The following is a 57,671-nucleotide window of genomic DNA, read 5'->3' on the forward strand; positions in this document are numbered from 1 at the left end:
AAAATGGATTACAACCAGACCTCATGCTCCTAGACATCATGATGCCGAATATGAGTGGCTACGAGCTGTGTGCTCAGATTCGCCGCGAGTCCGATATGCCGATTCTGTTCCTGAGCGCAAAGGGCAAGGCTGTCGATAAAGTTGTGGGACTTGAAATTGGGGCCGACGATTATATCACCAAACCTTTTGACGCTGAAGAACTGTTGGCACGTGTTCGTGCGCATCTTCGCCGCTATGATCGCATTCGCAAAGTATCAGCAGAAACGATCGAAAAGGACGTTCCCGCATCTCCGATTACCGTTCTCAAGTTCAAAGGGTTGGAAATTCACAAAGAGACCTACTCTGTCTTTATTGAAGATCAGAAAGTAGAGCTCTCTACGAAGGAATTCCAACTGTTGACCTTCTTGGCGGAAAATCCGGGCATTGTCTTTACTCGTGAACAAATCTACGATCGTGTCTGGGGATATGGCTACGGTTCTTTGAACACCGTTACTGTCCATATCAAAAACTTGCGCGAAAAGCTGGAGTCTGAGCGAATCTTCATCAAAACTCAATGGGGAACTGGTTACGTCTTTATCGGAGAGCGTCAGTAAATGGGAATAGGTAAAAAACTGTTCTTCTCCTTCCTCGCAGTTATTGGAATACACCTGCTCACCTATCACTTGATCTTCAAAGACATGATTGTTGAACAGATCAAAACGGACCGCCATGAACAGTTCATTCAAGAGATGGAAGCAGCTAAACTCGTTCGATTCAATCAATTGATGCGCAACAGCGTATTTAAGGATCCCATCGAGGTAAAAGAGTTAGGTGAGCAATTGCCGGAAGACATGATGTACCGTGTGACAGTCTATGATGCCAATAACAACAAGCTGTTTTCCAAGCCTTCACAAGCCTATAGGCTGAAACAAACCGGAAAAAAAATTATTGCCGAGTACCATTTTCAGCATGAACCGCCGAATCAGGGCAAAACAGTCATTGAATTTTTCACCGATGATTACGACATCCTCGCTTCAAAAGGGGTGTCGATGGCTATCACCTATATTTACGCCAGTATCATTTTGATTGGTGCTGTGCTCATCTTCATCCTGATTCGCTGGATTCTCAAGCCTGTAAATGAGCTGACTCGTGTGACACAGGATATCAAGGAAGGAAAGCGGAATGTTGCCTTCTCCTATCGCGGAAACGATGAATTCGGCCAACTGTTTCGCTACTTCCAGGACATGGTGAGTGAGCTTCGTTTCTCAGAAGAGCGACAACACGAAATCATTTCGGCGATCGCCCACGATTTCCGCACCCCGTTAACAACGATCAAAGGCTATGCTTCTTTTATCAAAACGGGCAGGGTGACTGATCTGGAGAAGATCAAGGATCGCATGAATAAAATGGAGGAAAAAGCATCTGATCTGGAGCGGCTTTTGGACGAGCTCCAGGATTTCAGCCAATACAGTAATGAGCTTCCGCTTACCTATAGCAGAATTCACGTTCATACGTTTTTGCACAGCATTATCGAGGATTATATGGAGAAAACACGGGAAGCCAATCTTGCACTACGCTGGAAAATCCGGGTGTCGGACAAGCTTTTCGTTGAAGGTGATCAGCAAAAGCTCAGGCGTGTGATGCAAAATCTTCTCAATAATGCGATTTACTACAACAAGCCGGATGGTTCCATTCTGCTTACTTGCGATCAACGGGAACGTCACATCGAAATTTCAGTTATTGACAAGGGCGAAGGGATTTCTGACGATGAGATTCAGAAGATTTTTACCAAATTCTTTCGGGCAGAAAAATCTCGGAACCGGAACAGCGGTGGTACTGGTTTGGGTCTTACCATCGCCCAAAGCATCATCCAGCGACACGGTGGAACGATTTCAGTTACCAGTCAGGCAGGCGAAGGCAGCTGCTTCTCCATTACAATCCCAACCATCCGTGATGATTCTCCAAAAACTTTATAGATGTTTATGAACATTTAACGAAACTTTTAGAAATGATTGTTACACTTACCAATAAGTAGTACTGCTTTTACGTGTAAACACCCTACTTTCGTATCATTCTGGCGAGTCGAGACGCACAGAAATGATACTTTTTTTTGTAAAAAAGCGACTTCCTTAGTAGCCTGGATAGTCGCTTTTTTCCGGCTTATGCCATTGGACGGCACGCTTGCCATTGATCCCGAATACGGTTCCTGATTTTTCTTCTGAGGTTATGAGCCATTTCACGAATTCGGCAACCTCCTCTGATGTGCCAATCTTCCAGTAGTCAGGTAATGACTCTCCCCGTTCAGTGGCTTGTTGCATGGCACGCTCCACATGTGGTCTCGTCATATCAGTAAGAGCAGCGGGTGCTACCGCATGAAAACGAATGCCGATTCGGCTGCATTCGGCGGCCCACGTATATGTCATGGCAAGAATGGCTCCCTTGGCTGCCGCGTAGTTAATTTGTCCAACTGTACCAAGCAGTCCGGCAGTGGAAATCATATTGATGACAACACCACCGTGCCCTGTTTGCTTGCAGTGAGTGATAAAGGCTTGTGTGCAGGAAAAAGTCCCTTTGGCATGAACATTCATCACCATGTCCCACTCTTCTTCACTCATATGGTGAGTCATGCGATCAGCAACAATTCCCGCATTGTTAATCAAGTAGTCAACTCGTCCAAATTCAGTGAGAGCCGTATCAATCAATTGACGGCCCGTTGCCAGCTCTTCTACTCGACCGACTACACCAATTGCTCTTTTCCTCTCTCGGTTCAGCCTCTTAACTACTTCGTTTACTTTTTCTTCATTCGTTCCATTAATGACGACGTTCACTCCTGAATGAGCAAACAATTCAGCAATCGCTAAACCAATACCCCTCGTTGAACCTGTAATGATTGCTACGTGATTTTGCATCTGGCACTCTCTACTCCTTTTTGGCTACTTGAAGATCTGCAACAAAAACCAGTTTTTCCTTCCCTTTTTCGAATCCGATAAGCTGGTAATTGCCTGCGGTCGAAGTGGAGGCGTAACACAGCGTATCTCCAGCGAACAGTGGCCCGACAAACTGGATACGGAGCTGAAGAAGAGTTTCACTATCAGCTACATGCTGGAAGTAATGACTCAGCGAACGGCCGACGCTGTACATCCCATGAGCCAGTACGTGAGGATACCCCGCCGTCACTGCAACTTGTTTGTCCAGATGAATGGCTTGTCTGTCACCAGATGCATCGGCAAATTGGCGAATTTGGTCAGCCGTAACCAGCTCTTCCCAGACAGGTTTTTGATTTGTCGGCAGTTTTTGCGTCTGCACCGCTGGCATCGTTTTTTTTGCCACAACACCATCCGGCACCGGCGAAGGTATGTAGAGAACCGTGTCTGCGTCCCACACTCTTTTTCCCTCTCGATTCCCTGACAATCGGTGAGTTGCCGATAGAAATGTTTTGCCGCTTTTTGTTTCCTGATAAGAAAGATGAGTGCATTCAATCCAGCAATCATATGCCTGATCAAGCTGGAGAGGCTCATAGTAAGTAACACTCTGCTCCCGAAGAATTTGGGGAAGTATACAGGCTGAAAGCCATTCAGGATACGCTTTTTGCCAGAAAGTCACGGGCAGTGTAGGTGCAATTCTCGACTGTCCAGCCCACCTGACTGAATTGTGGAACAAGCGTACAGATTCAGCTTCAAGCTTTACTTTGAATACAGGGGTTCGTAAGCCTGCATGGATTTGACTCAGATCATGACCGTTATCCATGGATTCTGCCTCCTTCCTCCAACCATTGCTTGCGCAGGGTTCGCTTGTCAACTTTACCCGTTGAACCAAGTGGCAACTGATTGTGTATCCAGTAGAGATCTGGATGACGGGATTGAGGAAGCAGCTTCGCTATAGGCGTGTGGAAAATAAAATCGGAACGGGTGTACACACCGTACTTGATCCGCTCAATACATTGGTTGTTCAGCACAAGCACTGCAACGATTTTTTCCCCTAATTGCGCATCCGGCATGCCAAAAACAGCAACATCCTCTGCCCAGTCAAATTGCCGGATTTTCTGTTCAATTTCCAATGGATAGATGTTTACTCCACCTCGAATGATCAATTCCTGCTTACGTCCTGTCAGGTAAAGATACCCTTCCTCATCCAAATACCCTACATCACCAACCGAGTAATAGCCATTCTGTGGCGTGATGAAATTTTCTACCTGTAGATGTCCATATCCCTGGGCAATCATTTCACTTCGAACGTAGACCTGACCGATACTTCCTGTAGGCAATACATGCCCTGTATCATCCATGATCATGATCTCGACCCCAGCGAAAGCTCTCCCTACACTGTCAGCATGAGCAATCTGTTCGGCCGGTGCGAGCAGGCTAACAAAACTAAGTTCAGCCGCTCCATAATACTCAAACAGTTTCCCATTCAGAAAGAGATCGATCCATTTTTGCTTTAAATCAACAGCCATCTTCGCACCAGCCGTTACGGTGGTAATCACTCTTTCTTGCAAGCGAGAAATCAATTCATCCTTGTTTTCCACAAATGCCAGCAGTTTAGCACACATCGCAGGAACCAGAAAAATCGAAGTAATCTCCGGATGTAACAGATGTTCAACCAGATGCTTCGTTGCATATCGAGGGAGAAGAACGACTGTCCCGCCTTGATCCAGCACTTGCAAGGCGGCAATTAACGAAGCTGAATAATGAAGAGGGCCTGGAATCAATATCGTATCACCAACGCCGATCTCAAACGCTTCACTCATCCGCTCAAAGCTGGTTGTCCACGAGCGATGATTACGCAAAATGCCTTTTGGAGTGCCCGTCGAACCAGATGAAACTGCCATATAAAACAGATCATCGGGGGAAATCGTTCGTCGGATGGTTTCTGGTTGCGGTTGCGTGGCTGACATAATTGTCAGAGATGCACTTTCATCCCATATTTGATCCAACCCCAAGTGCTCCTTGTACTTACCAAGCTCTTCAGCAGGCAAATCCGCTGGCAACGGAACTGCAATCGAATGAGCCAGCACAATCCCCAAAAAGTATGCCAGATAATCCGGATCGTTAGGCAACCAGATGCCAATCCTCTGATTTTTCTTCTGTTCTGACAGGAGGTAATCTGCTATCTTTTCAGCTCGTTCCACTAGTTGCCCATAGGTTATTCTCATATCTCCCATGCTGATAGCTAGCTTGGAGGGATTGATTCTGGAGTGATGCAGAATTCCGTCCGTGATGGTTCGGTTTGGTAGATTTCTGTTTGTCATCAATCATTCACTCTTTCGAATAATGCTGCGAGCCCAAGCCCTCCGCCAATTCCAAGCGTTGCAAGCCCGTACGCACTGTTGGCTCCATCAACTGAAGATGCCGCCATGCCATGGGCCAAATGGGTAACCAGCACTGCTCCAGAAGCGCCATAGGGATGCCCAAGAGCAATCGCACCACCGTCCGGGTTCACACGGTCGATAGGCAGGCGTAATTCTCTGATACAGGCAAGCACCTGGGAGGCAAACGCTTCGTTGAATTCAATCCGTGTCAATTCTTCAGTCGTCACTCCTGTTTTGTCCAGCAGCCTGGTTACTGCAGGAATAGGACCTGCACCGAGAATCAGCGGGTCAATCCCCATCGAGACGGAGTCTACAAAACGAAGCAATGGAGTGATCCCGAGTTGCCTCGCCTTTTGCTCACTCATAATGACGGTCAGACAGGCCCCGTCATTAATTGGGCACGCATTCCCAGCAGTAACGGTCCCCCCTTGACGAAAAACGGGCCGAAGTGCCGCAAGTTTATCCATGTTGGTATCAGGGCGAGGACATTCATCCTGATCAACCATTCCTTGTAGTGTATCAATGGGGAGAATCAGTTTAGCAAACGTTCCTCCCTGCATGGCCTGTACTGCCTTTTGATGGGAGCGAAGAGCCCACTCGTCTTGATCTGCTCGTGTGATCTGGAATTGTTCAGCTACATTCTCAGCTGCTTCTCCCATCTCTGGATCGCCGATATCATCTGGTGAAAACCTCGCCCTTCCAAACAAACGTGGTGGTTTGGCATAAAGGTTGCTGGGCTTCTCCATTTTCCACGGAGCACGACTGGTACTCTCTACTCCGCCTGCCAAATAAATATCTCCCGCACCTGCCTGTACCATCCGACAAGCCAGGATGATTGCTTCCAATCCGGCACCACATTGTCTGTCAACGGTCACTCCTGGCACATGCAAAGGTAATCCTGCCGTCAATGCTGCCAGACGAGCCAGATTGCCCCCTGGCCCAACCACATTGCCGAGGATTACCTCATCAATTTGATTGGCATCCAATCTGCATTGACTGACAGCATCTTTGATGAGTGGTGCTATCAAATCTTCTGGCTCTGCATTTCTGAATACTCCCCCCATCTTCCCAATCGGGGTTCGTTTGGCATAAACAACTACAGGATTGGGTTTCACCATGGTTCACTTCCTCTCTAAAAGAAAAAGTCGTAGAAAAGAAAAAAGGCCTGCCAGATTAGCAAACCTTTTCGGTCGTTACGCAACTTTCCGTTGATCATGAGCAGATTGATTGATTAACGGATAGGCATTACGCATTCGAACCGCAATATAAGCGGCTGCCAATGCTTTTATTATATCACCTGGAATAAACATGATCGATTTGATCATCGCAGCTCCCACAGGGATATTAGTCAAAGCTGCCTGATATGGAACCCCAATCGCATAGACAATGATAATCCCACCTAGCACATTGAACAGAAATACTTTCCATGTACGAAGAGAATACCAACTGCGCTCAACCAGAAAGCCAATGACAAAAGCAGCGATCGGCCAGCTTAACACCCATCCTCCACGAGCAGATGCGAATACACCGATTCCACCAGTGAAGCCCGACAAAAGTGGAGCACCAACAGCAACGAGAATGACAAATGCTCCGATGCTCAAGCCTCCCAATCTAGCACCCAATAAAGCACCAGCCAGCATGACTCCAAAGGTTTGGCCAGTAATTGCAATTTCATTGAAGAAGGGGAGTTGGATTCTGACCATGCCCAGCACCGCAACAAGCGCTATCATCAACGCTGCCATCACAAGGTTTCTTGTCGTCATTTTCTGTTCACCTGTCCTTACCTGTTAGAAATAATTCCATTCTTACTGTAAGACAGGGGAGGGTTTTTTGTCAACTAAACAACCGATTTAGTTAACATATAGTCAGACCGTTACCTTGACCAGTCGATGCAGTCTTTCAAGCGATTCAATCGAATGCTCGACAAGTCCTTGCATATCCTCTATGTTGCCTTCGTCGATTTTCCGGTGAAAATCCAGTGTAATTCGATTTTTAAAGACTGCGGGTGGCCATTGCAACTGCTTGTGTTCGTCTAAGTGCGTGCTGATTTCTTGTGTAATATGTGGGCGATGCCCCCAGATATCATTCAGGATTTTGGTAATCTTTTCAGTATCTTTTACCACATCCGTAATATGTAACGTGAAATGGATGCATATCGTACATCCAATATGATCGGTGATTGATTGTTCCAACTGTTCACTAGCAATATCGGCCAAAGAAGTTTTCAGTTGGATTTGAGAAGTTACCTTTTTGTCAGGATCAACTTCTTCACCCAAATAGAACTCTATGTGAAAATAACGGTGAAAAGTAGCTAGATCTACAACATCGGCTCGTGATAGTACCAGTATTTCACCATCCAGATCACGATCGTAGACAGCTCCTTCCAAAACAACACGGATGTTGTCATAAACGATAGGGTGAAACATAACAATAATCCCCTCTCAAACAATTCTTACCTCTTAGCATTGCCAAACACTTGCTTTTTTGCAAGTAGCAATTCTGTGGTAAACTAAACATCGAGAAACGAGATGTAAACATGAATGAAATTTTAATGCACTGAGGTGCCTGCTGAAAATGCTGATAGGTCTACTGATCATTGTTGCGATCATCTGGGAGATTTTCCACCGATTGAACCCCTTTCGCAAACCTGACCCTCCCTACGAGGAATTGCTTCAGCAGATTCGCACATCTGACTGGTATCAGGAATTGGCAAAAGATGAATCGTATCGATACATACTAGAAAATGATCCGAACGCTCGTGCCTTTTTTAGCGGAACGTATGAAGCACAACGCCTTTTGCAAAGTGAAGGATTTCAATTAGGACTGATTGATTATGTAAAAACACAAGCAAACCGTCCCGACTTAACTAAAAAAACCACCTAGTTCTGGAGAGAATTAAGTGGTTTCTTTCTCTTGTTCATTTATGCAAGACACACATTCATTCAGATACGACTCCGCTTGTTCTTCCATCTTCTCCCCACAAACACTACAAAATTTATCCGGGATGGCTTGATAGAAAACAGAGACTGCCCACATATCCCTTCACTCCCTTGCATCAAAAGGTGTATGCAAGTAGTTTGTGGTGTTTGCAGATAAAGTATGCAAGAACACCCACCTGACACAAGCTATCGTTCGCGTCTGGCGGGGCCCCAAACTAATAAAAAAACGGCTGCTCGCCGTTTTTTTGCTACACTGCTTCGTAAATTTCTTCGTAACGCTTGCCAATTTCCTCATCGGACAATCCGAACTCACGCATACGTTTGAACATCGCCTGAACCCAGATGTTGGAGCGTTCATTCATTTTTTGATATTTTTTCGCTTCTTTCGTGCGACGTTTTGCACGATCTTCTGAATTTGATTTGAGGTTGTCCAGGATGAACAACATTTTCATACTTTCATCTTCATTTAGCGTTTGCCAGTCTTTGCTGAGGTAATTGATAACTTCTTTATAGTACGAATCAAATTCCTCAAAGGAGATTTCTGTATCCATGCTGAGGTATTCTTTCATTTTGTCGAACAAGCTTTCCATTCCGCCTAACACTCCCTCAAAATTATCTGCACACAAGTGCTCGTTCTCATGCAAAAATGTATTGCCCACAAGCTAGTATATCAAAAATGCTCCAAATTGAGAAATCGAACCTTTACGATTGCATCGGAACATGAAATGTTAGCATCAACGTAACAATAACTAGCTTTCCTCTGCCTGTTCTGCCTGTTGCGGAAGGGCAAAAGCGATGATCAGTCCGGTGATTGCACTATAAAACATAAACTGAAACACAGAGAGCAACCCAGCAATTTTATCTTCAGGCAACCCTGTGACAAGGTAGCTGTTTAGGACTGCACCCAAAACCGCAACACCAACTGTCTGTCCCATGGTTCGCAAAAATTGCAGTGAGCCTGTAGCCACTCCTCGCTCTCGCCAAACAACACCACTTTGAACGGCAATCGTGATCGCCGTTACCGAAAATCCGAAACCTGCCCCAAGCACAAACATGATGCAAGGAATGACCCACGCAGGACTCTCTGGAGTGACAAACAATAACATCCCCATACCTGCAACCAGGATGAAAGAACCGATTAGCGAAGCAATTTTGTAGCCTGATTTCATCAGCAATCTCCCCCCGAGTGAGGAAGCGAGCGGCCAACCGATTGACATCGGGAGCAATGCCAAGCCAGAGTAAGTCGCAGAATGGCCCTGAACATCCTGTATCCAGATTGGCAGATAGGCTGATGTACCGATGAGCACTGCCCCTTGCACGAAAGATACTGCCTGAGAAACAGAGATCAGCTTTCTTTTCATTAAGCCAAGAGGGATCATTGGTTCAGGCACACGTTTTTCAACTCGGATGAAGAATGCAAAGATCACAGCACTGAACACAAGCATAGCAATAGTAGTGGTTGAAAGAATTGCGCCCCCACCCTCACCTGCTGATAATAGCGTGTAGAGAAATGTTCCTACACTTATCGTAAACAGACCAACACCTGCATAATCGATATATACTTGTTTTTTGTGAATATTCTCATGGAAAAAGCGTGAAATAAGTACGATAGAGACAAGACCAACCGGGATATTGATATAAAAAATCCAATGCCAGGACACATAGTCAACAAAAAATCCGCCAACCAATGGTCCAACAATTCCTGCTACTCCCCACATCGCACTGAATACACCCATCAGCTTTGCTCTTTCTTCCTGCGTGAAAATATCACCGATGATTGTCATGGTAATCGGTTGGACTGCACCCGCTCCCAATCCCTGAATTGCCCGGAATATCATTAATTGAAACATGGATTGCGACAGTCCACACAGGAATGATCCGATCAGAAACAAGGATGTCCCGAATAAAAAGATTCGTTTCCGACCGAACAAATCTGCCAACTTTCCATAGATAGGTGTAGTTACTGCTGCCGTGAGCAGATAAACAGAGAACACCCAAGAGATGTACTGACTTCCGCCAAGGTCGCGGACAATGGTCGCCATAGCGGTACTAATAATGGTCGTATCAATCGCTGTTAGAAAAGTTGCTACCATCAAAGCAGCTATAATATTGCGTTTGGAATGATCGATCGTCATGCAAGTGCTCCTTCAAGTTTGGTTATTTCTTCATCATGCCCAAAGAGCAAATGCTTGTCAACGCTGGCATCAGGCGGGGACCCAAACTTAAAAATTCTAAACGAACGGCCCTTCCCACGCTTTTTTGCGCCAGCCAAGCCGGTGTTCGATGACATTCATTTGATGATCCAGCGTTACATCCACACCGAATGGCAGCTTCCTGTTGTACCAGAATCTCACGTCGCTCCAACGCACTTCATATCCATCCTGATTCTTCTTGTAAGTCACATGGACCCGTTGGGCAAATTGCAAAAATGCACGGACACCATCGATATGCATGGTTGCCTGGATAATCGGATGTTCTTCTGTTTTGAGATACTCTTCTTCGATGATCATATATCTGCCGACAATCCGACCGGCATAAAATTTGTTATCGGTCTCAAATACGAACAGCCAATGGAACCACTGAAAGGTCGGAACTACCTGAGAGCTTCCTTCATCTGGAAACTGCTTGCATACATGCTTTACCAAAAAGAGATGATAGCCAGCCTTGATTGCAATGTAAACTAGAGACCCGGCATAAATCCACGGGAAAAGCATTGTCGGTTGCCAACCAAAGCCAAGCCAGAGTACGATCCCGATTGTATGTGTAGTAAATAAAAACGGATCAAAAATCGGCAGGATATCCAGATGAATCCATCTTTTAACGAAAGGGCGGAGAGCCTGCACCCCATAAGCATTCAAAGCATCCAGAGCGATATGGATGAGAACAGACAGAAATGTCCATGTATAAACAGTAAACCACTCACCTTGCACATCATATCCCCATGCCAACGGAAAACTGATAAGCAATGGCCAAATGAAAATGGCAGGAACAGAATGAGTAATTCCTCGATGGTATCGGATATAACTTGAAAATCCCTTTACCCGAATCAATGCATCACAATCAGGTGCATGTGATCCAACCATTGTACCCACGAACACAGCGCTTGCAACTGCTGGATTCAAAGCCACAACCGGGTCTAGGTAAGCGAGACCAGCCAACGTTGCGCCAAACAGCAGGTGACTTGCAGTATCCATCTGATTCCCTCCCATACGTGTATGCATACTATCAGTGTAACAACTTACTGTGTAAACAACGTTAAGGATGGATAAAGGAAATGCAAATACCCCATTCTGCTTGGGAATGGGGTCATATCTGTAAACAGTCATATGCTATTTATTTGGAAAGCACGATTGCACCAGCCAAGATTAACAAGTGGAAGATTTGATCTGCAACAATTCCAAGCCAACCTGCCGATTGATCTACAGATTGTTGAATATTTCTCACCCACCAAACAACAAACGTCCGCCGATCCAAGATTATGTGTCCAATAAATACTAGGAAAATAGCAGAAATAGAAAGTCCAGTTCCAAAGAAATAAGCTGCGGCAGTAACAGTCGCTGTATAAACAACGACATGCGCTAATAGCGGCATCCATTTTGTTGCCTTATTCATCGCCATCCACGAGGTCTGGAACAGGAAATCTCCGACCAGGTGTGCCAGAAACAGTACCTCAAATAAGGTCATGACTGCAAAAGACTCCCCTTTCAACCCTTATAACTCAAAGTTCCGTTCATATAAAACCTCGGCAAAAGCATCGGCAGCAGTAGAATCAAAATGAGTGCCCTTGCAACGCAGCACTTCTTCGAGGGCAACCTGAAAACTATGTCCTTTTCGGTAGGGTCTGTCAGTAGTCATGGCATCAAACGCATCGGCGACCGCAACAATCCGGGCCAACAATGGAATCTGGTCACCTTCCAGTCTGTCTGGATAACCTGTTCCATCCAATTTTTCATGATGCCATCTGGCTACATCGATTGCCATCTTCATTTGACTCTTTGGCTCCATCATGGACAACAGGCGTGCCCCAATTTCGGTATGAGTCTTCATAATTTCAAACTCTTCATTGGTGAGGGGTGCTTGCTTTAACAAGATATCATCACGAATGCCAATTTTCCCGATGTCATGCAACAGGGCTGCACGTTCCAATTCACGGCACGTTTTCTCTGGCAATCCCATCTTCCGACTGATTAACAATGAATATTTACTGACTCGACTGGAGTGGCCCGCTGTGTATGGATCACGAGCATCCAGTGTTAACGTCATGGTACGGATAAAGCTCATCGACAAGCGATATAGTTGATCTAACATTTTACTGTTGTGGATAGCAAGTGCCGACTGACTGGCTAGAGCTAATGCCAATTCTTCATCTTCCTTCGTGAACAGTTGGTTTTCCCGTTTGTTTACTAACTGGAGTGCTCCAATCGGAATTCCTTTGGCATAAAGCGGGATGGTAAGCAGTGATCGAGTGACGAATCCACTCTTTTCATCTACCCGCTGCGCCCAGTTCGGATCTCTGGTCACATCGGCGACTAGTTCAGGCTGATTATTTTCAATAACCCGCCCTACGACGCCTTCTCCCCTCTTGAGTCGCAACTGTTTCACTTTTTCTGCAGAGGGACCATTCGCTACTGCCGGGATAATTTCGTCTGATTCCTCAAGCAACCACAGTGTTCCGGCTTCCGCTTGGGTAATCTCAATCATTTGGTTCAATACGCTTAAGACTACTTCGTTTAACTCTTCACCACTATTAAAATCGATCGAAGCTTTCAACAATGTTTTCAGTTGATCCACTCGTTCTTGTAATTCGTCGATAGCATTTTTCGGGTCGGTGTTTTTCACGATGGGTTACCCCTCTTTTCCTCTCGTCGTTAACTCTATCATACGATAAGTTGGCAACCAGTTAACATCGACTTGGATCAATTTTCCGATTTCTCTCATAGAGATCATTGCTTTTCCCCCGATCAGCCTTGTATCTTTCGTGGAAATAACTAATTGTTCATTTCCTCTTTGCAGACTGATCTTTTGGGGATCAAAGATCACCTTGTAACCCAATGCTTCTGCGATCTCTCGCAAAGGAACAAATGTCTGATTTTGAATAATAGTGGGTTGTTGCTTCAAGTGCAGAGGTTTCTGATCAATCATCATACGAATACCAGATCCTTGTTTAACAGGGATGTTGACAATCGTAAGTTGACGAATGGATCGATTCCAGTGGTCAGCAACGAACAGGACTCCATCAGGAGTAACAGCTACATCAGTCGGACCGTCAAACTGTGCCTCTATACCCCAACTGTCTTTGCTGCCGTTCGTCGCATTTCCCGCAACTGTTCTTACCCAGCCCTCAGGGGAAATCTCCCGAATGCTGTTGTTCCACGTATCAGCCACATAAATCGTACCATCGTTTGAAACTGTCAATCCCATCGGAGAGTTGAAGCGTGCTGAAGCTGCAGAGCCATCCTGGAAACCACCCTTGTAATAACGCCCCCCCACCAGTTCTTTTCCAGACCCAGCCACTGTCGTTACGACCCCGTTTAGCGCTAGCTTGCGAATCCGCTGATTACCCGTGTCTGCGATGTACAGATTGCCCTGTCCGTCAAAAGCGATGGAACTTGGTTCGTTAAATTGTGCTTCAGATCCCTTGCCATCCCTGTATCCGCCTAGAAGCCATCCATCTTCATCTTCCACATTGCCGCTTCCTGCTACAGTAGAGACCTCACCTGTCTGGCCATCAATTTTTCGAATACGATGGTTCAACGTATCAGCGACGTAGATCGAACCGTCCGGTGCAATTGCAACATCAGAAGGTCCGTGAAACCTCGCTTTGGAGGAAGGGCCATCTTGCAGCCCCTCCCTTCCTTTACCAGCGTACTCATCGACCCTTCCTTCGGGAGTGATGCGATAAATTTGATTTTGTTCACTGTCTGCGACAAAGATGGATTGGTCTGGTGCGACTGCCAGGCCTTTTGGGGCTTTTAATCTTTTCTGTGCTATCTCCTGTGCAGAGAGAATAGAACGTACATTGCCGCCCTCCTGATCTGTGTAGAACAATTTTCCCTCCGCATAGGCGAGCCCATAGACAGAAGATTGATTTGCCACTTTGTCTACCTTGGATACGAGCTCGGCAGATGCCGGATTCGCAGGTATACACGTAACGGTTGAGAGACCAGCTATGAGAGCAAAGAAAGCTTTGCCAATGGAAATGTATCGATTCTTCATATTTTGTTGTCTCCTCAAGACGAATCTACTTATGGTTTGGTTAGAAATACTTCAACAACCGGATCGCTGCATGTTGTTCCTCCAATGGTGATATGGGAAGGATCTAAATAGATATACTGATCAAACTCCAGATTCTCACCATTTCCTAACGTGATCTCAACCGTTTTATCCGAATTGGTCCACACAATGGAATTTCCCGTACCAAACTTGTTCATTGCTGCAAAGTCAGCTTCTAGCTGTGTCTTTGATGCTGCATCAACCGTACCAGTGAATGTAATTTTCACGGTATCTCCTTCATCTAGGCTGCCAACCAGTCCTGCATCTACGACCAAATCGGACTCAACAAATGTGCGGGTGTCTACTTTTATCGGTACACCTGTCTTGTACTTGCCGCCATCAGGAACTGGCAATTGCGTGTAGTTATCCATCGCATAGACGGAAAGAAACGGAATCACTACATCTCTGCCAAGACCAAACTGATCAAAATATCCCGATACATTGATCTTCGCATTGGCCGGAGTGGTTGTACTTAACTCAACATATGGATCTGTAAGCTGTGGATCGCCTGGAAAATCAGCGAACTCGGCAACATATTTGTCCCCTACTTTATAGTTGTACGGTGTACTGTTGTCAGCAATAGGCAAATGAATATTGATTTCTTCACTGTTTAATGCGATTTCATCTTCTGTAAAAAGCGCATCACCGATCTGACCACTTAAATCGACTGCAACCGCACTACCCGGAGGAAGTTCAATATATGGGCTATTCAGTTGAGATGTACCCCACTTGATTACCTTGTTATCGCTGTCCGTGATAAAGACGGTTATTGATTTTAGGATATCGTTTTGGCTGATTAAGAAGTACGGATATTGCCATACATAGGCTGCTGTACCCGGAACATCTGATCCATAAGGGACCATTCCATCCGGTGGTGACATCTTCACCCACAGCTTCTCTCCCGGTGCAAGCGCGTTGGTGAATTTCGTACTGAAGTATTCATTTCCCGGCTCGAGCGAAATCGAAATATTGGAAGCATACGTCTGGATTGTGAAGGAAACAGCCTGTGTATTGCCATTGCTGTCCGATACGGTAAGGACGTATGAGCCTTGGTCCGTAATCGCCGTTCCGATTGTGTATCCTGGTACGACCGTTCCATTCTTTTTCAATTCGACTGTTGTATAACTTCCCGACACATTCGGTGTCACTGTGGCGTATGTTTTGCCGTTTACTACTCCACTTATCTCAGGACCAATACCACGAGAAACAGGACTTCCATAGTGTCCAACCGTCGAAAACGGTTTGACAACAAGAGAGTAACTATTTCCACCGATGATGGGGATGTTCAAGACTGTGACAGAGTGGCTTGCACTTCCATTCGCTGGAGCATCTGTTGACCAGATCGGAAGCGAGCTATTGTTATTGTTGTACAAAAATACGGAATATTTCTTAATCCCAGTCTCATCAAGCGCTTTTGTAAAGGTTACCGTTCCACTTAATAACAATGGATCTGTTTCGGTGTCGATGAACGGATCAATTACAATTCCATTGCTGCTGATCATCTGGGTCGGAATCGTCAGCACGGCATCGCTGGCTGCATAACTGGTATTGATCATTTCATACAGTTTCTCTTTGGGAATCGTAAAGCTTGAACCCTGAGAAATCGGGATACCGTCATATAGTTTTACAAAGATTGTATCCAGCCCCGGGATTCCATTGGTATTTCCTAGACTGATGTCACCAGCAGCAACGCTACCGAATTCAGATGAATTGGCAATGTATTGGCTAATATCTGACAGGGAATTGACTGCAATCGTACTAAACCGGATAGCCAGCATAGACCCTGCTCCGTAATTGCTGTCATCATCAAACAGTTCCGTATTGATGATGGTTGGCCTGGAATCTACAATCGGCATGGTAACTGCATGGCCTTCGTGATCGTTAAGCGAGTACGGAATCACTTGAATATCATATTGATGTGCAGCATAGGAAGAGCTTACATTGACTGCGACAGAATAGGATAGGCTGTTATTTGCAGTTACGTCAGCCTCCTGCAATATCGCTGCATTGTCTCGTATATACACCTTGTATTTACTGATCGCTGACTCATCAGCAGCTTTGGTAAACGTCAACGTTCCATTTACGACGCCAGGATCAGCATTTGAGTCAACAAAAGAATGAATGGTGATACCCTGTGGAGTCGTCATCACATTCGGCAAGACAACCACCTGATTTGCACTTGGATGATTGTTCATTCCATCCCAAATATCTTCCTTAGGAATTGTAAAGCTTCCACCCAGTGCAATCGGCACGCTGCTGTTCAAGGTGATCTTGAATGTGTCACTCATCGCCATATATGGTTTTGTATCACTGGATGCAAGACCAAATTCGCTGGAGAAGAAACTTTTCAGACTCAAATACGAATTTTCATCAAGGTCCTGGGTAAAAGCAAGCACCAGGTAGGTTCCATCCCCAAAGGTTCCATCATCATCGAATACATCGATTGATTTTACACTTGGCGCCAATTCAATGAGCGTCACATTCGCTGTATCCATTCCCAAGTCCTGGACAGAAACAATCACGCTCTGGTTGAATTTCACTGCTTCTGTGCCGATATTTTTCACATAAACATCGGAAGCATTGGTTGTAACCTCCAATGTCGAAGGAGTGCCCGCAGCAATCATCGCTTGCTCTATAAGAACGTACGATTCTGGTGTCAATATTTCACTAAAGTTAAATTCAAATTGTTCGCCCGGCAACAAGGTGTCAGTCAAATATTTATTTACTGTAGGTGGCAGGTAATCGGCAAAATCAAATTCAACTGCATTTTGCTCAACCAGTTTATTACTCGTTAAATCCACCGCATTCTGATTTGTGGTAGTCTCCAATACTTGCTCTTTTATCGTCGTATCAGAAGTTACCGTTATTTTGTAGGTGCCTTTAGGAACATCGAAATAGTAATTAGCTACGGTCGGCTCAACTGGATCCAGTTTGAATCCAAAGTTGAAGTGTTGTCCTGTTGGCCACTCTGGTGTATTGATACCGATTGTTTCCGAATCAAAAATTGCTTCCAGTTCGCCGATTTCCGTACTCGATAAAGTAACCTTCATCGACGCAGGATCCTGGGCAGCTAGCAGGATATCTCCATAAATCCGGTACCCGTATTTCAAATCAATATACTTAGGCAATGAAATGTCACCCGTTGCCTGGTCTACCGCATACAAATAATGAATTCCCGCAGGTGCGCTTATCGTATCGATAGTTATTTTTCCTGTTGTTGGATCTTTTACTGCTTTTTTCGCATTTCCTGCAGAGACTAGACCCTCAAGCTGGGCAGCTGTTGGATTGGCACCAGGAATGCTGCCTGGATAAACCAGATAGATGTCCGCCTCAACATTACTTGCCAATGCAAGAATATCGCCAATCGCTTTTGCTGGAGACTCAATGGTTACAATTGGTCCCGAAACAGCCGGCACACTTACAGGTGCACTCAACGCTGGTGTACCAATCAGTTCACCCTTTGTTGCCACAGGGGTGATCTCGAAAAAGATAAATTTGCCCGCATCATCTATTTGAATTGTATAGTTAGTCGACGTTGCCCCAGCGATAACGGTTTTTCCTGAACCGGAAAGATCATTGGCACGATACCACTTGAACAGATGACTTCCTGCGGGGTCGTTTTCTGTGTCACTATAGATAAAGCTTCCGGTCAGCATCTCCCCAACCTCAGGAGTTCCACTAATGGTTACATTCGTCGCTTTTGGCGGTGTATTTACCAAAGGCTTCTCCACTGTTAGCGTTGTAGATGCGGTCAGATTGTCGTAGCTGACAGTAATCAAAGTTGAACCACCATCTAACCCCGTGGCTGAACCATTTGTGCCAATCGATGCAACTGCATTGTTGCTTACCGTCCAGACAAGCCCGGCAGTGAGAGGCTTGGTTGTGCCGTCCTTCAGCTTGCCAATCACCTGGAATTGTACCGTATCAGCTACTTTTACTACAGGATTGAGCGGTGTCAGTGTGATGCTCTCTACTTCTCCCACAGATAAGACAGGACCAACTGGCGCACTTTCTACCTTTTCACCTGCTCTCTCACCCTCATTGGAAACGGGTGTTACCGAAAACGAGAGGTATTTTCCCTTATCTGCTTCCTGTACCTTGTATTGTACGGTTGTTGCTCCTGTAATCGCTGCCTTGTTGGTACCGTTCGTGTCATCGGATCGATACCACGAAATGATACTGTCTCCCTCTTTATCTTCATCATCATCAGAATAGTGATAGCTTCCTGTAAGAGTCGAACCAACTTCTGGCTTACCGGCAATATGCACATCCGATGCTTTTGGCGGGAAATTATCACTTTTTACAGTAACCACGGTTGACGCAGACCATTTTTGATAACGAGCCGTAATGGTGGTCGTTCCTTTTTCCAGCCCTTCCACCGTTCCTTTATCATTGATAATTGCTGCTTTTTCATTACTGCTGCTCCAGATCACTTCACCGCTTATGCTGTTGTGCGAGCCGTCTTCTGCGACCGAGTAGGCTTTTAGTTCGATTTTATTACCGACAGTTACTGCTGGGTCAGCAGGAGAGATTCCAATACTTTCAATATCTTCTACTACATTGATCGCTAGCGAGGATGACTTGCCATCAAAGCTAGCAGTAACTTCGACTTCACCAACATTCTTTGCTTTACCCATGCCATCCGGATATACCCAAAATACATCTGAATTCGTGACGGACCAGTTGGCTTCTTTGGTCACATCCTGAGTCGTCTGGTCGATCATCGTGGCTGTTGCCTTGAATTGAACAGACTTGCCTGCTTTGATTGTCGTGATTACTGGCGTGATTGCAATACTTTGGACATCCTTGATAACTTTGATCGAAGCGGTAGCCTGTTTCCCCTCAAAGCTGGCGCTGATCGTTGTCTCTCCAGCCTTCACCGCTGTGACAATACCACCCTGACTGACGGCAGCTACCTGAGGATTTGCCACAGAGAGACTGGCTTTATCCGTTATATTTTTAATTGTATTGTCATCAAATTTGGCATGAATTGTAATGATATCAGTCTTTCCTTCGTGCAAGAGCAAGGACGATGGCTCAAGCGTAATTTCCTTCAATACGGGATCGTCATCCTTACCGCCTCCGCCACCATTGCCATTTCCATCTCCGTTATCTCCGCCAGAAGTAGTTCCCCCTCCAGAGTTACCACTTGTTGGATCAGTTGGATGCAATTGATTTTCTGGAATCGGTGGAATATTACTGTTGCTATCCGTTACTCCCGGGGGATTCGGATTTGTCTCCAGGTGCTGTTCAATCTGCTCAATTACCTGCTCTACCACTTGATCGAAGTCAACTGGAACAGGGATTGTTGGATCTTTTTCTTTTGCAGCGTGGACAAAATCCTTGGCCTGCTTGAGGAATTCATTCGACAGACCTTTTCCGATTCCATTCGGCGGATTGGGTCCAGCAACTTCATAAATGGCATGAATAATATCTTGCGCTGCCTCGGGAAGGATCTCAGGGTCTAAGGTCTGTACAAGAAGCTCCGAGTCAATGAGTCCACCTCGAATTTCACTGGAAGTTGATTCAATCCGTTCATTTGAAATGACGAATGCCTCTCGCCCTGTTGGTGAAGCAGGATTGGCAACTCCTACAGCCCCTTCCGTCACCCACAAACCCGACTGTGAGAGTGAAGCATTAATGAACAGCATCGTTCCCCGAATTCCCATAACAGCTGTCGGTGTCTCGTATTTAAAGGAATCGTTGGCGTTGCTTAAACTCTTTACCTTGGACCAGACTTGCCCATTCTGAACCTTGATCCCGGTCTGATTGCCGCCTTTTGTATTCTTGACCAGGTCACTAACCATGACCTGAGCACTGCTCCCCACTACTACTTTGCTTCCGTCATCCAAATTAAGCTGGACACTGCTGCTCTTTCCTGTAAACAAGGTATCACCCTTGGTAACCGCCATATTATTAATCGCTTTGAATGGCTTGGCTCCTCCGGCTAATTTAATTTTCACATCGCCCTTAATTGCCGTAAGCTTCGCGACCCTCTCTGTGCTTCCTGCTGCGAGAGACGGCAACGTATTCCCCAATAAGAGAACCAGAGTTAGTATTGCTGCAAACCATTGTCTAACCCGTCTGTTCATGTTCAAGCACCCCAATTTCTCCGACAACCTGGTATATCGCAACCGGCTTTTCTTTTCCTTTTACTTTTATCTCTCCCAATGGAAGAATGTCGAACAAGTCTTTCACCTGTTCGTAAGTAGACGAGCTTATGAGAATTTGACCTGGTTTGGCATTGGATTCTAGTCGGGCAGCCATATTGACGTTGTCGCCAATGGCTGTATAGTCAAGGCGATTCTGTGACCCGATGTTGCCGATAACGGCATCACCTGTATTAATCCCGATTCCGAATGAAACGGCATACCCGTATTTTGCTGTCAGTTTTTCTACTAATGCAGACGATCCTTTTTTCATTTCGAGAGCTGCCCGTACTGCCAACTCTGGATGATTCTCCAACGAGTTAGGTGCGCCGAAAATTGCCATAACACCATCTCCGATAAACTTGTCTAATGTGCCATCGAATTGAAATACTGCTTTGGTGCACAAGTCCAGATACTCGTTAAGCACCTGGATTACTTCTTCCGGCTGAATTCTTTCCGATAACGGGGTAAAACCACGAATATCTACAAACATGATCGATACATTCCGTCTGGTTCCTCCGAGGTTTTGGGCGGCTTCCGATTGCAAAATTTCGTTCACAACCTGTTTCGACACATAACGGCCAAACAGCATGGTGACCCGATTTTTCTCACGCCACTCAAAGACATATCTCGTAATAATCGCTGCAACATAGCCAGTAATTAATGCAAGAACAGGATAGACATATGGAATTACCAGCAATTCAGTCTTGTTTAACTGAAACGCCAGTAAGCTGAACCCAACGAATAACGCAAAAAATGCAAGTAAAGCCCATTGCGCCCTCAGCCTTCGGGTCAATTCGAAAATCAAAAACGTCAAGACAAAGATCAGTATCCAGCCAATCCAAGCTTCTTTTCCTTCCGTCACTTTAATGAACAGTTGATCCTCAATCGCCTGAATCATGTTGGCGTGAATCTCAATTCCATACATTTTGGTTGCACTGCGCATAGGTGTTAAGTATTGATCTCCTAATGTAAGAGAATAAGGTCCAATCAAAACAACTTTATCTCGAAAAAACTCGCTCATAGCTTCTTCATCCATGGAAAGTACATCGAAATAGGAGACAGGGGCAAAACCGCCAGGAGGTTGGGCAAATGGTATGTAGACTTGATTGCGTTCGTTGGTAGGGATAGGTGTATTGCCTTGCTTCCATACACCGTTCTCATAGACGATATGTTTCTCGGGGGGAAGCAGCATGTTCGCTAGCTTAACGCTGAATGCAGGCATCATTTGCTGTTTGTCGTCGGGAATCCCCAGCAAGACCTGTCGGACTACTTCCCCGCGATGAGCAAACACATTGATGTGTGCCGTCTGTTGAGCCGGAATGGAGTAAACGGGACGCAGAAGTCGCTCATATTGAAGCTGATTTCCTTTTTCCTGATCCTCCGAAAAAACAAAGTAGCTTGGTACAATGATGTTTGGATATTTGGCCAGTACTTGCTGTATCGCCTCATCCTCAGCCGGTTCAACAGACGCCTCTGTCAGCAACAAGTCAAGACCGATCGCTTTGGGCCCAGATTGGGCGATCCGTTCGACCAAATCGGCATGAATGCTGCGTGGCCAGGGCCATCTACCGAGATTCTCCAAACTGTAATCATCAATTCCTACGATGACAATGTTCGTGTCAATCGGTCGTTTGACATCATTTGTCACCCGATCGTAGTAGTACGTTTCAATTGTATTCAGGATATTCCATTGATACATCCAGCCGATAACAAGCATGATCAGCATGGAAACCATCAATGAATGAGCAGTCTTTTTCATTTTGCACTTCCTTTTTCAAGTGCGACTTTTGTCACCTTTTTGCAATTCAGCTAAATATATCAAAAATTAGAGCTAATTAATAGAATATCTGAGAACATTTCAACAGTATGTAGTCTAGACTACAAAATTAGATGTTTTTTTAAAAAAACAGGAAAAAAGGAGCATGCCTTTTTGACTAGGCTGCTCCTTCTTTTTTATGAAAAACGCCTCGACGCTTTTCACTCAATTCCTAACCCCGGTTTGTCAGACAGGGTCATGAATCTGCCTTCATAGCTTACGCCACCCTGGATGCTATCTCTGATTAGCATGAGCGGGGCATCAAAATCAAAACGAGTAATATTTTTCTTGCTTGCCGCCAGATGAGCTGCTGCCGAAACACCCAGTTTTGATTCAATCATGCTTCCCACCATACACTCCACGCCGCACTCTTCAGCCATATGGTTGATGATTTGTGCTTTGTAGATTCCCCCTGCTTTCATCAGCTTGATATTAATGAGGTCTGCCGCACGGTTTTTGAGCACTTCAAAAGCCTGCATCGGGGAAAAGACACTCTCATCCGCCATGATCGGGGTCTCGACCGCATCGGTGACCATTTTTAGCCCTTCCAAATCTGCCGCTTTTACTGGCTGCTCAACCAATTCAATATCCAAACCGAGGTCCTCCATTTTGCGAATGGAGCGAATGGCATCCTTGACCTGCCATCCCTGATTGGCATCCAGTCTGATTTTCACTTGATCACTGACACAACTGCGAATTTCCTTGATTCGTTTGATATCCTCATCAATGTTGTCTTTTCCAACCTTGATCTTTAACACATTAAAGCCATCTTGCACGTACGCCAGTGCATCTTCTCCCATTTCCTTCGGCGAATTAACGCTTACGGTATAATCCGTTTCAATATTGTTGCGATACCCTCCCAGGAACTGATAGAGAGGAACTCCGCAATGTTGAGCGATAATGTCGTAGAAGGCCATATCGAGCGCTGCTTTTGCACTGCTGGAGCCCACCATGGACTGGTGCAAGATTTGGAACACCTGCTCATAGGCAAGCAAGTTTTTTCCCAGAAGCTGTGGTTTCATCGTCTTCAGGATCGCTGCTTCTATGCTATCGATACTGTCTCCAGTGATCACGACGGTAGCAGCAGCTTCCCCCCAGCCAACCAAGCCACTGCTCGTTGTCACCCGAACAAGGATCGACTCTGCATGGGTTACTGTTCTCAGCGCTGTTTTAAACGGTTTTTTCAAAGGAATATTCTGTCGGTTTACCTCGATATTCTCAATGATCATTGCCAACAATGCCTCCTGTTCCTTCTTCCGTTCCCCTAGTTATTTCAGTTCGGCATGTTTGAAATTGACATATCCAAAGACGGGTCGCAAAACACCTGTCAGGTTGTCTTTTTGCAGGTTCGTAGAGTTATAAAAATAGAGTGGAATGATGGGTGCATCTTCCATGAAAATTTTCTCTGCTTCATGCATCATTTGGTAACGTTTTGCATTGTCCAGCTCAACATAGGCATCCTTGATCAATTGATCAAACTTCGCATTTTTCCAGCCTGTGCGGTTAGATGAGCTTTCAGACAGCATGATTTCTAATGTATTGATCGGATCTGCAAAGTCAGGAATCCAGGAAGAACGGGAAATGTGATAATCCAGTTTCTTCTGTTTGTCGGAGAGTACCTGACGTTCCATATTGGCGAGCTTCACTTCCACACCCAATGCCGATTTCAGCATCTCCTGTACGGCTTCTGCATTTTTTTGATGGGTATCACTCGTATTAAATTCGATCGTGATTTCAGGGAGTTGAGTCAGTCCAAGCTCAGCCATTCCTGTTTCCAGCAGCTTTTTCGCTTCTGCCGGATCATATGTTACAAATGCTCCGCCCACATCACGGAACTGACCACCTGCTGGATCATTGAAGCCGTATGAGATCAAGCCAACTGCCGGTTTTTGTTTTCTTCTTTGTACAAGATCAACGAGTTTTTGACGATCAATCGCCATGTTGAACGCTTTGCGGATATTTACGTTGCTAAATGGCGGTTTGCTTGTGTTCAACCGATAAAATTCCAGACCAGCCGAATCCCCAACGTTTACTTTTCCTTCTGCAAACAATTGATCACTCAGATCAGACGGGATTTCACTGATCTCTAGTTCGCCTGACTGGTACAATTGATAAGCCGTGTTGGAATCCTTCACCATTTTAAAGATGACACCGTCAATTTTTACAGATGATGCGTCCCAATAATGCTCGTTTTTCTCCAATTTGATTTCAGCATCATGCTTCCAGTCGGTGATCTTGAATGGTCCATTGCTTATGATGGTTGCTGCCTCGGCAAACCATTTGGGGTCTTTCTCGGCTGCTGCCTTGTTGATGGGGTAGAAGGTTGGTACAGTCAATAGCCCGAGGAACCACGGAGCTGGCTGGGTCAAGGTAACCTCCAGTGTTTTTGCGTCAACTGCCTTGACTCCCAGAGCATCGGGAGAGCCTTTTCCAGAGTTGAAATCCTCTGCGCCTTTGATTCCATAAGCCAAAAATGCTGACTCAGAGGCTGTTTTGGGGTCAAGCATATGTTTCCACGCATAGACGAAGTCATCTGCTGTGATGGCTTCCCCATTGGACCACTTGGCATCATCCCTGAGCGTAAACGTGTAAACTTTTCCATCGGGGGATACCTTCCACTCCTTGGCTACCCCTGCGATCGGATTCTCATCCTTGTCCAGACGGGTCAGACCTTCGAACATGTTGTACACGACGACCCATGACGGCTCATCATAACCAATGGACGGATCAAGCGATTTTGGCTCTTCTCCGCTGTTATACCGGACAAACTTGTTCCCCTTTGGCGTCTCTTGTGGTGTGCCCGCCTGATCGGTTTTGGCTGGTGGTGCCGTTGTATTGCTTGAGCATCCGGTGACCAACAAACCGAGAGCAAGCGTACAGACTAGAACTGTGTTGAAAAATTTCCTCATGATTCTTCCCCCTTTTTTCTTTGAAAAACATCTCGTCGTTTTTCACTTTTACCCTGTTGCTCCTTGATTTTTGGCAAATATGTTTTTTGCCCGCGGGTCCTGTAACCAGCAGACAACTTGATGCTGTTGGTCGATCACACTTGCCTGCGGCTGATAGCGGGCGCATACTTCCAATGCAAAGTCGCAGCGCACAGCAAACGCACAGCCTTGGGGAGGCGCAAACAAATCAGGAGGTGTGCCCATGATGGCATGCAACGGTATAGTGCGATCCGCATCCAGCCGAGGGATGGAACCAAGCAACCCTTTTGTATACGGGTGTTGGGGATTATGAAAAATGTCTGTCACCGTTCCCGTCTCTACGATTTTTCCTGCATACATGACACTCACTCTATCTGCTACTTTGGCAACCACACCGAGGTCGTGAGTGATCAGAATGATGGATACTCCTGTATGACGCTGCAATTGTTTGAATAAATCCAGAATTTGTGCCTGAATCGTAACATCCAATGCGGTTGTCGGCTCATCGGCGATCAGAATGGAGGGCTTGCAAACGGCTGCAATAGCGATCATGATCCGCTGCCTCATCCCACCGCTAAACTGGTGCAGGTGCTGCTTCAACCGACTCTCAGGGTTGGCAATTCCCACCAGTCGCAGCATTTCAATGGCCTGATTTTTTGCCTCTGCCCTCGAAACCTTTTGGTGACGGATAATCCCTTCCATGATTTGTTCCCCGATCGTAATCGTGGGATTAAGAGAAGTCATGGCATCCTGAAAGATCATGGCAATTTCAGAACCACGCAAATCCCGCATTTTTTTCTCGGGGAGGGTTGTCAGTTCGAGCCCCTTGAAACGAATACTTCCTTCCGTGATTTTTCCTGTATGTCCGGGGATCAGACGCATCAGACTGCGTGCGGTCACGCTTTTCCCGCACCCGGATTCACCCACTACAGCGAGCGTCTCTCCCTTTTGCAAAGAAAAACTAACCCCTCGTACAGCCTGCACTTCCCCTCCGTGAGTTCGAAATGACACATGGAGGTTTTCTACTTCAAGCAATGGTTTCATCGCATGCTACCTCCTCAGCTTCGGATCAAAAGCATCCCTCAGTCCGTCTCCCAGCAAGTTGAAAGCGAGCATGGTAAAAGAAATAAAGAATGAGGGAAAAAACAAGCGCCACCAATGCCCTGAAAGGATAGAGGGCAACCCTTCGTTCGCCATCGAGCCCCAGCTTGCCAGAGGCGGTTGAATCCCCAAGCCGATAAAGCTCAGGAACGCTTCGGAGAATATCGCAGAAGGTACGGTATACGTGATTTGCACAATAATGATTCCCATCGTATTCGGCAGCAGATGGCGCCAAATAATGTACCAAGGCGTGCCACCCAGAGTGATGGTCGCAAGGACGTAATCCGCATTTTTGAGCTGCAAAATTTGCCCCCTGACAATCCTCGCCATTCCGATCCAGCCCGTTGCCGTAAGTGCCACGATAATTGTGAGCAACCCTGGCCCCATGACGACCATGAGCAAAATGACTACAAGCAGATAGGGAAGTCCGTACAGAACATCGACAAAGCGCATCATGACTTCATCTGTTTTACCGCCTACATATCCCGCAATACCGCCATATATGACGCCAATGGTAAAATCGATCAGTGCGGCTGTAATTCCGATAAAGAGAGAAATCTTGGCCCCGTACACAATCCGTGCAAAAATATCTCGCCCCAGATTGTCCGTACCAAACCAGTGCTCGGCAGAAGGTCCGGTATTCGATTCTAAAAGGGACTGTTGGGAATAGGAGTACTCTGTGAGTAAAGGGCCAAAGATCGCCAGCAGTGCATTCAGCACAATAATGACCATCGCCAATATCGCCAGCTTGTTGTTAGAGAGCCTGAGCCAGACGTCTTGCCAGTAGGTTAGCTGTGGCCTGGTGATCGCCTCACGCCCTGCCGTGTTTTTTTGCATGGGAACAAACAATTCATCCGGAACACTGGGAACACTCATGCTAAACCTCCTTGCTGTGAAACTTGATGCGAGGATCGATGATGGAATAAGCGACATCCACTAAAAACATAAAAAAGATCAAGAGGACACTGTAAAATACCGTCGTACCCATGATCACTGCGTAATCACGATTCCCTACACTGTCGATAAAGTACTTGCCCATACCGGGAATGGCAAAGATTTTTTCGATGACAAAGCTTCCGGTCAGCACATTTGCCAGCAATGGCCCCAACAAGGTGATGACGGGCAGGATGGCATTGCGCAAGGCGTGTTTCAGTACGACAGATGCTGGCGAAAGCCCTTTTGCTCTCGCTGTATCGATGTACTCCTGATTGAGTACCTCAAGCATGTTGGCTCGGGTAAAGCGGGCAATGATCGCAAGAGGCCCAGTTGCCAAAGCAAGCGAAGGCAGGATAACGTGCTTCCACGTCCCCCAGGTTGCGGCGGGTAACAGTTGCCATTGGACAGCTACATACTTGATCAGCAAAGAGGCGATGACAAAGTTCGGTACCGCAATTCCCAATACTGCAAAGACCATCGCCGCATGATCAATAATCCGGTTATGCCGCAGGGCAGCCACCGTACCCAAGGCAACTCCTGAAAAAATGGCGAACAAAAGCGCAACAATGCCAAGAGTAAAAGATACGGGAAATGCCCGATTGATCATGTCGTTGACCGTCTCTGAGCTGCTGGCAATGGACGGCCCGAGATCAAACTGAACCAATGATTTTAAATACAACAGATACTGCATGACGAGCGGCTGATCCAGATGATAATGAGCCATCAGATTCTGCCTGACTGCTTCACTCGATCCTTTTTCGTCCTGATCAAACGGTGAACCAGGTACAGCGTGCATCAAAAAGAAAGTAAAGGTAATGATCAGCAAAATTGTAAGGACCATGAAAAAAAATTTGCGAAGAATGTATTGAGCCATGAATTCACCCGCCTTGCAAAAAGTATGATAAGAGTGAAAAAGAAAAACCCAGCATATGAAACCAAGGCGTGCACCAGGGATATCACATGCTGGGTTTTATTTACGTGTATGTTTCCCATACGAATAAATAAAGCAGCGTATTCACTTCTTAGGCTGAGGTTGAGGCTGAGGGAAATTTTCCTCTCTTGTTTTCAGTGCGAGTTTGTACTTCTTTTGGGCATCCTTAAACGCGACAATCAGTGCTTTTTGGGAATCTCCAAAATAGCGTCTGCGCAACGCAACAGTTACTTCATCTGTATCCCAAATTTTGCGGCCAACAAAAATTGAACGAACAAAATCGCTGGTAAGCGGAATGGTTGCAGAACAACCTGCTTCTACGATTTTGTCATTGGTAGCATCAATAACCAGCCCGACAAAAAACGAACTGTATTGCTGAGTTATGGGATTTTTCGTTGAAGCCTGGGCGTCACCAACGACATAAAGGGTATCGTCATCGTACACAGTGCAAACCTCGCTCCGATTTCATGAATTCTCGGGTTAAACGGGATGGATAAAGGGGCACTTTAAACGACCGCTAACCAGATTCATGAATAAGCTTATCTGTTATAGTGCCTATTTTATCAGAAGAAACTAATTTTTGTAAATAATCAGACTTTTAAAAGCCTTAATTATTTCACACAGCTCTCGTACAGGAAATTCGCCAAATCTTCCTCTGCTGCGAAAAACACATGCTGTCCCTTTACCTGGTGCAGTCCGTTCATGATAACGATGATCCCCCACTGTTCTTCTGGATGGAAATAAAGACAGCTTAACAATCCATACGCATCCCCGGAGTGTCCAATTAATCGCTTCCCCTGTATCAAGTCCTCTGTAATGTGAAATTGCAACCCTGCATTCTTAAAGAAGCCTTCCCTGCGGTAACCGCTCCAGTGTGGTTGTTGCATCAGTTTGGCGGTTTCGGACTTCAGGATGGATACGCCGTTCCATGTACCTTGATTCAGGTGTGCAAGCATAAATAAGCTGAGGTCGGCCGCATGAGAACGCAGTCCACCTTGCGGGCCAAACAGTGCTCCGTTCGTACCGGGGCGGTATGCTGAATAGTCAATGCCCTCTGGTTTTACTCCCCGGTAAGCATCCGTTCCTACTTCATATGTACCTGTTTCGGGCAAGTAGTTGTATAAAACGGCAACCTGATTGATATCTTCGATGTCTCGCAAGTGAAAGCTGGTGTCTTTCATCTCCAACGGTTTAAAGATGTGGCGTTTGCAATACTGATCGAATCGTTCTCCTGACAGACTTTCTACAATGGTTGCTATGATCACTGCCCCCAGGTTGGAGTATTCATAGCTTGCCGGATCACCAGGAGCCAGTTCCCCCCACAGTTCGTCCGTATAAAATCTTCCCTCAGGCAAAAGAGCTTCTCGCAGATGAATAGTTGGCGGGTTTTCTGTACGTGAAGCCACAACAAAATCCACATAAACATCCTGCAAACCAGAGGTATGGGTCAAGAGATAGGTTAGCGTAACTGGATGTTCTGGATATCGGGGATTGCGAACCAAAAAACCGAGGTAATTGCTAATGTCCTCATCAAGCTTGCATAATGCTTGCTCATAAAGCTGCATGAGTGCTGTCGCAGCAATGGTTTTGGAGATGGATGCGATGCGAAAGACAGTTGATCCTGTCACCGGCTGACCACGCTCCAGATCCGCTTTTCCATATGTGTTGGACCAGATGAGACGATTGTCTTTCACCACGGCGGCAGATAAACCGACAATCTGATGCTTTTGCATGAGTTCCTGTAACGATTGATCTAGTGGATTATCCATCTTATCCCTGCTTTCCTTTTTCAATCCATTTGTCAGGAAATGGTTAGATAATTCTAAACACGTTTTTTCTGCCCTTGCAAGAACAGAAAAAAAAGCCCCCTATTTAGAGGAAGCTTCCTTGATTGTTTCAGTTGACGTGAATGTACTCAGTATTTCCTCAGGCAAGTCTGTTGTCTTGCGTTCCTTCGCATCGATCATGACCATCGTTACATCAGCGTCACAGACCAACTCATCTTTGGCATTGAACAACTCATGACGAACCACGAAGCTCTTGGACCCGTACTTCACGGGCTTCGATACGATCTTTACCTCGTCGCCCATTCGCAGCTCTTTTCGGTAATTCACATTAATGTTGACGACGACTGGCAGAATTCCTCGCCGATGCAATTCTTCTAGTGACAGACCTGCTTTGATGATCCAGTCAAAGCGCCCCCACTCCATATATTCGAGATATTTTGCATTATTCAAATGTCCAATTGTATCCACCTCAGTCGAGCGGACTACCGTATAAAAAATATGCTCTGTCATAGCTGCTGCCTCCCCAAAACACCTTTTTGCTACTAGTATACTCTATTCCAATTAATGAGTGAACATTCATTCATATATTTACATCCTGCTTTTTTTTCTCATGTGGGCTATAATAAGCGATAATCAGCAACGCTTGGATACACAAAGTTTAGTGGAGGTGAATGAATCATGCTGCAACACACACGTTTTGATCGAGATATCCCCGGTTTCCTCCAATCCTAAAAGGCAGGAATGGAGTTAATAGGAGGTACTTTCATTTATGAACACAGAACGCAAACAACATATTTGGGGCGGTATATTCTTGTCACTTGCAGCAGCAATCTGGGGCGGCGTCTACGTAGTCAGCAAGGTGGTACTGGATGTCATTCCACCTTTCACACTGCTTGAAATTCGCTTCGCCATTGCATTGCTCGTCCTCGGCAGTATTGTTGTGATTCGCAAAAGGTATGTCCCAAAAGAAGATTTACCCTCTATGATGGGAATCGGATTCGTAGGAGTCACACTCTCCATTGGCGCACAATTTCTAGGAACGAAGTTTTCCACCGCACACATGGGCGCATTAATCACATCCGCTTCTCCAGCGTTCATTGCTTTGTTTGCCGTTTGGCTTTTGCGTGAAAAATTGCAAATTTTCCAGCTTCTTGGAATTTCACTCGCCACAATCGGGGTCGTAGTAGTAGTTGGGACACCCGATCACAGCGCACCTGACACATCGATGATGGGTAACCTGATTCTTCTTGTCGCTGCTGTTACGTGGGCGCTGTACACGGTGCTCAGTAAACGGGCAACCGCCATCTACTCATCTCTTGTAGTGACAGCTTATGCTGCACTGTTCGGGCTCATTTTTACCTTACCGGTCATGTTGTGGGAGCTTTCTACGACGACAATTGATTGGTCATTCGGTTGGGAAATCTGGGCAGGGGTATTATATCTCGGGATCATTTCTACTGCAGGCGCCTTTTACCTGTGGAACAAAGGATTCGAGCTGATGAGTGCAGGAAGCGCTGCCGGCTTTTTCTTTGTACAACCCGTCGTTGGTGCATTTTTTGGGTGGTTGCTGCTCGGTGAACACCTCACCCTTGGATTTGTCCTGGGGGCAGGTCTTATTTTGGCAGGTGTCGCCTTGTCCAATATGGTGAAAACCTCGAAACAAAAAGCATCTGAGAAATAATCGACTGCAAGGTTTGGCAAACGCACTCTTCTCTTCGAAAGAGAAGGGTGCGTTTTTGTCGCCATATAAAGTGCAAAATAATCATTCTGTCAAAATATTAGCAGTTCGTTATATGATATAATCAACTCTGTATACACTATTTATGAGAGGCAAGGGTGACTTGAGTTTGAAGAAGTTTTCCTATCAGCATCACGTTGAGATCCACGGACAACCCGATAAGGAATGGCTGATTATGATTCATGGCGCAGGTGGTTCCACTCGAAGCTGGTATAAGCAACTCTCAGCATTTGCTGAGCACTTTCGGGTATTGGCGTATGATCTTCGGGGCCACGGTAAAACAGTTTCCCTAAATGAGCATGATGAGCAAGAGTACTCCTTTTCACTCATAGCAGAAGATCTTCTGGCGATCATGGACAAGCACCATATTCAATCTGCCCATTTTTGCGGCTGTTCATTAGGCACGGCAGTCATGCAGGAGATGGCACTGAAAGCACCAGAAAGAATTTGCTCGATGGTCATGGCTGGGGCAGTAACCAAATTCACAGGGTGGTCCAAGATTCTGTATCTAGTTACCCGCCATTTTCTTATCCATATCGTCTCCAAGGAACTGTTATATCCATTAATGGCTTATGTTTTCATGCCGTTCAAGCTAGCCCGCAGCGCAAGGCGAATCTTCATTCGGGAATCAAAGAGAATGCCCGCACCTACCTTCTATAAATGGTGGAAACTTACCTCACAGTTTGATATGTACAAGCAATTTGACCGTTGCGACATTCCAACCCTGATTGTGATGGGCGAGCATGACTACGCCTTTATGTCGAGCAGCTACTTGCTTCTGGATAAATTCACCAATGCTACACACCACATTTTGAAAAAAGCAGGTCATGTGTGCAATATCGATCAGCCTCACTCGTTCAATCAACTGGCGATCTCGTTCCTGCTTGAAAAAAGCTACGCTAACAATACAAAGAAGACCGTTGCTACCTAGATCAGGTAGACACGGTCTTTGTCTTTTATTTATTCGAAAAAATCAGCTCTTTGCGCCTGGCCGCTCCGACTGCCTCCCAGATATACAAACACACATAACTGCGGAAAGGAGCCCATGACTCGCCAATACGGCGGATCTCTGCCTCATCCGGTTTCTCGTTTATTCCGTATACAAGCTGAATCCCATTGCGAATCCCAATGTCGGCTGCTGGCAACAAATCGGGCCTGCCCATGCCAAACATCAGCAAACATTCAATCGTCCAACGACCGATTCCACGCAATGGAAGCAAATAATTGATTACCTCTTCATCTGACATGGTATTCAGACGGTCCAGCTCGATCGTTTGATCAACTACTGCTCTGGCAAAATCAATGACGTACTCTGCCTTTCGCTGACTGAACTGATGCTCACGAAGCTGATTGACAGTGAGTCCCGCCATCGCTTCCGGGGTGGGAAACAACAGATAGGTATTCCCTTCTTCGTCCTGAACGGAATCACCTGCGAGTTCAATCAATCGATGCGTCAAGGTCGCTGCAAAGGCCAAATTTAGCTGCTGACCAATAATCGTTCGAACCATCGACTGAAACAAATCGGGATCAAGCAGGAATCGCAATCCTCGAAAAGCGGTAGCCAATCTGCCAAGATGTTCATCAGCTTCCATATGTTCGTACAACGGTGCAAGCTGATAATCAGTGCCAAACATATGGCGCACGGTAGTAATCAGTGATTGTTGCTGCGAGCTTGTTAGTGTTTCTTTTGCAGTCACAGTAAGCTCTGGCTGCTCGGTATTTCCCCCAAACTGAAGGGTTACGAGGACTGGCTTGCCGTTCAAACGAAACGCTCGTCGAAAAATTCCTCTATCAGCATCGATGCGGAACTGATCGTCAGGATGAGATTCCAATCGGCGCAGAAGTCGTTCAAACGAATAGGGTGGTACAACAGGAATAGTTGCTGTGAACAAAAGCTTCACCTCATTTCACCCATATTGTACCAATAGCAGAAGAAAACCTCCACACTTCAGAGCATGTTGCCTAACATGTTGCCAAATACCATCATGAACAAAATGGAAATTTGGCAACATGCCTAAGTGGGAGGTTTTCAGCATTCATTTTATCTAAACAAGCTTTTGAGAACGAACCATGCGTTGGCAGGGCGTTCAGCCAATCGGCGCATGTTGTATCCAAACCAGTCATTACCGTATGGTACGTAAACACGCATGCGATATCCTTCTTTTTGTAAATCGATCTGCGCTTGCGTACGGATTCCGTAGAGCATTTGGAACTCAAATTGGCTTCTAGGGATATTGTGTTCTTTTTCCAACTGCTTTACATAATTGATGATGTTGTCATCGTGTGTAGCCACCGCAGCATAGCATCCGTTCAACAAGTGCTGCTTGATAATTTTTTTGTAGTTCTCATCTACATCTGATTTTGCCGGATATGCAACTTCTGGTGATTCTTTATAGGCACCTTTTACAAGGCGAAGGTTTACTTTTCTGTCTTTCATTTTCTCGACATCGTCATTTACCTTGTACAAGTACGCCTGCATAACCGTACCTACGTTGTTATAATCCTTGAGCAATTCATCGAGAATATCGAGGGTGATTTCGTTATGCAGGTAATCCTCCATGTCGATACGAACGAAATTGTCACCGTATTGCTTAGCTGCATCGAGAATGCGGCGCATGTTTTTCATGCAAAGCTCACGGCTGATATCGAGTCCGAGCGAAGTCATTTTCAAGCTGAGATTGCAGTTAACACCGGACGTATAAATCGCCTCAAGTGTTTTGATGCAATAATCGGCTGACTCATTCGCTTCTTCCACACTAAATACGAACTCGCCCAAGTGATCCAATGTACACATTAAACCTTTATTGTTCAACTCACGTACATTTGTGATCGCTTCCGGAATCGTTGTGCCTGCCACGAAACGACTCGCTCCGAAACGAAGTCCCCATTTCTTTGCAGCCTCGTTTAAGTACTTATTCTTGGATAGGAACAGAAAAAAGTCCCTCATAAGTTGTTCCATTGTTGCAGTCTCCTCCTCATCTTGCCTTCTACCAAAACAATAAGCAAGAAGCATGCCATACATAAAACTGCTACATCTATACAAAAAACAGACACATTTATCAAAAGAAAATCCGTCACCGATCGACATTTGTGTACAAAAAGTGTTCATCGTTGTACACTTATGCTTATACGTTCATCTTACTATAGGATATTGAAGTCTTAACGATAGGATGTGATCATTTGAATTCCTTATTCTCACTACTCACTCCGCTAAGGGAAATCCTGCTGCCAATTGATCCAACATATTCCGAGGTCGATCAATCGCCTCTCATAAACATAACGGCTGATATCACAGTTGCCGAAGCTATTTCGACACTGATTTCCAGCTTCCCTGAAAGCAGCAATCAGATTCCTTCGCACCTGTTTGTCACTGATGCCGACAACAAACCAATTGGCATGCTCTCACTCCCTAATTTAATCAGCTCCATGCTCGGTGTCGCCATCAACCAGGCAGCACTTTTGGACACGTTGCTGGAAACCATGAGTGAAGCCACTACTGTCGTTGACAAAAATACAACGGTTGTGTTCTGGAATGACGCAGCCGAAAAAATCTACAACATCCCTAAAAATCAGGTGCTCGGCACGTCCCTTGACACTCATTTCGCCAGTGAATCCATCCGGTTGAAAGATGCGCTGGCGGAAGGAACCGCTGTGCAACGGATGTATCATATTCCTCGCCCGGACAAGCACGTTCTGATTAACTCCGCCCCCATCCGTTACAACGGAGAAGTAATCGGGGCCATCTCGATCGAACAGGATATTACCGAGTTGGTTCGTCTGAATGAGGAATTGGCCGATACAACTGCTCATTTGCACAACTTGCAGCAGGAGATGAATCGATTCCAGGCAGTTGACGACCCGTTTTTCCCGATAAAGGGGCACTCGGTTTCCATCCAGCAATCGATTGCAAGCGCCAAAAAAGTATCCCAGACAGATGCAACCGTACTCCTGTATGGCGAGAGTGGCGTAGGCAAAGAGTTATTTGCCCAAGCCATCCACCAGTCCAGTCGCAGAGGTGACAAGCCGTTTATTGCCATAAACTGTGCAGCGATCCCTGCCGCACTGTTCGAAAGTGAATTGTTTGGTTATCAAGGCGGGGCATTTACCGGGGCAGAACGCAAAGGAAAACCGGGGAAATTGGAGCTGGCACATGGCGGAACTCTATTCCTCGATGAAGTGGGTGAATTGCCGCTTGAGCTGCAAGTGAAGTTGTTGCGAGCTTTGCAGGAACGCCAATTTTATCGTGTGGGTGGAACAGAACCAATTACCGTGAATACACGAATTATCGCAGCGACCAACAGACAATTGGAGCAGATGATTGCAGAAGGGAAATTCCGTGAAGATTTATTCTACCGCCTCAACGTTTTCTCGTTGGAAATTCCCCCGCTACGTGAACGCAAAGAAGACATTCCCGGGCTCGTACAACTATTCTTGCAGGAATACTCTGTTGCCCATGAACAGCCTGTTCCACGGATTTCGACAGAGGTGATGCAAGCCATGCTGGATTACGCTTGGCCCGGCAACATCAGAGAGCTGCGCAATATTATGGAGCGCCTCTGCATATTACAGGAAGGAGGCGTGATTTCCTATGAACATTTGCCACTCTCCATCCGCACCCATACGCCGGTTGCATGCCAGACAAGCACGTTTCCAGACGAACAAAGTGTGATGGAATCGCCCTATGCCATATACGATGAAGCCCAGGATCGAAAACGAATCCTGGCAGCATTGGACCGAACGTATGGCAATAAAAAAGCGGCAGCCCAATTGCTGGGAATATCCCGAGGTACTTTATATAACAAATTGCGAAGGTACGGCATCGATTGACGGGAAGGGAATGATCCACCATGATCGCATATCAGTTGTCTGAAGATCGTTCCTCTATTTCAATCGGTGAAGAGACGATCCCTCTCCTGCCGAAAGAATTCGCATTGTTGCAATTTTTCATTCGCAACAAAGACAGGACATTCACCAGAGAAGAACTGCTTGATGCTGTATGGAAACGGGAAGAACCGACTGACCGTACCGTTGATGACCACATTTACCGGTTACGCAAAAAACTGCATGCCTGGCAGCACCTGTTCAAGCTGGAGACGGTACGAGGTCAAGGGTATCGACTGAGAATCATTGAGCGACCTTCCCTGCGGGTTTCGCCAATCGAGGCACCGGAGTTCGATCGGCAAATTCAGCAGCTTTTTGAAACGTATCATCGATTCGGAATGGGCGCTGCCATGGAGACGCTTTATGCCAATCAGAAGACCCTTGGGATACAGATTCCGAGATTCTATTCGTCCTACTTGCATTTTGTCAGAGGGGATTTTCATTGGCTGATTGATACGGCTGAGATTTCTTACTCGGAGAAATTATTCTTCCTTGTTCACATATTCGCTAGCATTCATGAAGACGTACAAACATCCATCCGTCTGTTTCATCAGACCCTTGCCTCGAATCTACTAGAACACCGATGGCAGCGTGAGCTTTCGATCAATTGTATCAATCTTTATTTGGAAGCTGGCCTGCTGTCAGAGGCAAGAGAACGACTCGACCAATCATGGGTTGTTGTCAACGAAGCAAACCTTCCTGTGTTTGAACTGCTCCTGCTCCAAAAAGAGGTCATTTATTTCTTATTGAAAAGTGATCTGGAATCAGCAGAAAAAATGCTGATCACGTGTGAACAAAAGGTCAGTCAACTTCCCTATCACTTGCAAAAAGCCTCCGTACTCATCTTGCGTGGCTGGCTGGCACTTTTACAAAACCATACACAAGACGCCAAAAAACTGATCGCTCAAGGAGTAGCTTTATATCAGCAGAGCCGCTTTGTTCCTCATTTGATTTTTGGTGTTCGTCTGATTTTACGTTATATCCATGAACCAACGATCCAGCGAACCTACTTGGCGCTGTGGAAAGATCTTGCCAGGCAACATGATTTTCCTGCCATTGAAAAAAAGTTATCCCAAGTATTATCGCTCTGATATTCCTCTGACATTGGTCCGTTACCCTCTCTGTAAGACGTTTGATACAGGGAGGTTTTTTTATGACAACCGCCAGCATGTGGAGTAATCGGGTGGTTCGACGCTTTTTTTCAGCAAGTCTGATCTCAAACTTTGGAGACTGGATGGACTTCCTCGCAATCACTGTCCTGTTCTCCTATCATTGGAAGTTAAGTCCGATGGTGATGGCGCTGTTGCCTTTGGTCTATGCCGGACCTTCCATATTACTAGGGCAATTTTCCGGAATTGTAGCAGACAAATGGAACCAACGTATGATTCTTGTTGGAGTAGACGGGATCCGGGCCATTCTCACATTCTGCCTGTTATTTGTTCCAGATTATCAATGGATGTTGCTGTTATTATTTCTGCGTTCCGTTGCCGATACACTCAGCTCTCCGGCACAACAATCCGCCCTGCGTCGGTTAGTTCCGTCTGAGCACCTGTTTCAGGCACTAACGATAAACGGGACGATCCAGCAAGCTACTAAGGTGCTGGGCCCCCTGCTAGGAGCATCTCTCCTTGCTTTTGCTTCTCCCTTCGTTTGTTTGCTTTTGAATGCTTGCAGTTTTGTGCTCTCCGCCTTTCTGCTTTTCACACTTCCACTTCCGTCAAAAGGTGATCAAACGAACAACCTCACAACAAACAAGGAAAAAATCACACTTGATGCCTGGCTGGAAGGTTGGCGTTTCATTTTAGCCAACAATCGTATACAAGTCAGCTTTCTGTTTGCCATGGCAACAGGTATGGCAATTCAATGTGTAGATGCACAATTTGCTGTCCTTTTCCGTGAAGTTGCACCGACACAACCGGAGCTGGTGGGGTGGGTAACCTCTGCCATCGGGATCGGATCACTTTTCGTTATGCTTGTCATCAAAAAGCGGGGTACTTGGCCTAGCCACTCGATGATTTACGGCGGCGGCACGTTATTACTTGCGATTGCCTTCATATGTCTGGGAATTATGAAAAGTGGTGATTCTATCCTGTTACCGGTCGGCGGGGCGATTGTGGGTGGATTGGGGAATGGACTCTTGCTGCTTGGCATCCAGTTCATCCTGCAACGGGAGACCCCGGAACACCTGATTGGAAGAATGACTGGAATCATTGACTCTCTCAGAAGTGCAGTCTTTTTGATTGCGCCTCTTATAGGTGGAATCATCATCCAACAGCTTGGCGTAAGCTTCGCCTTCACAGCCATCGGAATCACCCTGTTCCTGCTTAGCATTACAGGCTTCATCCTGGCAAAGTTGGTTTGGAATAAAGATAAAGAACAAAATAAAACCTACTCGACTGAAGCAAGCTAATTTCAGTCAGGTAGGCTTTTATGGGTCTGTTTTCCATTTTATTTACTCTTCAGGTCATCCAATTGTCTTTGCAGTAAGTATTTGCGCAGTTCATGCAAGCTTTTACTTGTCATATCAACCACTTTACATCCATGTACGAATCCGGCATCTTCGTTGATATGGATTACTTCCAGACGGGATTGAATAACCCCTTCGTCTCTGCCGTACAGCTCTGTGTAGAACGTCAGATTGGTTTTCGGTGCAAGCTTCTGATCGAAACGAAAAGCGACCCCACCCAAGCTTACATTGACTACCTCAACTCTCGGATCAGACAACCCCGTTTTTGCTCCGCCTTGTGCAAGCACACGAATCCATCCGGGAATTTGTATATCAAACCGGGGATAACGGCGTCTCTGTTCTTTGAATTCGAGAACACTTGGCGGATTGAAAATGATTAATCGATTCGGTTCCTTGGCCAGAGCGATGCCTTGAAAAGAAGTAATTTCGCTAAAATTTCGGGTAATCATACATTGAAGAGGGTCGCCCACACTGACATCTAACTCTTCCGGAAAGGAAGCCTCAACAAGATCCCCTTCCTCATAGGTAATCGTACCTTCAAATAATTTTTTTGCGATTTTCACTTGAATTACACTATCCATATCAATCTCCGCCCCCAACTGTTACCTGTATCTGTTATATACCCATTTTTTTCTTTGAAAAACGTCTCGATGTTGCCTTACAAGTTTTTTAACATTTTGGTAGTATAAAAGCTATAAATGAAACATCGCTTCAAGGAGGAACCATTCATGTCACGCTATTCTTTTCTCACATTGCTGATTGCCATCGCTGTAGCCGCTAGTATGGTAGGAATCGGCATTTCCATTGCAGAAAAAAGCATTCTTGGTGGAATTGCCTGTGCGATCCTGACCGTTCTGTTCATGGGTGCCGGTTTTGCCTACAAGAAAAAGCACCACGGCTAGCTACCTGCGGATCAGCAGACTGTTTAAATAAAACAAGAGTGAAGTCAAACCGCTTGCTTCCCGAAGCAATCGCCTGGAAATGGTGTAAATTTGAGGTTGCTTGCGGTTTACCTTTCGATCTGCTAAATAAAATGCAACCAGTCCATCTACTATCATTCCATGGAACTGCGGATATGGCAATTGCTCAATATTCGCTTTCGCTTGCTCAATAAAAAATTGCAGTCGGTTCAAAGCTTCCTCATCAGAATGGTAGTAAGAGACAAAATTCAAGTCCCCCCCCACTCGATCTTCCTCCAAATCAATCAGGTAATCCAACAGAATATGTAACCCACAAATCCATGGAAAGTAAGCTTTGTTCAATGTATTCACATACTCTTCGTCCACTTGATGCTGGGTCGCCAAGCAGAACAAAGCAAATATCCCGATAGTAGAGCCCGCAACAGCAGAAAATTCCTGCCAGTAAATTTGTGGACAGAGAGGTTTGTATTTCTCCCACCAGGCGAGAAGTTCACCTTCTCTTTTTTCATGCGCAATGTGCTTGTACACCTGCAAATCACTGTATAAGACGGACAACTCCAGCACTTTGGGCTGTATCGCCTTATAAGAGGGGAGCTTTTTAATTTGCTCCTGACAGGCAAGCACGAGGCTTTTCAGGAATCCGGCATCCTCTTTCTCCGCCCGATACTGATAGTAATCTCGAACGGGAGCATCTGCCACTAGTGCATCCTGCAGGGCATAGTGCAACTGCCTGAAGTCCTCGGGATCTAAAGAGGTGCTGCGGTCACATAAGTTATCAAGGTAATCACTTATCGTCTGATAAGCCACGATCAGTGGTACCAGTGTTTCTACCTCAGACACAAATTGTGCTGCATAAACAGTCCCACCCTCACAATGGAACCGTTTGGAATGCATACTGGCAAGAGCTTGCTTCCTCAGTTCCTTGTCCGGAATGACTTCCGCCTTTTGCAACCAGAAATCAAACGTACGGTCCAAGCACGGTTTCACATGTCGATATACTCGATATAAGAGTTGCAATGGATGTCGTATTGGTTTCCCATTCACGCCCGTTCCTCCCTTATCCCACCATAATTGTAACACAACGTTCTTTTCCTCAGTAAGTATTACACCGTATTACATATTTTTCCCTTTTCATCCAGTTCAACTCCATCTTATTTGTGAATTTTATTCTTGTAATTTTCAGAACTTTCTATATTTCTTGGCCTGACACTTGTATTCGCAAAAAAGAAAGGCAGGGACATTTATATCCCTGCCTTCTTCATTATGGTTCTATTTATGAATGGCGTTTCAGGTGAGTCCAGCCATCCTCTTGTTCAATCAGGCCTAATTTCAACAATCGGCCCATCGCCCGTTTGAATGCGGATTTACTGATGCCGAACTTGTCCTTGATGACCTCTGCTTCAGTTCCGTCTGTATACGGCATCGCTCCGCCCCGGTCTTTGAGATAAGCCAAAATCCGATCAGCATCTTCCTGATAAGATACTTCCTTGCGAGCACGCAGCGACCCGTTGAGACGCCCATCTTCCCTTACATAGCTGACACGACACATCACGGTTTCTCCCAAACGAAGAGGATGAATCATTTCATCGCGGTGGATGTATAAAACGTACTCGTCATCTGTGAGCAGGAATGCTCCGCTGCCAATCACCTTGTATACCGTACCTTCCACCTGCTTGTTTCGCATGTTTGCAGGGGCTGGTTGGGCAATACGCAAAATGATCTCTTCATTTGCCAAACGGGCTAACATCCTGCCATGCTTGTCCCATTTCAAGGTAACCAGCAATCGATCTCCCCGCTTCGGCCACTCTTCCGTTAACTTGGGCAGATCATCCAAGAACAACAGGAGATCCTTGCCAATTTCATTATGCAAAAATACTCCTAACTTCGGATGAACATCAACTACCTCCAGCCAACCGTACTCACCTTCTCGAACGCTGGGCATCTTCATGGTAGCAGCGAGACGATCTTCGTGATCATGATACAGAAATACCTCGACCTGATCTCCCACCTGTACCTCTTCTGTTGTTTCATTCCTATGTAATAGAATTTCTTTGTCGCCATGTTTCAGAAAAAATCCAAACGGCTTCTCTTGCGCAACGGGCAGGGTGATTACCTTGCCTGCATACAATTCATGTAATTGACTCAAAACACTCACTTCCTTACTCGAACATGCCCTAATACTATCATCCTTACTATGCAGAAACAATCAGCATCCATTCAGGTTTTCCTTCACTAAAATTTTCCTTTCCAATTGTGGAATGTGATAAAATAGGCAAGTCCACGTATAAAACACATACACATATCTATGAATTGCAAGTAAAAAGGGATAGGAGCGAATACGATGTTGCAATATATTGAGTCAATGATTCTTGGGATCATTCAGGGACTTACTGAGTTTCTCCCGATTTCCTCAACGGGACACCTGGTATTGTTTGGAAAAATATTCGGGTTGCGTGAAGCTGGTTTATTGTTTGATACTCTTCTACATTTGGGCACATTGATTGCCGTTGTCATTGTTTATTGGGAAGAAGTTAAATATATATTGATGAATCCGTTTAGCAAAATGACTCGCTTGTTAGTGGTTGGGACCATTCCGACTGCCATCATCGGTCTGACCTTCAAAGATTACTTCGAAGAAATTTCTCGGACAGGACAGACCATTGGCTTCGAGTTTATCGCAACCGGCTTTATCATTTGGGCAGTTGAATCCCTTCGTCGAGGGACACGCCGTTTTGACCAGATCAACTATACTGACGCACTATTGATCGGAACATTGCAAGGTGCTGCCATTCTTCCGGCCATTTCCCGTTCCGGTCTGACGATCGCTGGTGCTTTGATGCGAGGAATCGATCGTGCTGAAGCTGCCCGTTTCTCCTTCCTCCTTTCTTTGCCAGCCATTTTGGGTGCAACTGTTCTGCAAACGAAAGACTTGCTGGAACAACCACTGGAATCCGGACAAATGATGCCCATGATCCTTGGTGCCGTGTTTGCTGGTATATCAGGTTATTTTGCCATTCGTTGGATGATTCGCATCATTAGCAATGGTTCGATGAAAGGTTTTGCTGTTTATGTATGGATTCTCGGTGCCATTATCCTTGGGTTGCAATATTTCGGCATGTGGTAGTATTAAAAAAGTCACCTCGTTTTAAAACGACGGTGACTTTTTACTATCATTTGCTGTTTTCTGATTCATCTTTATTGAACCAAAGAGGAGTATCATCTTCGATACCACCATTATAGTTGATGAGTATCTCTTCCCCAGCTTTGATATCTGTGTGAGCATAGAAGTCAAATGTGTGATTATCATAGTTAATCTCATACTTGGCGTTTGGCTGGTAGGAATGGTTAAACAACATACCAAATCCCAAGAGAATGGCCGTATGATCGGGTCCATACTCAAATACGTAATCAGCAAGTAACGTTTTCTCTATGTGCACATGTTCCTTATTAGGATAAGGAATCACTGGTGCTTCATGAATAAGCTCACCTTTTGCTATATCCTTCGTTGCAAAAACGCCCCTGTTGAACTCCCCGTCACTGAGTGTAGAAGTCTTTATTTCAATCATGTTAATCACCTACTTGTTCTTTTGTCTATGGTGCCCCACTTAGTAAGAATGTCAGTTGTTACAGATGAAAGCAACTGTTTTTTTAACTGAACAGCACAACAGCTACCTCAAAATACTGATTAATTCTTATCTGTAAAAAAACCAGCCATCCTTGGCTGGTTTTTCGTTTTCGTAAGCCTATCCTGCCGAATGACGCTCCATCCGCTTTTTGCCGGAAACTTTCAACGCATATAACACAACTGCCCATACGGCTGTCGCCAGGAACGAAGTGGAAAGCCACGTATCAGTTCCCAGAAGCAGATACATAACAACATGGGCAACAAATGCACCGACTATCCAGCCAATAAGGTTCATCCTGCTCATAAATACCCAAAATGTGTTCATCCGCACATCCTCCTTCAAAGCAGTTTTTCCTGAAGGCGTGGCGGCTATTCATGTTGTTTTTGGGAGATTACGCCGATTTCGTTTCCTTTACAAGAAATCCTGCCTTTTGCAAAATTTCAGCGAGGTCCACAACAGGCGTATTGGCAACCTGTGCAAAGTTCTTCTTCGTATGCAAATGAATGGCGTCAGGGAAGTCTTCTCTCAGTTGCGCCCGAAGCTTCATGCCACTTTCATCTTCATCTGTAAAAATATAAACATCGGAAGAAATCGGAATTCGATTTAACAATTGTTCTGACTTCACAGAGCTATAAGATCCATGAGTACATATAATTGTGACGGGTTCAGCCAATACACGAAGCAAGCGTTCCTTGTCAGATTTGCCTTCAACAATGATCGTGCGTGTGTACATATTTCTCCCTCTCCCTTCCTGCTACCTGTACTTCAAGTATAACAGAAGAGAACATTGTTTGACGTGTATGATCATTCCTTTTTCGCTAGGAAGTGGAGAGAGTAAGCTTCAATCCGAATCCACACAATAAAGTATCTTGAAAGGGGGTATACACATGAGCAAATGGAAGCATGCAGACAACCTTAACAAAAAAGGGCTTGCTGTTGAGGGCTTAACCAGCAGTACAGTTGCTGATGATACACATACCGAATCGAATCAGGGCAACAGCAGGCAATACAAACAACAAACATCCAAGCAAAAATAAGCTCTAACCCTTTGGACGGAATACCAGAGCAGCCAAAAACGCAAAAACAATCGCAGCAGAAACACCTGCACTCGTCACTTCAAAAATCCCTGTAACGACACCAATCAATCCGTGCTGCTCTGCCTCTGCCATCGCTCCATGAACCAAGGCATTGCCAAAACTCGTAATCGGAACAGATGCCCCCGCCCCTGCGAAATCAATCAAGGGCTCATACAAACCGACACCATCCAAGACAGCACCAGCCACGACGAGAGCAGACATCGTATGTGCTGGTGTTAGTTTTATTACATCCATCAAAAACTGCCCGATTAAACAGATGGTTCCTCCAACAACAAACGCCCAAAAGTAAATCATGCCATACCTCCTATTCCACCCTTTCCATAGCAACTGCATGTGCGATGCTTGGAATACTCTCCCCCTGTTGAAACGTCAATGGAGATAGTAATGCTCCCGTAGCCACGACGAGTATTCTTCTCCACTCCCCTTTTCGCAATCTGGGCAGTAAATGCCCATACGTTACGGTTGCACAGCATCCACATCCACTCCCTCCGGACCAGACGGATGGATTATCACCATAAATCAGCATTCCGCAGTCGAGATATTTCTCTGGTGGAATCGCTACCTGATACTCCTGAAACATCGATTGAAGGATGGTATGCCCGACTTTCCCCAGATCACCAGTGAAAATCATATCGTAGTGATCATAGGGTAACTGCAGATCACGGAAGTGTGCAGTAATCGTTTCAAATGCAGCAGGAGCCATGGCCGCTCCCATGTTAAATGGATCAGTTAAACCCATATCAACAATTTTCCCGATGGTAGCAGACGTTGTCACAACCCGATTCCCTGTACCTTCTTTTGCGACAACGGATGCTCCAGCCCCCGTCACAGTCCATTGTGCTGTCGGAGGCTTTTGTGAACCGTACTCAGTCGGGTACCGATATTGCTTTTCTGCGGCTCCATTATGACTGCTGGTTCCTGTAAGCACGACATCTGCTTGATTACTATCGATTAGCAATGATGCTAGTGCCAACCCCTCCATTGAAGTAGAGCACGCTCCAAAGATACCTATGTAAGGTAAGCTTAACGTTCGAGCAGCAAAGCTGGATGAGATAATCTGGTTCATCAGATCTCCAGCGATCAAGTAGTTTACTTGATCTTTTTGGAGCTCAGCCTTTTGCACCGCTTTATCACACGCCTCTTCCAGTAATACCTTCTCTGCTTTTTCCCAACTTTTTTGTCCCAGTGACAAATCCCCGTGCAGGATATCAAAATCGTCGGCTAATGGACCTTTTGCCTCGAATGGACCGCCAATAGCAGAAGATGCAACGATGACAGGTTTACTTGGGAAAACCCACGTTTGATGCCCTTGCTTCATCGGTCAGCCCCCCATCTTGATGAGTGTCTTAATAATCCCAATCACAAAAGCAGATGAAACGCCAAAAACAATGACAGAACCAGCCAGTTTAAACATATTGCCGCCTACACCCAGGACGTAACCTTCGCTTCGATGCTCAATCGCAGCAGATGCCATCGAATTGGCGAAACCCGTAACCGGAACGGAGGTACCAGCACCAGCCCACTGTGCAATTCGGTCATAAACACCAAACCCTGTTAATAACACAGATATGAGAATGAGTACCGCTACTGTCGGATTAGAAGCTGTCTTTTCCGTAAAGTCGAAGTATCGAATGAACATATCCTGAATGGCTTGTCCCAGGACACAAATCAAACCACCTACTACAAATGCTTTGGTGAAATTAGCTGCAAATGGTCTTGGCGGCTCATAACGTTTTGCCAATCGCTGATAGTATTGTTGGGTTGGTGTTAGTTTTTTCATCTTTTGATTTGCCATAACAAAGATCACCTTTACCTATCGATTTAACAGCGGATTCACCTGATCCATTACATGTTGAATGCGTTTTGCGTACTCCGTATAGCTCTGTTTCATCGCTTCACTTTTCGTAGCAAGCGCATATAACTCTAAATCAGCCTGACATTTCTTCAAAGTGGCGTAGGTTAATGGCATCATCGTCGGTTCAGGAACCATCAGTTTATCGTCAAATAAATCCAGGTACAGTTGACCACCCTTATCAACCTGGCCAAGAAATACATTCTCCAAGGCAACACCAGCCTTTGCCAGTTCAACTTTCAGCCATCCCCTGTTTAATCCCAGGTTCGAGAGTGATTCGTCCATGATGGCACCATCCATGATCACCGCTTGAGGCGCTTCTGCCGGGGATACCTGCATGTTAAGTAGCTTGGGTGTTAGCGGTTGCTGATCTGCTTTCAGTAAAACACTGACATCGCCATTGGTTTCCATTACGGCAAATTCAACATCAGCTACTTTGAATACATTTTTCATGCGTAGATGCTCTAAAAAATCTTCAGAGGTTAACCTCTCTTTTTTCAGATTATCCTCTAAAACCTTGCCGTCTTTGATGAGAACGGTTGACTTGCCATCCACAAAATCTCGTATATGCTTGCTTTTTAGAGACAAAAACTCAAGGAGTATCGGCAACGCCGAAAAAATGGCAAGAGAAATCAGGCTATGATAAATGGGACCATCCATATCCGTTGCCATGAAGGCAGCAATAGAGCCGATTGTGATCCCAACTATGTATTCGATGTAGGTAAGCTGGCTGATCTGGCGTTTCCCAAATATCTTTGCCATAGCAAAAAGGATGACAAAGGCAAGGAAAGAACGAATCAAAATGTTGAGTGACTCAGACAAGGTATTCCCTCCTTGGGAGAAAAGAGAGAGGCTTCCCTCCCCCTTTTGTGTGAACTTCCCTGCTTAGAAGCCTTTATATTGAGGCTCCTCTTTTTCCAGTTCATTAACACGATGTTGCAACGAATTGCAGACGGATTGTGTTGCGGTTGCAGCCTGCGCATACAAGTCTTTTGCCTTTTTGTTCTGGGTGCTCAATGCAAACGATTCCAGATTTGCCTGTGCCCCTTTAAGGCTAGCCAAGGTTTGTTTTACCTGTGCTGAAACTGTCATACGTATCACCCCCTCGTCGATATATATCATCAGTGAAAAAAAGCTAATATATTCCGTTTTTCGCTTGGAAATCTCATACAACTTTGATCATCCTTTACGAATCGTTCATTTCTCTGGTATTCTTTTTTGTAAAAAATATTTGATTGATTCTAGAAATGAGGGAGCTCTGGTGACATCAATATGGAAAAACCGCTCGTTTGTCTCACTGTGGCTCGCCCAGGTAGCATCTAACATAGGCGATCAGTTCTACAGCATCGCATTGCTCTGGTACTTGTTACAACAAACCAAATCCGCTTCAGCGCTAAGTTTGATCGCCATACCCGACATGGTCGCCGGATTTTTATTTTACCTAATTGGCGGTATTCTGGCTGATCGGTACAACCCTCGAACGCTGATGATTGGGGCTGACATGGCACGTCTCATCCTCGCTGCAGTCGTTAGCAGCCTTGTTTTGATGAAGGTCGATCACCTCTTCTTCTTTCTTGCCATTCAATTTGGAATTGGTGTTTTCTCAACACTGTTTCATCCATCACGCACAGTTGCCTTGAAGGCCGTTGTACCGTTGGGACAGCTCCAGCAGGCTAATGCCATTTTGGACACGACCTTCCGAACCATTCGAATCGCAGCGCCGATGACAATTGGTGTGATTGCCTCGGTTCTGCCATTAGCTGTTTTGTTTTTTGCCAATGCCCTAAGTTACTTTCTTTCAGCAATCTTTATTTATCTATTGAATCTGTCATCACGTGAACAAGGGAGCGTCAATCACAAACAACCATCAAAAGCATCCGTCTCCCAGTACCTTTCCGATATTCGCTCTGCAGCTAAAGAAGTGCTGTCAAGCCGGTTTCTCTTGTATCTTTTGCTGTTTAACAACATGGGATTTCTCGTATGGCAAGTTTGCTGGAGTGTCGGGTTCCCGGTGCTCGCCGATCAGATCGGCAAAGGTGATGCAGGAATGTTAGGGATTCTCGTAGGTTGCTACGGAGTGGGCAATTTAATGGGGAGCTTGTTCATGACTCGCTTCACCTATCAAAATCACCTTCTTGTCATTCTGAGCGGATGGCTGCTGCAAGCTGTCGGATTCATCAGTTTGTCGCTCTTCATCGAGCAGATACATATCGTCTATGTAGCTGCCGCTATTGCCGGACTAGGGGGGCCACTGATCGGAATTCCTCCTATCACTGCGATTCAAACCAGGGTAACCAATGAAAATACAGGCAAGGTATTCGCATTGAACATGTTGGTATTTACTTTCTTCTGCGTAGTATCCAGTAGTTTGGGGGCTCTCTGGTTAGGCGAATTATCTATCAAGAACTTATTCATGCTAAGTGGGCTCTACTTGCTGATCACTATCATAGGTGGGTACTTCGTCGGTCGCCGAGTCTGGAGTAAATCGGCTTATCAAGAAAATCACCAGATAAATATGTAACAAATGAACAGACTTTGCTTCCGTCATATGCGGGAGAAAGTCTGTTTTTTGTTTGGATAATGCCAACTGTTATAGCAAATTACAGCGTTACAGAATTAAATGTCAGAAACATTCACACTATTTTTACAAAAAGGTGTTCACAAACGAATATTAATGTCATATAATCTAACATAAATTAGATAAATGTAAGATTACCTTACATTAAAAGGAGTGTGGAAAACATGGAACCTACTCTCACAGAGCTTGCCACGGCCATTGATGCCACTTGGGTGATGGTAGCCGCTATTTTGGTTATTTTCATGCAAGGAGGATTTGCGCTGTTGGAAACCGGCTCTACCCGAATGAAAAACGCTGGACACGTCGCCGGAAAAACAATTTTGACCTTCGGTATTTGTTCTCTTGCTTTCTGGGCTCTCGGATTTGGTTTTACGTTTGGAGATGGGAACTCATTCGTCGGCTTATCAGGTTTTTTCTTTAACGGAACAGAAGAGCAGGCGGCAGCAGCCTTCTCGTCACTTTCCTTCAGTTCCATTCCGGTAGGGATCAAATTCTTGTTCCAGTTAGGCTTCGTCGGTGTTTCGCTCGCCATCGCCTGGGGCGGATTTGCAGAGCGTGCCAAATTAAGCGTTTATTTCGTCTTTGGCGTTCTCTTCACCGTTCTGATTTACCCCGTTGTTGGTCACTGGGTCTGGGGTGGAGGTTGGTTGGCTGAACTCGGCATGCAAGACTTTGCCGGCTCAACCGTCGTTCACCTACAGGGAGCCATTGCTGCTTTGGTCGCTACGATTCTTCTGAAACCACGAATCGGTAAATACAATAAGGATGGTTCATCCAATTCACTCCCTGGACACAACCAGGTATATACCGTTCTCGGCGTTATCATATTATGGGTTGGCTGGTTCGGTTTTAATGCCGGTTCAACACTTGGCTCCATTTCCGGTTTCTTCGGCTATGTCGCCATGACAACCAATCTCGCTGCTGCGGCAGGTGCAGTTGCTGCGTTAGTCATCTCTTGGGCGGTTACCGGCAAGGCTGACATTCCCAGCATGCTGAACGGTGTTCTGGCAGCGCTGGTTGCCATTACCGCAGCTTGCGCATTCGTCGAGCCTTGGGCTGCTGTAGTAATTGGTGCCGTTGCAGGTCTGGTTACTTATTTCACATCCATTTATTTCGATCGCCGAGGTATTGATGATCCGGTCTTTGCATTTTCTGTACATGGCATCGCCGGAATTTGGGGTACGCTCTCCACTGGCCTGTTTGCCACTCCTGCCTTGGTAGAGAAAGTAGGAATCGGCACTCCCGGGTTGCTCTACGGCGGTGGGCTGCATCAATTAGGTGTGCAAGCTTTGGGCGTTTTCGGAGCGTTCCTCTATGTATTCGTTGTTTCATTCATCATCCTTTTCTTGATGAAAGCAACAATGGGAATTCGCGTTACCGAGGAAGAGGAAGTGGTGGGTCTGGATTTATCCGAGCACGGGGGATATGGTTATCCAGAAATGTTAGAATCCAAACACTTTGTCTTTGATCGTCAGGAAGGCGGGGAAACACATGGACGCCCATCACACTCTCTTGGCAGATAATCTCGACTATATAAAAAATATCGAGAGCTTTGAAGAATTAGGGGCTATCCGCAGACTATGGTTGCAAAAATGCAAGGGACAGATTGATGATATCAACCTGGTCCATAGTCTGATCAGCCGCCAATGCATACTTCTTTCTATTTCAAAAACAGCAGCGTATGGCATGGGAGATTCACCTCCCGTGCCTTATGCCTTTCTACTGTTTGGAAGTGGCGGTCGGAAGGAACAAACCCTGATGAGCGATCAGGATAATGGCCTGATTTATCAAGTACCTGAGTGGTTCTCGACAGCAGAACAGGACGAGGTACACCGTTACTTTCAACAATTGACACATGAATTAACGCTCGGACTCTCGATTACTGGCTACCCTCCCTGCGAAGGAAACGTGATGTCATCCAATCCGCGTTGGCGTGGCCCATGCTCTCATTGGAATCACCTGATTTCCAGTTGGTGCGAGGAACCGACTTGGGAAAACGTACGACACCTTCTCTTACTCAGTGATGCACGCCTGTTAATCGGTGACGAGTCCATTTACAAAGAGTTTCGAGATACTTTTTTTCAGGAAACAAGCCAATCACCCTTTTTACTCTCTCGATTCGTCAGCAATACACTGCATCATCAAGTTCCGCTCGGTTGGTTTGGTCGCCTGCTTCCCGAGATTAACGGTAAATATCGTGGTGCAGTCAATATCAAAAACGGTGTCTACCTGCCTTTCGTTAACTGTATCCGCTTGTTTGCGATTGCACACAACATCAGGCACACACCTACGCTGGAACGGCTACACTGCTTGTCTGAGATGAGTGTATGGAATTCTGTTCTTTGTCAATCGATCCATCATCACTTCACAGAGGTTGTCAATCTTCGTATTCTCGCATCGCAACAATGGGAGGACGGCCTCTATCAGAGCAACAGCTATCTCAAATTGACTGACTTGACCAAGCTGCAGCGCTCCACTCTGAAAGACGCTATGAAACTCGCACTTCAACTTCAACAGATGACAACTCGTGCTTACGCAAAAGCAGAGTAGCATTTCTCTCGATTTTTAAGATGGAGGAAATGGTATGAAACCAAACTGGAATCCGTTGCATCGGATTTGGAATATGTACCAGGCTAATGAGGTTCCTTCTTCTCTGTCTTCTGCTGTCTCCGGGAGCGATCCGCATCACCTTGCTTTTTTGAGACAAATGAATAAGGACCTTCGCTATATCAACAGTAGTCAAATCCCACTGGCAGACTGGGAAGTGGTCGTTGTCGATTTGGAGACAACTGGTTTTCAACCACATCACGGTGATGAAATCATTATGATCGGTGCCGTAGCCATGCGTGGAACGCAAATACTGGAGCAAGAGAATTTTTCTACGCTCGTGAACCCCAAAAGAACGCTGCCTGCACATATTGAACGGTTAACCGGCATTACCGCTGAAACACTTCAAGTAGCTCCTGATCTGATATCGGCTCTATCCCGTTTCTTTCAATTCGTGGGGAACCGCACGCTCATTGCTCATCATTCACGTCATGAACGAGACTTTTTTCAGTCTGCACTGTGGAAATCGAGTAGGGCCAAATTTGTCCATCGCCTGCTAGACACAATGACCCTGATTCGACTCATCGAAAAAAACATTTCGGACTCATCTCTGGATACACTCTGCGCAAGGCATCAAATCCCTATTTCCCACCGACACAACGCCTACCACGATGCGCTTGCAGCCGCCAAACTTTGGGCTATTTATTTGGACAAAACAATCCAACTGGGGCTTCATGATTTGCAAGATGTATATCAAAGAATCAGTAGGCAGTAAGCATCAAATGATGTGACATTTTGTTCATAAAGTATCCACCAAAAGACTCCTAACCCTCATTGAACTTTCACAGGTAGCCATGTACAATGACCATAATTTAACATTACATTTCTATATTATCTTGTTACTAACATTGTCGCATGGCTTACATTTGGAATGTGAAATGGGGTGAACGTGTTGATAGAGTACAATCAAGGGGCAATTCAACGACCAGCCTATATTAATAGGAATGGTATCGACAATCAATCACCGGACTATGCTGCTCACCTGCAAGAAATGCTGAATCAACAGGAAAAATTGATGAGTGGCGTATTGAAAGCAATGAATCAATTATTAATCTCGCCGAATCATAAGGAGGCCATCATCGGAGCACTCTCCCTACTCGGCGAATCACTTGAGACAGACCATATCATTATATTTGAAAATGAACCCAGCACGTTCCCGGAAGATACAGTAACAAGCATTCGGTATGAATGGCATCTACAGGATTCAACCTCTGCCTCACTGCCCCCTCTTCAGCAAATATCATTTGGTGAGCAGGGATTAATGAGATGGTACAATCAATTAGCTCATAATTCACCAATCACAGGTCTGGTGAAGGACTTGCCTTTGTCTGAGAAATACTTGCTTACATCACTGGGGATTCTCTCCCTGTTACTCGTCCCTATCTTTCTTAGAGGTTCTTTTTGGGGATTTGCAGGCTTCCTTGACTGCGATAAGGAACGTGTTTGGTCGGAAAATGATATTGCCATCCTGATGACAGCCTCGAACGGATTCGGAGGCGCCATTCACCGGAAACGGACAGAACAACAACTTCGCCAAGCGCTTGAAGATAACAATCTGCTTGCAACTGCTATTTTGAATACGGATACAGGTGTCATCATCACTGACCCGAACCTTCCGGATAATCCGATTATTTTTGCCAACCAAGGTTTTTCAAATATTACCGGGTATTCTCGAGAGGAAGTTCTCTATCGTAATCCCCGATTATTGCAAGGGCCTGCTACCGACCGACATACCTTGAAACGGATCAATGCGGCGGTCAAGAAAAAAGAATCGATCGTAACGGAATTATGTAACTATCGCAAAGATGGCACTCTTTTCTGGAATGAGATTCGAATCAGTCCGGTTCTTGATACTATGGGAAATTTGCAATATTTCGTCGGATTGCAATCGGACGTAACACGACGAAAACAAGATACTGAACAGTTGAAACTGTACGCCAAGGTCGTAGAGAACACATTGCAAGGCGTAATCATCACTGATAGACACGCAAATATTATTTGGGGAAATGTGGCATTCACAACGACTACCGGATACTCACTTGAAGAGGTAGTTGGCGAGAATCCACGTATTTTCCAATCTGGACTTCACCCCACTGACTTCTATAAAAATATGTGGCTATCATTGAAACAAACGGGGCAGTGGCAAGGAGAGGTCTGGAATCGCCGCAAGAACGGTGATGCTTACGTTGAGTGGCTGAATATCAGTTCCATTGTTGATGAAGTCGGGGAAGTAACCAACTACGTAGCGATATTTTCTGATATAACTGATCGCAAACGCTTTGAACAAGAATTACAAGCTGCCAACGAAAAGCTGAAACGCCTTTCCTCTGTTGACGGTTTGACCAATATTGCCAATCGTCGTTATTTTGAAGAGTTTTTCCAGCGAGAATGGGCACTTGCGATCCGTAACAACACCCCTCTCTCTATCATTATGATTGATGTCGATCACTTCAAAATCTACAACGACACCTACGGCCATCAGGAGGGTGACGAGTGCCTGAAAATCGTAGCAAACACTCTTTCAAAAACAATCAAGCGACCTACTGATTTAGTAGCTCGCTATGGCGGAGAGGAATTTGTCGTTGTTTTACCGCAAACAGACGGTGACGGAGCACTGGTGGTCGCAGAACAGCTTCGAGAGCATGTAGCCAGACTCATGATAGAACATATCAATTCCAAAAGCTGTTCATTTGTCAGTATCAGCTTAGGATTAGCCACAGTCATACCTGATGCCACGATGCACCGTGAGGATTTATTGCACCTAGCGGACCAGGGGCTGTACATGGCAAAACGTCAAGGCGGTAATCGAGTTCGTTTTGTGTAGGGCTATTGCTTGATTCCCAGCATCCCCTTGCACATCAAAACAAGCGTGCTTCTCACTTCTGACATGGACTCCTGTTCACCACGGTACATATTTCGAATTACCGTTATTCCTACCATGCCAAACAACGCAGATGCGAGTGTGTGCACTTCAAGATCTGCATGAATGCAACCTTTTTGCTGAAGGGACGAAAGGTACTTTTCAAGAGTTGCGAAATAATCGGCTAACAAGACTCGAATAATCTCATCTCTTTTTTGATTGCCAGAAGTAAAGTTAAGTAGTAATAGACACAATTCTTGTTGTTCGTAGAAAAAGCGGATATGCTCATCCAACACTGCCAATAGACGTTCTTCCACAGAATGTGACTCATCCTGAATGGTTTCCGTGATCCGGTCGATGAGCATGCCTACGCCTTTTTTGTTTACGTAATAGAACAAATCTTCCTTTGTTTTGAAGTGATAGTACAGGGTACCTTTTGCTACCTGAGCAGTGTCAGCTATGACATCCATCGTAGTTTCACTATATCCGTATTGTGAAAACGCTCGCAACGCACACATTGCTATATGATCCTTTTTGGGTATGCGCATCAACTTGTCCCCCTTTCTCTTTTCTGTTCATTATGACACAAGAGAATCAACCCGACCAGAATAGAAAAAATAATTAGATTTTTTACCAAAAAAACCCTCAGAACAATTCTGAGGGTTTCGTTTATCTATTGCATTATCCCATGAAGTTATAAAATGTGTCTGTATTTGTATTTTGAGCAGGTTTTTCAGGTTCAACTTTGTGTGCAGGGAAGGAGTTGTACTTGAACTCATCTACACCTTGTACTGCTGGTGTTGTCACATTTTGTACCGGATTCATCGGGAAGGAGTTGTACTTGAACTCATCTACACCTTGTACTGCTGGTGTTGTCACGTTTTGAACCGGGTTCATCGGGAATGAATTGTATTTGAACTCATCCACACCTTGAACTGCTGGAGTAGTTACATTTTGTACCGGGTTCATTGGGAAAGAGTTGAAGTGGAACTCATCTGTACCCTGTACTGCTGGAGTAGTTACATTTTGTACCGGGTGAGCTGGCAAGCTATTTGGATTGAATGTAGGTGCTGTTACTTCTTCCGCAAAAGCACTTCCTGCAAAAGCAACGTTTAATGCGAATACGGAGCTCAACACTGCTACCATCATTTTGTTCTTTTTCATACAAAACCACACCTTTATCGTATATTTTTGTATTGACTAGTCAGTACAAAAATAGAGCTGAGAGAAACCCTTCCTATGAGAAGGGAAAAAGGAATTTAACTGCACTGTTGTTTAGTACAGTCCTTTTTGTATTGACTGGTCAGTACAAAATTAGTGTACTCCTGTTTCCTTAGTTTGGCAAGGGGTTTTCAACAAAAAAAAAAATAAAAGCTGCTCACATCAAGCGAACAGCTTAGCCTGTAATAAACGAATTGCGCACTCTTCCCCAGAATGGCAATTTCTTGTATCGGGCAAATTTTACTTTCTCCGTACCTACTCGGCACGTAATTGATCTTACTTTTTCCCAGACTGCCTGATCACGATCCATCCCAATCATGATCTCCGGGTTCATTACAATCATTTCTACTTCGTGATGTTTGGGCAGCACCAGTGAGCTGTTGATTGTACGGTACATCTGATTGTTGATCGAAGCAATCTCAGAGAGCTGAATGGCTTCAATAGACGGATGAATTAATGCTCCATTGACAGCTTTGTTGTAAGCAGTACTTCCTGATGGAGACGATACGATCAAGCCATCCCCTCGAAATGTCTCGAATTCTTCTCCGTTAATGAATACGCTTACCACCAAGGTGGACAGCGACGCATTGCGTATCACTACCTCATTCAATGCCCAATATGTAAAAGTTTGTCCATCCGTTAATTGAATGCGGCATTGAACCGTCGGATATTGCGCAATAAACGGCTGAATATTGTCCAGTGCCAGCACGAAATCATCCAGCTCGTCCGGCCGCCAATCTACATAAAATCCCAGGTGTCCCGTATGAATCCCCACGTAGGTAGGATCAAAACCATACTGATGTACCGCTTCAAGCAGGGTTCCATCACCACCGATGGATAGGACTACGTCCGGGTGTTCTGTCTCGTCCTTTACAAATCGATAGACCCGCTTCGTGCTGTTGCCGAGCTTCTCTTTTAGTAATCGTTCCACTTCTCGTGTATAGTCATCATTTCGCAAAACGGTTGCTACTCTCATGCTTGAACCTCTCATCTCTAGGAATTCATCCGACAAACTTCTTCTCCTACTATACCACATACAGGAGGTAATGTGACCTTTGCACACCCTGATTTCCTGCTTCATATTCATATGCAAAAGGGCGTATGTTCATGGCGTATTTGATTCGTATCTCGCTTGCTAAAAGAAAACTGTACTTGTACCAAAATAACAAGCGAATCAAAACCTATCCAGTTGGTGTTGGCAAAATAGCCACACAGACCCCTCAAGGAAATTTTTTCATTATTAACAAGGTACCTTATCCAAACAGTTACATCGGCGGACCCATCACGGTATTCGGAACGATGTGGATGGGCTTGAACAAACCTCACTATGGCATTCACGGAACAAACAACCCTTCATCGATTGGAAAGTTTGTCTCCCATGGGTGTATCCGCATGTACAACCGGGATGTCGAGGAACTGGCAAAAATCGTCCCCATCGGCACTCCTGTCCAGATTCGTCCCCAATAGTACAGGAAGGGTGAGCTGGCTCACCGCCAACTCACCCTGCTAAAGGCCTCTACCCAAATAAAATCGTTCGTTCCAGACGACGCACAATTTCCTCTGCCTTGTCGACCCAGTTCCCGTCAACTGAAGCATCCTTATCCACTGGCTCCTGGAATTGATTGATCAGCGGTTGAAACACATGACTTCCCATATAACCCGTGTCAGGGTCATT

The 57,671-nt window shown here is 45.5% G+C and carries 57 protein-coding genes (1 of these 57 cut by a window edge); 17 read left to right on the forward strand and 40 right to left on the reverse strand.

The features are described from left to right. Nucleotides 1–593: response regulator transcription factor (locus tag ACPW7N_RS10265; protein WP_425650978.1), on the forward strand; the 593-nt coding region annotated here is incomplete at its 5' end. After that, on the forward strand, nucleotides 594–1,955 hold the full coding sequence (locus ACPW7N_RS10270; protein ID WP_425650979.1) for a sensor histidine kinase: 1,362 nt from the start codon (nucleotides 594–596) through the stop codon (nucleotides 1,953–1,955). 153 nt (nucleotides 1,956–2,108) lie between these two features. On the opposite strand, the gene ACPW7N_RS10275 is transcribed toward ACPW7N_RS10270, so the two are convergent. From ACPW7N_RS10275 to ACPW7N_RS10300, 6 genes are all read right to left on the reverse strand, one after another. Then, complete coding sequence (locus ACPW7N_RS10275) at nucleotides 2,109–2,888, reverse strand: SDR family NAD(P)-dependent oxidoreductase (RefSeq protein ID WP_425650980.1); 780 nt, start codon at nucleotides 2,886–2,888, stop codon at nucleotides 2,109–2,111. 10 nt (nucleotides 2,889–2,898) lie between these two features. Then, nucleotides 2,899–3,726: a MaoC family dehydratase gene (locus tag ACPW7N_RS10280; RefSeq protein WP_425650982.1), complete on the reverse strand. Its 828-nt coding sequence runs from the start codon at nucleotides 3,724–3,726 to the stop codon at nucleotides 2,899–2,901. Then, nucleotides 3,719–5,227, reverse strand: coding sequence for a class I adenylate-forming enzyme family protein (locus tag ACPW7N_RS10285; protein ID WP_425650983.1), 1,509 nt, complete (start codon nucleotides 5,225–5,227; stop codon nucleotides 3,719–3,721). Before ACPW7N_RS10285 ends, ACPW7N_RS10280 begins: the two co-directional genes overlap by 8 nt. Further along, nucleotides 5,227–6,405, reverse strand: a complete 1,179-nt coding sequence (locus ACPW7N_RS10290; protein ID WP_425650984.1) for a thiolase family protein — start codon at nucleotides 6,403–6,405, stop codon at nucleotides 5,227–5,229. The genes ACPW7N_RS10285 and ACPW7N_RS10290 overlap by 1 nt, the downstream gene beginning before the upstream one ends. Nucleotides 6,406–6,480: 75 nt before the next feature. After that, on the reverse strand, nucleotides 6,481–7,050 hold the full coding sequence (locus ACPW7N_RS10295; protein WP_425650986.1) for a biotin transporter BioY: 570 nt from the start codon (nucleotides 7,048–7,050) through the stop codon (nucleotides 6,481–6,483). A gap of 102 nt (nucleotides 7,051–7,152) precedes the next feature. Next, entirely contained in the window at nucleotides 7,153–7,713 is a 561-nt protein-coding gene (locus ACPW7N_RS10300; RefSeq protein ID WP_425650988.1) for a hypothetical protein, read from the reverse strand. Between the two features lie 148 nt (nucleotides 7,714–7,861). On the opposite strand from ACPW7N_RS10300, the gene ACPW7N_RS10305 reads away from it, so the two are divergent. Next, the gene (locus tag ACPW7N_RS10305) at nucleotides 7,862–8,170 is read left to right on the forward strand and encodes a hypothetical protein (RefSeq protein WP_425650990.1); all 309 of its coding nucleotides are present in this window, start codon (nucleotides 7,862–7,864) and stop codon (nucleotides 8,168–8,170) included. Between the two features lie 12 nt (nucleotides 8,171–8,182). Here the strand turns inward: ACPW7N_RS10305 and yhfH are convergent, their stop codons facing one another. The 17 genes from yhfH to ACPW7N_RS10390 form a co-directional block, all read right to left on the reverse strand. Beyond that, nucleotides 8,183–8,323 (reverse strand): protein YhfH, encoded by a 141-nt coding sequence (yhfH, locus tag ACPW7N_RS10310; protein WP_425650991.1) that lies wholly within the window; start codon nucleotides 8,321–8,323, stop codon nucleotides 8,183–8,185. Between the two features lie 151 nt (nucleotides 8,324–8,474). Next, complete coding sequence (locus ACPW7N_RS10315) at nucleotides 8,475–8,816, reverse strand: hypothetical protein (RefSeq protein ID WP_425650992.1); 342 nt, start codon at nucleotides 8,814–8,816, stop codon at nucleotides 8,475–8,477. Nucleotides 8,817–8,975: 159 nt separating this feature from the next. Next, nucleotides 8,976–10,361, reverse strand: a complete 1,386-nt coding sequence (locus ACPW7N_RS10320) for an MDR family MFS transporter (RefSeq protein ID WP_425650993.1) — start codon at nucleotides 10,359–10,361, stop codon at nucleotides 8,976–8,978. 96 nt (nucleotides 10,362–10,457) lie between these two features. Beyond that, nucleotides 10,458–11,420 carry a metal-dependent hydrolase gene (locus ACPW7N_RS10325; protein ID WP_425650994.1) on the reverse strand — a complete coding sequence of 321 codons (963 nt, stop codon included), beginning with the start codon at nucleotides 11,418–11,420 and terminating at the stop codon, nucleotides 10,458–10,460. A gap of 139 nt (nucleotides 11,421–11,559) precedes the next feature. Continuing rightward, nucleotides 11,560–11,910, reverse strand: a complete 351-nt coding sequence (locus ACPW7N_RS10330) for a DUF3307 domain-containing protein (RefSeq protein ID WP_425650995.1) — start codon at nucleotides 11,908–11,910, stop codon at nucleotides 11,560–11,562. A 27-nt stretch (nucleotides 11,911–11,937) separates the two neighbouring features. Then, complete coding sequence (locus ACPW7N_RS10335) at nucleotides 11,938–13,065, reverse strand: HD-GYP domain-containing protein (RefSeq protein WP_425650996.1); 1,128 nt, start codon at nucleotides 13,063–13,065, stop codon at nucleotides 11,938–11,940. 6 nt (nucleotides 13,066–13,071) lie between these two features. Beyond that, on the reverse strand, nucleotides 13,072–14,442 hold the full coding sequence (locus ACPW7N_RS10340) for a stalk domain-containing protein (RefSeq protein ID WP_425650997.1): 1,371 nt from the start codon (nucleotides 14,440–14,442) through the stop codon (nucleotides 13,072–13,074). Nucleotides 14,443–14,471: 29 nt separating this feature from the next. After that, the gene (locus ACPW7N_RS10345; RefSeq protein ID WP_425650998.1) at nucleotides 14,472–20,591 is read right to left on the reverse strand and encodes an Ig-like domain-containing protein; all 6,120 of its coding nucleotides are present in this window, start codon (nucleotides 20,589–20,591) and stop codon (nucleotides 14,472–14,474) included. Further along, nucleotides 20,575–22,410 (reverse strand): CHASE2 domain-containing protein, encoded by a 1,836-nt coding sequence (locus ACPW7N_RS10350; protein WP_425650999.1) that lies wholly within the window; start codon nucleotides 22,408–22,410, stop codon nucleotides 20,575–20,577. Before ACPW7N_RS10350 ends, ACPW7N_RS10345 begins: the two co-directional genes overlap by 17 nt. 218 nt (nucleotides 22,411–22,628) lie before the next feature. After that, complete coding sequence (locus ACPW7N_RS10355) at nucleotides 22,629–23,696, reverse strand: dipeptide epimerase (RefSeq protein ID WP_425651000.1); 1,068 nt, start codon at nucleotides 23,694–23,696, stop codon at nucleotides 22,629–22,631. A 39-nt stretch (nucleotides 23,697–23,735) separates the two neighbouring features. Then, complete coding sequence (locus ACPW7N_RS10360; RefSeq protein WP_425651001.1) at nucleotides 23,736–25,376, reverse strand: peptide ABC transporter substrate-binding protein; 1,641 nt, start codon at nucleotides 25,374–25,376, stop codon at nucleotides 23,736–23,738. Between the two features lie 48 nt (nucleotides 25,377–25,424). Then, on the reverse strand, nucleotides 25,425–26,438 hold the full coding sequence (locus ACPW7N_RS10365) for an ABC transporter ATP-binding protein (RefSeq protein WP_425651002.1): 1,014 nt from the start codon (nucleotides 26,436–26,438) through the stop codon (nucleotides 25,425–25,427). Between the two features lie 6 nt (nucleotides 26,439–26,444). Further along, nucleotides 26,445–27,371, reverse strand: a complete 927-nt coding sequence (locus ACPW7N_RS10370; protein ID WP_425651003.1) for an ABC transporter permease — start codon at nucleotides 27,369–27,371, stop codon at nucleotides 26,445–26,447. Nucleotide 27,372: 1 nt separating this feature from the next. Continuing rightward, nucleotides 27,373–28,305 carry an ABC transporter permease gene (locus ACPW7N_RS10375; protein WP_425651004.1) on the reverse strand — a complete coding sequence of 311 codons (933 nt, stop codon included), beginning with the start codon at nucleotides 28,303–28,305 and terminating at the stop codon, nucleotides 27,373–27,375. Nucleotides 28,306–28,446: 141 nt separating this feature from the next. Further along, on the reverse strand, nucleotides 28,447–28,806 hold the full coding sequence (locus ACPW7N_RS10380; RefSeq protein WP_425651005.1) for a DUF3870 domain-containing protein: 360 nt from the start codon (nucleotides 28,804–28,806) through the stop codon (nucleotides 28,447–28,449). A gap of 167 nt (nucleotides 28,807–28,973) precedes the next feature. Beyond that, a complete protein-coding gene (locus ACPW7N_RS10385; RefSeq protein ID WP_425651006.1) occupies nucleotides 28,974–30,131 on the reverse strand; it encodes a serine hydrolase domain-containing protein in 1,158 nt (385 codons plus the stop codon). 99 nt (nucleotides 30,132–30,230) lie between these two features. Beyond that, the gene (locus ACPW7N_RS10390) at nucleotides 30,231–30,659 is read right to left on the reverse strand and encodes an acyl-CoA thioesterase (protein WP_425651007.1); all 429 of its coding nucleotides are present in this window, start codon (nucleotides 30,657–30,659) and stop codon (nucleotides 30,231–30,233) included. A 259-nt stretch (nucleotides 30,660–30,918) separates the two neighbouring features. Here ACPW7N_RS10390 and ACPW7N_RS10395 point away from each other — a divergent pair, with 259 nt between their 5' ends. Both ACPW7N_RS10395 and ACPW7N_RS10400 read left to right on the forward strand, forming a co-directional pair. Then, nucleotides 30,919–31,830, forward strand: a complete 912-nt coding sequence (locus tag ACPW7N_RS10395; protein WP_425651008.1) for a DMT family transporter — start codon at nucleotides 30,919–30,921, stop codon at nucleotides 31,828–31,830. A 166-nt stretch (nucleotides 31,831–31,996) separates the two neighbouring features. After that, nucleotides 31,997–32,818: an alpha/beta fold hydrolase gene (locus tag ACPW7N_RS10400; protein WP_425651009.1), complete on the forward strand. Its 822-nt coding sequence runs from the start codon at nucleotides 31,997–31,999 to the stop codon at nucleotides 32,816–32,818. A 25-nt stretch (nucleotides 32,819–32,843) separates the two neighbouring features. On the opposite strand, the gene ACPW7N_RS10405 is transcribed toward ACPW7N_RS10400, so the two are convergent. Continuing rightward, nucleotides 32,844–33,788 (reverse strand): DNA-3-methyladenine glycosylase family protein, encoded by a 945-nt coding sequence (locus ACPW7N_RS10405; protein WP_425651010.1) that lies wholly within the window; start codon nucleotides 33,786–33,788, stop codon nucleotides 32,844–32,846. Between the two features lie 140 nt (nucleotides 33,789–33,928). Then, a complete protein-coding gene (locus ACPW7N_RS10410) occupies nucleotides 33,929–34,846 on the reverse strand; it encodes a proline dehydrogenase family protein (protein ID WP_425651011.1) in 918 nt (305 codons plus the stop codon). 347 nt (nucleotides 34,847–35,193) lie between these two features. Between ACPW7N_RS10410 and ACPW7N_RS10415 the strand changes: the two genes are divergently transcribed. The 3 genes from ACPW7N_RS10415 to ACPW7N_RS10425 all read left to right on the forward strand — a co-directional run bounded on the left by ACPW7N_RS10415 (nucleotide 35,194) and on the right by ACPW7N_RS10425 (nucleotide 39,178). Further along, a complete protein-coding gene (locus ACPW7N_RS10415; protein ID WP_425651076.1) occupies nucleotides 35,194–36,714 on the forward strand; it encodes a sigma-54 interaction domain-containing protein in 1,521 nt (506 codons plus the stop codon). Nucleotides 36,715–36,734: 20 nt separating this feature from the next. Next, on the forward strand, nucleotides 36,735–37,859 hold the full coding sequence (locus tag ACPW7N_RS10420; RefSeq protein ID WP_425651012.1) for a winged helix-turn-helix domain-containing protein: 1,125 nt from the start codon (nucleotides 36,735–36,737) through the stop codon (nucleotides 37,857–37,859). Nucleotides 37,860–37,921: 62 nt separating this feature from the next. Continuing rightward, the gene (locus ACPW7N_RS10425; protein WP_425651013.1) at nucleotides 37,922–39,178 is read left to right on the forward strand and encodes an MFS transporter; all 1,257 of its coding nucleotides are present in this window, start codon (nucleotides 37,922–37,924) and stop codon (nucleotides 39,176–39,178) included. A gap of 38 nt (nucleotides 39,179–39,216) precedes the next feature. Here the strand turns inward: ACPW7N_RS10425 and ACPW7N_RS10430 are convergent, their stop codons facing one another. Further along, complete coding sequence (locus tag ACPW7N_RS10430; RefSeq protein WP_425651014.1) at nucleotides 39,217–39,816, reverse strand: PilZ domain-containing protein; 600 nt, start codon at nucleotides 39,814–39,816, stop codon at nucleotides 39,217–39,219. A gap of 147 nt (nucleotides 39,817–39,963) precedes the next feature. Between ACPW7N_RS10430 and ACPW7N_RS10435 the strand changes: the two genes are divergently transcribed. After that, a complete protein-coding gene (locus tag ACPW7N_RS10435) occupies nucleotides 39,964–40,137 on the forward strand; it encodes a DUF5325 family protein (protein WP_425651015.1) in 174 nt (57 codons plus the stop codon). Here ACPW7N_RS10435 and ACPW7N_RS10440 read toward each other — a convergent pair whose 3' ends face one another. Both ACPW7N_RS10440 and ACPW7N_RS10445 read right to left on the reverse strand, forming a co-directional pair. Beyond that, a complete protein-coding gene (locus ACPW7N_RS10440; RefSeq protein WP_425651016.1) occupies nucleotides 40,138–41,199 on the reverse strand; it encodes a tetraprenyl-beta-curcumene synthase family protein in 1,062 nt (353 codons plus the stop codon). 229 nt (nucleotides 41,200–41,428) lie between these two features. Further along, nucleotides 41,429–42,310 (reverse strand): CvfB family protein, encoded by an 882-nt coding sequence (locus ACPW7N_RS10445; RefSeq protein ID WP_425651017.1) that lies wholly within the window; start codon nucleotides 42,308–42,310, stop codon nucleotides 41,429–41,431. 186 nt (nucleotides 42,311–42,496) lie between these two features. Between ACPW7N_RS10445 and ACPW7N_RS10450 the strand changes: the two genes are divergently transcribed. Beyond that, nucleotides 42,497–43,279 (forward strand): undecaprenyl-diphosphate phosphatase, encoded by a 783-nt coding sequence (locus tag ACPW7N_RS10450; RefSeq protein WP_425651018.1) that lies wholly within the window; start codon nucleotides 42,497–42,499, stop codon nucleotides 43,277–43,279. 46 nt (nucleotides 43,280–43,325) lie between these two features. Here ACPW7N_RS10450 and ACPW7N_RS10455 read toward each other — a convergent pair whose 3' ends face one another. From ACPW7N_RS10455 to ACPW7N_RS10465, 3 genes are all read right to left on the reverse strand, one after another. Further along, nucleotides 43,326–43,721: an SET domain-containing protein gene (locus ACPW7N_RS10455; protein ID WP_425651019.1), complete on the reverse strand. Its 396-nt coding sequence runs from the start codon at nucleotides 43,719–43,721 to the stop codon at nucleotides 43,326–43,328. A 177-nt stretch (nucleotides 43,722–43,898) separates the two neighbouring features. Then, nucleotides 43,899–44,105, reverse strand: a complete 207-nt coding sequence (locus ACPW7N_RS10460) for a hypothetical protein (RefSeq protein ID WP_425651020.1) — start codon at nucleotides 44,103–44,105, stop codon at nucleotides 43,899–43,901. A gap of 67 nt (nucleotides 44,106–44,172) precedes the next feature. Next, nucleotides 44,173–44,514 carry a toprim domain-containing protein gene (locus ACPW7N_RS10465; RefSeq protein ID WP_425651021.1) on the reverse strand — a complete coding sequence of 114 codons (342 nt, stop codon included), beginning with the start codon at nucleotides 44,512–44,514 and terminating at the stop codon, nucleotides 44,173–44,175. Between the two features lie 154 nt (nucleotides 44,515–44,668). Here ACPW7N_RS10465 and ACPW7N_RS10470 point away from each other — a divergent pair, with 154 nt between their 5' ends. Further along, entirely contained in the window at nucleotides 44,669–44,818 is a 150-nt protein-coding gene (locus ACPW7N_RS10470) for a hypothetical protein (RefSeq protein ID WP_425651022.1), read from the forward strand. A gap of 3 nt (nucleotides 44,819–44,821) precedes the next feature. Here ACPW7N_RS10470 and spoVAE read toward each other — a convergent pair whose 3' ends face one another. The 5 genes from spoVAE to ACPW7N_RS10495 form a co-directional block, all read right to left on the reverse strand. After that, nucleotides 44,822–45,172, reverse strand: a complete 351-nt coding sequence (spoVAE, locus tag ACPW7N_RS10475; protein WP_425651023.1) for a stage V sporulation protein AE — start codon at nucleotides 45,170–45,172, stop codon at nucleotides 44,822–44,824. A gap of 10 nt (nucleotides 45,173–45,182) precedes the next feature. Next, complete coding sequence (spoVAD, locus tag ACPW7N_RS10480; RefSeq protein ID WP_425651024.1) at nucleotides 45,183–46,196, reverse strand: stage V sporulation protein AD; 1,014 nt, start codon at nucleotides 46,194–46,196, stop codon at nucleotides 45,183–45,185. A 3-nt stretch (nucleotides 46,197–46,199) separates the two neighbouring features. Next, a complete protein-coding gene (spoVAC, locus tag ACPW7N_RS10485) occupies nucleotides 46,200–46,673 on the reverse strand; it encodes a stage V sporulation protein AC (RefSeq protein WP_425651025.1) in 474 nt (157 codons plus the stop codon). A gap of 18 nt (nucleotides 46,674–46,691) precedes the next feature. Continuing rightward, a complete protein-coding gene (locus ACPW7N_RS10490) occupies nucleotides 46,692–47,552 on the reverse strand; it encodes a DUF421 domain-containing protein (protein ID WP_425651026.1) in 861 nt (286 codons plus the stop codon). Nucleotides 47,553–47,615: 63 nt separating this feature from the next. Continuing rightward, a complete protein-coding gene (locus ACPW7N_RS10495) occupies nucleotides 47,616–47,822 on the reverse strand; it encodes a DUF1657 domain-containing protein (protein ID WP_425651027.1) in 207 nt (68 codons plus the stop codon). 169 nt (nucleotides 47,823–47,991) lie between these two features. Here ACPW7N_RS10495 and ACPW7N_RS10500 point away from each other — a divergent pair, with 169 nt between their 5' ends. The 5 genes from ACPW7N_RS10500 (at nucleotide 47,992) to ACPW7N_RS10520 (ending at nucleotide 54,739) form a co-directional block, all read left to right on the forward strand. Further along, nucleotides 47,992–49,251, forward strand: coding sequence for an MFS transporter (locus tag ACPW7N_RS10500; protein WP_425651028.1), 1,260 nt, complete (start codon nucleotides 47,992–47,994; stop codon nucleotides 49,249–49,251). Nucleotides 49,252–49,472: 221 nt separating this feature from the next. Beyond that, nucleotides 49,473–50,831, forward strand: coding sequence for an ammonium transporter (locus tag ACPW7N_RS10505; RefSeq protein WP_425651029.1), 1,359 nt, complete (start codon nucleotides 49,473–49,475; stop codon nucleotides 50,829–50,831). After that, a complete protein-coding gene (locus tag ACPW7N_RS10510; protein ID WP_425651030.1) occupies nucleotides 50,800–51,858 on the forward strand; it encodes a DUF294 nucleotidyltransferase-like domain-containing protein in 1,059 nt (352 codons plus the stop codon). Before ACPW7N_RS10505 ends, ACPW7N_RS10510 begins: the two co-directional genes overlap by 32 nt. Before the next feature lie 34 nt (nucleotides 51,859–51,892). After that, the gene (locus ACPW7N_RS10515; protein ID WP_425651031.1) at nucleotides 51,893–52,630 is read left to right on the forward strand and encodes an exonuclease domain-containing protein; all 738 of its coding nucleotides are present in this window, start codon (nucleotides 51,893–51,895) and stop codon (nucleotides 52,628–52,630) included. 177 nt (nucleotides 52,631–52,807) lie between these two features. Beyond that, nucleotides 52,808–54,739: a sensor domain-containing diguanylate cyclase gene (locus ACPW7N_RS10520; protein WP_425651032.1), complete on the forward strand. Its 1,932-nt coding sequence runs from the start codon at nucleotides 52,808–52,810 to the stop codon at nucleotides 54,737–54,739. A gap of 2 nt (nucleotides 54,740–54,741) precedes the next feature. On the opposite strand, the gene ACPW7N_RS10525 is transcribed toward ACPW7N_RS10520, so the two are convergent. The 3 genes from ACPW7N_RS10525 to ACPW7N_RS10535 all read right to left on the reverse strand — a co-directional run bounded on the left by ACPW7N_RS10525 (nucleotide 54,742) and on the right by ACPW7N_RS10535 (nucleotide 56,972). Next, on the reverse strand, nucleotides 54,742–55,323 hold the full coding sequence (locus ACPW7N_RS10525) for a TetR/AcrR family transcriptional regulator (RefSeq protein ID WP_425651033.1): 582 nt from the start codon (nucleotides 55,321–55,323) through the stop codon (nucleotides 54,742–54,744). 133 nt (nucleotides 55,324–55,456) lie between these two features. Then, nucleotides 55,457–55,939: a hypothetical protein gene (locus ACPW7N_RS10530; protein ID WP_425651034.1), complete on the reverse strand. Its 483-nt coding sequence runs from the start codon at nucleotides 55,937–55,939 to the stop codon at nucleotides 55,457–55,459. 232 nt (nucleotides 55,940–56,171) lie between these two features. Beyond that, a complete protein-coding gene (locus tag ACPW7N_RS10535; protein ID WP_425651077.1) occupies nucleotides 56,172–56,972 on the reverse strand; it encodes an NAD kinase in 801 nt (266 codons plus the stop codon). A 131-nt stretch (nucleotides 56,973–57,103) separates the two neighbouring features. On the opposite strand from ACPW7N_RS10535, the gene ACPW7N_RS10540 reads away from it, so the two are divergent. Next, nucleotides 57,104–57,463, forward strand: coding sequence for a L,D-transpeptidase (locus tag ACPW7N_RS10540; protein ID WP_425651035.1), 360 nt, complete (start codon nucleotides 57,104–57,106; stop codon nucleotides 57,461–57,463). 49 nt (nucleotides 57,464–57,512) lie between these two features. On the opposite strand, the gene ACPW7N_RS10545 is transcribed toward ACPW7N_RS10540, so the two are convergent. After that, a protein-coding gene (locus ACPW7N_RS10545; protein ID WP_425651036.1) for a YugN family protein crosses the window boundary here: on the reverse strand, nucleotides 57,513–57,671 show its 3' end. Its footprint extends 252 nt past the window's final position; 159 of the gene's 411 nt are visible here — the last part of the coding sequence; its start codon lies off the right edge, out of view — the gene reads right to left on this strand; the stop codon is at nucleotides 57,513–57,515.

Origin of the sequence: Brevibacillus nigriterrae, assembly GCF_049846925.1 — a bacterium.
GTDB lineage: Bacteria > Bacillota > Bacilli > Brevibacillales > Brevibacillaceae > Brevibacillus_H.

Coding starts and splice junctions, on each gene's coding strand:
- ACPW7N_RS10430 (WP_425651014.1), bottom strand. CDS start 39,816: ATGGATAGTGTAATTCAAGTGAAAATCGCAAAAAAATTATTTGAAGGT.
- ACPW7N_RS10465 (WP_425651021.1), bottom strand. CDS start 44,514: ATGTACACACGCACGATCATTGTTGAAGGCAAATCTGACAAGGAACGC.
- ACPW7N_RS10470 (WP_425651022.1), top strand. CDS start 44,669: ATGAGCAAATGGAAGCATGCAGACAACCTTAACAAAAAAGGGCTTGCT.
- ACPW7N_RS10435 (WP_425651015.1), top strand. CDS start 39,964: ATGTCACGCTATTCTTTTCTCACATTGCTGATTGCCATCGCTGTAGCC.
- ACPW7N_RS10295 (WP_425650986.1), bottom strand. CDS start 7,050: ATGACGACAAGAAACCTTGTGATGGCAGCGTTGATGATAGCGCTTGTT.
- ACPW7N_RS10370 (WP_425651003.1), bottom strand. CDS start 27,371: ATGAGTGTTCCCAGTGTTCCGGATGAATTGTTTGTTCCCATGCAAAAA.
- ACPW7N_RS10280 (WP_425650982.1), bottom strand. CDS start 3,726: ATGGATAACGGTCATGATCTGAGTCAAATCCATGCAGGCTTACGAACC.
- ACPW7N_RS10460 (WP_425651020.1), bottom strand. CDS start 44,105: ATGAACACATTTTGGGTATTTATGAGCAGGATGAACCTTATTGGCTGG.
- spoVAE (WP_425651023.1), bottom strand. CDS start 45,172: ATGATTTACTTTTGGGCGTTTGTTGTTGGAGGAACCATCTGTTTAATC.
- ACPW7N_RS10395 (WP_425651008.1), top strand. CDS start 30,919: ATGAACACAGAACGCAAACAACATATTTGGGGCGGTATATTCTTGTCA.
- ACPW7N_RS10505 (WP_425651029.1), top strand. CDS start 49,473: ATGGAACCTACTCTCACAGAGCTTGCCACGGCCATTGATGCCACTTGG.
- ACPW7N_RS10375 (WP_425651004.1), bottom strand. CDS start 28,305: ATGGCTCAATACATTCTTCGCAAATTTTTTTTCATGGTCCTTACAATT.
- ACPW7N_RS10270 (WP_425650979.1), top strand. CDS start 594: ATGGGAATAGGTAAAAAACTGTTCTTCTCCTTCCTCGCAGTTATTGGA.
- ACPW7N_RS10390 (WP_425651007.1), bottom strand. CDS start 30,659: ATGACAGAGCATATTTTTTATACGGTAGTCCGCTCGACTGAGGTGGAT.
- ACPW7N_RS10450 (WP_425651018.1), top strand. CDS start 42,497: ATGTTGCAATATATTGAGTCAATGATTCTTGGGATCATTCAGGGACTT.
- ACPW7N_RS10325 (WP_425650994.1), bottom strand. CDS start 11,420: ATGGATACTGCAAGTCACCTGCTGTTTGGCGCAACGTTGGCTGGTCTC.
- spoVAC (WP_425651025.1), bottom strand. CDS start 46,673: ATGGCAAATCAAAAGATGAAAAAACTAACACCAACCCAACAATACTAT.
- ACPW7N_RS10345 (WP_425650998.1), bottom strand. CDS start 20,591: ATGAACAGACGGGTTAGACAATGGTTTGCAGCAATACTAACTCTGGTT.
- ACPW7N_RS10420 (WP_425651012.1), top strand. CDS start 36,735: ATGATCGCATATCAGTTGTCTGAAGATCGTTCCTCTATTTCAATCGGT.
- ACPW7N_RS10275 (WP_425650980.1), bottom strand. CDS start 2,888: ATGCAAAATCACGTAGCAATCATTACAGGTTCAACGAGGGGTATTGGT.
- ACPW7N_RS10285 (WP_425650983.1), bottom strand. CDS start 5,227: ATGACAAACAGAAATCTACCAAACCGAACCATCACGGACGGAATTCTG.
- ACPW7N_RS10290 (WP_425650984.1), bottom strand. CDS start 6,405: ATGGTGAAACCCAATCCTGTAGTTGTTTATGCCAAACGAACCCCGATT.
- ACPW7N_RS10300 (WP_425650988.1), bottom strand. CDS start 7,713: ATGTTTCACCCTATCGTTTATGACAACATCCGTGTTGTTTTGGAAGGA.
- ACPW7N_RS10495 (WP_425651027.1), bottom strand. CDS start 47,822: ATGACAGTTTCAGCACAGGTAAAACAAACCTTGGCTAGCCTTAAAGGG.
- ACPW7N_RS10425 (WP_425651013.1), top strand. CDS start 37,922: ATGACAACCGCCAGCATGTGGAGTAATCGGGTGGTTCGACGCTTTTTT.
- ACPW7N_RS10360 (WP_425651001.1), bottom strand. CDS start 25,376: ATGAGGAAATTTTTCAACACAGTTCTAGTCTGTACGCTTGCTCTCGGT.
- yhfH (WP_425650991.1), bottom strand. CDS start 8,323: ATGTGGGCAGTCTCTGTTTTCTATCAAGCCATCCCGGATAAATTTTGT.
- ACPW7N_RS10355 (WP_425651000.1), bottom strand. CDS start 23,696: ATGATCATTGAGAATATCGAGGTAAACCGACAGAATATTCCTTTGAAA.
- ACPW7N_RS10320 (WP_425650993.1), bottom strand. CDS start 10,361: ATGACGATCGATCATTCCAAACGCAATATTATAGCTGCTTTGATGGTA.
- ACPW7N_RS10330 (WP_425650995.1), bottom strand. CDS start 11,910: ATGACCTTATTTGAGGTACTGTTTCTGGCACACCTGGTCGGAGATTTC.
- ACPW7N_RS10535 (WP_425651077.1), bottom strand. CDS start 56,972: ATGAGAGTAGCAACCGTTTTGCGAAATGATGACTATACACGAGAAGTG.
- ACPW7N_RS10455 (WP_425651019.1), bottom strand. CDS start 43,721: ATGATTGAAATAAAGACTTCTACACTCAGTGACGGGGAGTTCAACAGG.
- spoVAD (WP_425651024.1), bottom strand. CDS start 46,196: ATGAAGCAAGGGCATCAAACGTGGGTTTTCCCAAGTAAACCTGTCATC.
- ACPW7N_RS10525 (WP_425651033.1), bottom strand. CDS start 55,323: ATGCGCATACCCAAAAAGGATCATATAGCAATGTGTGCGTTGCGAGCG.
- ACPW7N_RS10510 (WP_425651030.1), top strand. CDS start 50,800: ATGGACGCCCATCACACTCTCTTGGCAGATAATCTCGACTATATAAAA.
- ACPW7N_RS10340 (WP_425650997.1), bottom strand. CDS start 14,442: ATGAAGAATCGATACATTTCCATTGGCAAAGCTTTCTTTGCTCTCATA.
- ACPW7N_RS10540 (WP_425651035.1), top strand. CDS start 57,104: ATGGCGTATTTGATTCGTATCTCGCTTGCTAAAAGAAAACTGTACTTG.
- ACPW7N_RS10385 (WP_425651006.1), bottom strand. CDS start 30,131: ATGGATAATCCACTAGATCAATCGTTACAGGAACTCATGCAAAAGCAT.
- ACPW7N_RS10315 (WP_425650992.1), bottom strand. CDS start 8,816: ATGGAAAGCTTGTTCGACAAAATGAAAGAATACCTCAGCATGGATACA.
- ACPW7N_RS10515 (WP_425651031.1), top strand. CDS start 51,893: ATGAAACCAAACTGGAATCCGTTGCATCGGATTTGGAATATGTACCAG.
- ACPW7N_RS10410 (WP_425651011.1), bottom strand. CDS start 34,846: ATGGAACAACTTATGAGGGACTTTTTTCTGTTCCTATCCAAGAATAAG.
- ACPW7N_RS10305 (WP_425650990.1), top strand. CDS start 7,862: ATGCTGATAGGTCTACTGATCATTGTTGCGATCATCTGGGAGATTTTC.
- ACPW7N_RS10365 (WP_425651002.1), bottom strand. CDS start 26,438: ATGAAACCATTGCTTGAAGTAGAAAACCTCCATGTGTCATTTCGAACT.
- ACPW7N_RS10530 (WP_425651034.1), bottom strand. CDS start 55,939: ATGAAAAAGAACAAAATGATGGTAGCAGTGTTGAGCTCCGTATTCGCA.
- ACPW7N_RS10350 (WP_425650999.1), bottom strand. CDS start 22,410: ATGAAAAAGACTGCTCATTCATTGATGGTTTCCATGCTGATCATGCTT.